The organism is Hyphomonas oceanitis (assembly GCF_036964545.1).
In the GTDB taxonomy this organism is placed as follows: Bacteria; Pseudomonadota; Alphaproteobacteria; order Caulobacterales; family Hyphomonadaceae; genus Hyphomonas; species Hyphomonas oceanitis.
The window spans coordinates 670215-727544 of record NZ_JBALTL010000002.1 but is presented as its reverse complement, the minus strand read 5'-3'; the positions used below and the strand labels follow the sequence as shown (position 1 = coordinate 727544).

Genomic DNA, 57330 nt, shown 5'->3' with positions numbered 1-57330 from the left:
CACCGAGCGCACATCCGCGTCCGGGCAGCCTTCGCCGACACCGCGACCACGCGCACAGACATCCCTGTCGCGCACGGCGCACTCGATCAGTCGCAGCGTCGCCATACGGACGTCGCTTGCGCCTTTTTCGGTCTCGGATTTCAATGCCTGGACGATGCGCGCCTTGAGCGACATCGTTTCAGTTGTATCCTCTCGGCCCATGCCGTTATTGCCTTTCACATGCCGCATGCGCCACTTTGCTTGACGATGCGCAGACTCAGCCCCATTAACCGGACAAAATCTTCGGTCGGTTGGGTTAACGACCGGGAAACGGCCCGGAAGCGAAATGAGATATGACTAAAGACACCAAAGTTCAAGCTGACTCACCAGCGACGGGAGCCGTCGCCCTGGCAGATGGCACCATTTTCCTAGGATTCGGCGCAGGCGCTGCAGGAACAAATGTCGGTGAGATTTGCTTCAATACCAGCATCACCGGCTATGAAGAGATCCTGACGGACCCTTCCTATGCCTCGCAGGTCGTTCTCTTCACCTTCCCGCATATCGGAAATGTCGGCGCCAATGCCGACGATCAGGAAGAATCGTCCCTTGAGGGCATGAAAGCCGCTCGCGGCGCCATTTTCCGCGAGCCTATCACCGCGCCGTCCAATTTCCGCTCCACCAGCCACTTTGACACCTGGATGAAATCACGCGGCATTATCGGCCTCTCGGGTGTGGATACACGCGCAATGACCCGGATGATCCGCGAAAAGGGCATGCAGAAGGTGGCCATCTGCCACCAGCCGGAAGGCGGTATCGATACCGATGCCCTTATCGAACAGGCCCGCGCCTGGAAAGGCCTGGACGACGCTGACCTCGCAGCAGACGTTGTCAGCGACGCGAACTACGAAAACAACCAGCAGATATGGGCCGCCGGAAGTGGCTATGGCGCGCTCGAGGACGCGAAATTCCACGTCGTCGTTGTCGATTTCGGCGTGAAGAAAAACATCCTGCGCAATCTCGCCAGCGTCGGCGCGCGCAGCACGGTCGTGAACGGTGATGCGACGGCGGCCGAGATCGCGGCGCTGAAGCCTGATGGCGTTGTCTTCTCCAACGGCCCCGGCGACCCGGCAGCGACCATCCTGCGCTCCGGCGACATGATCCGCGACGTGATTGCCAGCGGCACGCCCATCCTCGGCATCTGCCTCGGCCACCAGCTGCTGGCGCTCGCGCTCGGCGCCAAGACGATGAAAATGGCCCAAGGCCACCATGGTGCCAACCACCCGGTTCGCGACCACACGACTGGCAAGGTAGAGATCGTGTCGATGAACCACGGCTTCACAGTTGATCCGTCGACGCTGCCGGAAGGCGTCGAGGAGAGCCACACGTCACTTTTTGACGGCACCAATTCCGGCCTCAGCGTCGCAGGCAAGCCGATCATCTCGGTTCAGCACCACCCCGAAGCATCGCCCGGACCACAGGACAGCTTCTACCTGTTCGACCGCTTTGCCGGCTTGATGGCCGACCATCGTGGCTAAGACTTCCGGCGCAGGCCGGATCGTCCTGCACACCTGATCCGCATGGACATCGCTGTCGCGCCTCCAAGTGACAACAGGCTCGGCGTCATTGCCGGGGACTTGTCGCTTAAGGGCTGGAGCTGGCAGCCGGGCATGCTGCCGGACGCGCTCGTGTCAGCGCTTCGCGCCGAAATCCTCGAGCGCGACATAGAGCAGGACCTCGACCCGGCTGGCATTGGGCGCGAGGACATGTTCCAGCTCGCCCGCGATGTGCGCCGCACCCGCATCTCGTGGATGGATGGATTAAGCCCCGCCCAGAAGGCTTTCCTGGCCTGGGCGGAGCCCATTCGTGAAAGTCTGAACCGCGCCCTGATGCTGGGCCTGTTCGATTTCGAGGCCTGCTTTGCCGTCTATCCGGTCGAGGGCTTCTATGATCGCCACGTCGACAGTTTCGCAGGGGCGCGCAACCGCGTCATCTCGCTGGTCGTCTATCTCAACGAAGCCTGGAGCGATGATCTTGGCGGTGCCCTTGTCATCTGGCCGGAGGGCGCAGACGAAGCAGATGCCCCAGTTGCCCGGCTGCTGCCCGAAGGGGCCGGCGCTGTGTTCATGCTATCGGAAACGGTTCCCCATGCTGTGGAAGTCACCCAGGCGCGTCGTTATGGAATTGCTGGCTGGTGGCGGGTCAACCAGTCGGGCATCGATCGCGTTGACCCGCTGACCTAGCGCAGTCCGCGCAGCAATTCCTCGAAAGCCTCGAACAGATTGTCCGCTGTTACGCCCGGATCCTTGCGCGACAGCGAAAATCCCGCCCCATTCAGCGCGTTGAGCAGCATCACCGACATCGGAACGACCCGCTCATCGCTGATATGGCCCTGCTTGGCCAGATAGCGCAGGCCATTGGCGACGTTGTTGCGCCCTAGCCGATCATCATTCTCCTGCCACCGATCGAGGCCCATCACGGCGCGCCCGTCTGTCAGCACGATACGCTGGTAGGCCTGAGTGGACGCCCATTTGAAATAAACCCGCGTGCCAGCAAGGAAGGCTGCATAGGGATCGGTCGACGAGATGGCTGCAGCCGCAGCGGCGCGCGTTTCGGCGTCCATTTCAAGCTGCACCTCGGTCCAGACTTCCCTGAACAGGGCTTCCTTGTTTGCAAAATGGTAGAACAAGGCACCCTTGGTCGTGCCGGCATCGTGAACGATCGCCGCGATTGACGTGTCCGTATACCCCTTTGTTTCAAACAGATGCCGGGCCGCTGCAAGGATAGTGCGGCGGGTCTCCTCAGCTTGCTCTGGCGTACGCTTGACCATTGGTCATTTGGCCTATTGTTGCCTTATCATACCAGTGGTATGTAAAACTTACAATTGGATGGGTTTCCTCCGTGAAATTTGACCAATCGCAATTACGCAGGCTGGGTGGGGATCCGTATTGCCTGCGAATGGTGGACAGAATGGCCGCTCTGGACCCTTTTGGGCGACCGGGCGGTCATTTTTGTTCAGGCCTCAGAATTACCGTTCCTGATCGGGCAGCGCGCACCTTTACCCCACGAAAATCCGGGAAATGCTTCACGAAACGGCTTCGCGTCGCTATCTTTGGCTCATGACTGATCAAGCGCCCCAGCCCAAGCTCGAAATCCGGATCATTCCGGTTACGCCCCTCCAGCAGAACACGTCCATGATCTGGTCGACCGCGACCATGGAAGGCGTCTTCATCGATCCGGGCGGCGAAGTTGACCGGCTGATGGCGGCGGCTGAGCAATTCGGCGTCAAGATCGTCGCTGTGTGGCTCACGCATGGGCATCTGGACCATGCCGGCGCGGCCACGGCCGTTTCAGAGCGCACGGGATGCCCCATCATCGGCCCTCACGAGGATGACCAGTGGCTCCTTGACGAAGTCGAAGCGCAGGGCGCCAAATATGGTATCACGGACGGCAAGAACGTCACTCCCACGCGCTACCTGCACGATGGTGACGAACTGGAGCTTGGCGGCACAAAATTTGGTGTCGCCCACTGTCCTGGGCACACGCCCGGTCATGTCGTGATCTACAACAAGGAAGGCGCCCTCGCCTTTGTCGGCGATGTTCTCTTCCAGGGCTCTGTTGGCCGGACGGACTTTCCACGCGGCAATCACCAGCAGCTGATCGACTCCATCACCGGCAAGCTGTGGCCGCTCGGCAATGACATGCGTTTCGTGCCCGGCCACGGCCCCATTTCGACGTTCGGGCATGAGCGCCAGTCCAATCCCTTCGTCGCCGATAGCGTCACAGGGTATCAGGGCGCCGCGCGCGAAGAAGCTGACATTATGAGCCAGAAACTGTCCAAACGCTGGACCTGATGGCGATTGTGCCCGTTCTCCTAACCAGCTTGTAACAGGAAAGCATGGAACCGCTCCTTGTCACAGGACGTTTGCACCCCGTGATCAAGATAAGGAGCACACAATGACAACCTATATGAAGCTCTTCGCAGCAGGCGCGAGCGCCATTGTCCTCGCCGCTTGTACATCCAGCGGTACGACTGAGAAGAACGCCGCTTATGGCGCAGCAGCAGGCGCCGTTGCAGGTGCCGTGATTGGTAACAATGTTGGTGATGGCGATGCCCAGCGTGGCGCCGTTATTGGTGGTGTGCTCGGTGGTGCAGCCGGTGCAGCCAAAGGCTGTTCGGAGTCTGAAGACTGCGACATGCCCGGCGTGAAAGACCAGGAAGACGAACGTGACGCTGATGGCGACGGCTATGCCAACGCATATGACCGTTACCCTTACGACTCGCGTCGTTGGTAGTACCATACTGATCGGCGATTAGACTTCGCCGCGATGAGCCCCGTATTCCATCAGGAGTGCGGGGCTTTTTTTTATGCGCGAAATGGCCCATCACGTCTGCCACAATCCGCCCAGATTCCGCCCTTGAATGACCTTGTCCGATACCGGAACGCCTCCCCAAGTGACGCCGTTTCTTCCAGGTCCGCACATCAGCCGGACGTAGACCTGGAACACTCCATGACGCCCGCCTATCCTGTCCGTGATGACACACCCGCTTTCCTGGCCATGGTGAGCCGACGTGCTCCAGAGGCTGTCGTGCGTGACTGCGTAGACGCATGGGTCTACGCTTGGTCGAGCGATGCCTGCACGACAGATATGGAAGTCCTGCGCCCGCTCATGGGTGAGGGCAATCTGAACATGATGAGTGATTTCGGTTCGGATATCGCCTTGAGCGACTCATTTGATACTTACCAAGCCGTTTGGATGCCGGTACTGCGCGAGACGTTTCGTTCCTGGCAACTGGGTATCGCGTCGGATGTCGACATCCGAGCGTCGCAGAGCCTCGCATCAGCGGCCTATTTTACGCTTTTTGAAGGCGAGACACACGAGGGCACGTCAATGATCCAGCGCCAGGCTGTTTCTGCCGTGTGGGAGATCCAGAATGGTGAGTGGCGCCTCGTGCAGGAGCACACGTCAATCGACTCCGAAGGCCGCATGGCTTGATCGGCCGCCGTCACCCTGCTGCGACAACACGACCCTCTCTTACCCCCTGCTATCCCAAAGCCAGATGAGATAGCAGCCACGGACCTGTTTACCCTTGCCCTTGGCACCGACTCCCCGCTATGAGGCAGCCGTTTGACCGGGAGAGAGAATTACCATGCCGAAGCGCACTGATATCAAATCGATCCTCGTCATCGGTGCCGGCCCGATCATTATCGGCCAGGCCTGCGAATTCGATTATTCCGGCGTTCAGGCGGTCAAGGCGCTGAAGTCCGAGGGCTACCGGGTCATCCTGGTGAACTCCAATCCGGCGACGATCATGACCGATCCGGACCTCGCCGACGCGACTTATATCGAGCCGATCACGCCAGAAATTGTCGAGAAGATCATCGAAGTCGAAAAGCCTGACGCCCTGCTCCCCACGATGGGCGGCCAGACGGCGCTGAACTGCGCACTCGACCTCCACTATGCCGGCGTCCTCGAAAAGCATGGCGTCGAGCTGATCGGCGCCAAGGCGGAAGCCATCGAGATGGCCGAAGACCGCAAGCTGTTCCGTGAAGCCATGGACCGGATCGGCCTCGAAAACCCGCGCGCCGCCATCATCGCCTCACCGGAAATCCGCGGCGAGAATGGCAAGATCAAGGGTTATGACCGCATCTCGGGCCTCAAGGCCGCGATGGACGCGCTCGAAACCGTGGGCCTTCCGGCGATCATCCGCCCCGCCTACACTCTGGGCGGCACAGGCGGCGGCATTGCCTACAATGTAGAGGAATACGAAGAGATTTGCCGCTCTGGCATCGCCGCTTCGCCAAACGCCCAGATCCTGATCGATGAAAGTCTGCTCGGGTGGAAAGAATACGAGATGGAAGTCGTCCGCGACACGGCGGACAATTGCATCATCATCTGCTCCATCGAAAATATCGACCCGATGGGCGTGCACACAGGTGACTCTATTACGGTCGCACCAGCCCTGACGCTGACCGACAAAGAATACCAGATCATGCGCAACGCCTCGATTGCGGTCCTCCGCGAGATCGGCGTCGAAACGGGCGGCTCGAACGTGCAGTTCGCCGTCAATCCGAAAGACGGCCGTCTGATCGTCATCGAGATGAACCCGCGGGTCTCGCGCTCCTCGGCGCTGGCCTCCAAGGCCACCGGCTTCCCGATTGCCAAGATCGCCGCGAAGCTCGCAGTCGGCTACACGCTCGACGATCTCGACAATGATATTACCGGCGTCACGCCCGCCAGCTTCGAACCAACGATCGATTACGTCGTCACCAAGATACCGCGCTTCGCCTTCGAGAAGTACAAGGGCGCCGATCCGGTCCTCACCACGGCGATGAAATCAGTCGGTGAAGCCATGGCTATCGGCCGCAGCTTCCAGGAAAGCCTCCAGAAAGCGCTCTGCTCGCTCGAGACGGGCCTTTGCGGCCTTGATGACCTGCCGTTTGAAACAGACGCTGCCCTGCGCCAGGCCCTCGCGCTGCCAACGCCAGACCGCCTCCGCGTCGTTGCACAGGCCTTCCGCGAAGGCATGAGCGTCGAGGAAGTGCACGGCGTCACCTCCATCGACCCATGGTTCCTCCGTCAGATCCAGGAGATTACCGAAGTCGAGGCCAAGGTCCGCGCCAAAGGCCTGCCTGATGATGCGCGCGCATTGACCGAGCTGAAATCCATGGGCTTCTCCGACAAGCGCCTCGGCCAGCTGGTCGACAAGACAGAAGCCTGGATCCGCGGCTATCGCCACACGCTGAACGTGCGCCCAGTCTACAAGCGCATCGACACCTGCGCCGCTGAGTTCGCCGCCAAGACGCCTTACCTCTACTCCACCTACGAGCACGCCTCGTTTGGCACCGAAGCGCCGGACTGCGAGGCCCTGCCCTCGACCCGCGACAAGGCCATCATCCTCGGTGGCGGCCCCAACCGGATCGGCCAGGGCATCGAGTTCGACTATTGCTGCTGCCACGCGGCCTACGCGATGGAAGACCTCGGCATCGAGTCAATTATGGTCAACTGCAACCCGGAAACCGTCTCTACCGACTATGACACGTCAGACCGTCTCTATTTCGAGCCACTGACCGACGAGCATGTGCTGGAGATCATTTACAAGGAACAGAGCGCCGGCACGCTGAAAGGCATGATCGTCCAGTTCGGCGGCCAGACCCCGCTGAAGCTCGCCAGCACGCTGCACGCCGAGAATGTGCCAATCCTCGGCACCAGCCCCGACTCCATCGACCTCGCCGAGGACCGCGAACGCTTCGCCGCCCTGCTCGACAAGCTGAATATCCAGCAGGCCCCCTCGCGCGTCGCCCGCAGCGTGGAAGAAGCTGAAGTGAAGGCCCACGAGATCGGCTATCCGGTCATGCTTCGCCCGTCATTCGTGCTCGGCGGCCGCGCCATGGAAATCGCCCGCGATGACGAAGACCTGCGCAAGTTCGCCGCCGAGGCCCTTATGGTCTCCGGCGACGCCTCGCTCTTCATCGACCGCTACTTGTCAGATGCCATCGAAGTCGACGTAGACGCCATCTGCGACGGCACGAACGTCCACGTCGCGGGCATCATGGAGCATATCGAGGAAGCCGGCGTCCATTCCGGCGACAGCGCCTGCGCCCTGCCGCCTTACACGCTGTCTGCCGAATTGCAGGCCCGCCTCGCGGAACAGACGAAGGCCCTCGCCCTTGCGCTCAAGGTGTGCGGTCTCATCAACATCCAATTCGCGGTCAAAGGCGACGAGATCTACGTCCTCGAAGCCAACCCGCGCGCCAGCCGTACCGTGCCCTTCGTGGCCAAGGCAGTCGGCGCACCGATTGCGGGCATTGCCGCCAAGGTCATGGCCGGCGAATCGCTCACCAGCTTCGACCTGACCAATGCCAATCCACGCCGCGTCGCCGTCAAGGAAGCCGTCTTCCCGTTCGCCCGCTTCCCGGGTGTCGACCCGCAGCTTGGCCCGGAAATGCGCTCAACCGGTGAAGTCATGGGCTGGGACGATGATTTCGGCATGGCTTTCCTGAAGTCCCAGCTCGGCGTCGGCGTCCGCCTGCCCGAAAGCGGCAAGGTCTTCATCTCGGTGCGCGATTCCGACAAGAAAGCCATTGCCGAAGCGGCGCGCAAACTGGTCGACATGGGCTTCACCCTGATCGCCACCAGCGGCACAGCCACCTTCTTTGAGGAGCAGGGCCTGCCCGTTCAACGCGTCAACAAGGTGCTTGAAGGCCAACCCCATATCGTCGACGCCATGATCAATGGCGACGTGCAACTGATGTTTAATACAACTGAAGGTGCCGCCTCGCTGTCCGATAGCGCGTCGATCCGCCGGACCGCCGTTAACCGCAAGATCCCATATTTCACAACACTTTCAGCCTCGATTGCCTCCGTTCAGGCTATCACGAGCCTGAAAACACGGGAAATCTCGGTGCGCGCCTTGCAATCGGTCTGACCGAGGCCCACTTGACGGCCTCTCATTTTGCGACAAGCATTTCGCGCCAATATACAAAATAAAGGACCTGACATGGAACGCATTCCCATGACCGCTGAAGGCCATGCTGCGCTTCAGACAGAACTGAAGGCTCTGAAATCCGTCGAACGCCCGAGCATCATCGCGGCGATCGCCGAAGCGCGCGCGCATGGCGACCTCTCCGAGAACGCCGAATATCATGCCGCCAAGGAGAAGCAGAGCTTCATCGAAGGCCGTATCAGCGAGATCGACGACAAGCTCGCCCGGGCTGACGTCATCGATGTCTCCAAATTCTCCGGCACCAAGATCCGCTTCGGCGCGACCGTCACCATTGTCGACGTCGATACCGAAGACGAGCAGACCTACAAGATCGTCGGCGAAGACGAGGCCTCCGTGAAACTCGGCAAGATCTCCGTCACCTCGCCTATCGCCCGTGCCCTGATCGGCAAAGAGGAGGGTGACGAAGCCGAGGTTTCCGCGCCCTCTGGCGCCCGGGCCTACGAGATAGCCAAGGTCGAGTACAAATAATGGGCGGGGCGGGCCTGCTCGGACCTTCAGTCTGGGCGGTGTCCGATGGCCGCGCAGGCAACGCCTCGCAGGTGCGCGCAATCCTGCAGGCGCTCGGCGAAACACGCCGCTGGATGAAGATCGCCCACATCGACGGCGCCGCGCACCGGGCCGACCCGGTCACGCTGAGCCCGCGCGCGCCTTGGACATGGCTGCCCGCCGACAAATGGCCCTTGCTTCCGCATTCCCTCCCTGCGGCCCAGCGCGGCGTGCTGGAAGGCCCATGGCCGACAGTCTGGATTGCCGCCGGCCGCCGCTCCGCCCCCTTCACGCGGGCCGTGCGCGAACTGTCTGGCGGGAAGACGCTTACCGTCCAGATCCTCGACCCCAATATCGACCCATCCAATTTCGACATGCTGGTCGCCCCCAGCCATGACGAGGTCACCGGCCCCAATGTGATCGAGACGATCGGTTCGCCGTCCTATTTCGCGCCCGATACGATCGAGGATGCCGGACAGGCCTTCGCCGATCTCGCCGACGAGCGCGCCAAGAGCGCCATTGTCATCATTGGCGGCGATTCAAAGACGCACACGTTCACCGAGGCCGCCGCCGAGCGCCTCGAAGGCCAGCTGCGCCAGCTCGCGGGCCTCGGCTGGCGCCTGCGCATCACCACGTCGCGCCGTACGCCTCTGCAGATGGTCACCCGTTTCCGCAACGTGGCAGACCAGACTGGCGCCCGCTTCTGGTCCGGCCCCGAAGACGGCCAGAACCCTTATATCGCCTGGCTCGCTTTTTCTGATGTCGCCATCGTCACCGAGGACAGTTCCAACATGCTGTCGGACGCCGCCTGGCACGGCTTGCCGATCCATATCGCGCGCCTTGAGGGGCGCCACGACAAGTTCGACCGCCTGCATGACAGCCTGATCCAGCATGGCGCCGCCCGCTGGTTCGGCGGCACGCTCGAAACCTGGAGCTACAAACCCCTGCGCGAAGCCGACCGCGTCGCCGACGCCATCGTCGCCCGGCTGCTCGAACGCTATCCCCAGCCCGACATGCCCGCCAGCGGCACCCACGTCGCCCCACCCGACTGGATGAGCTGAGGCTTCCCCCCCTCCGCCCCTTCGGGGCACCTCCCCCGCTGCGCAGGGGAGGATGAAGCCGCCTCCCTTATCCTCCCCTGCGCAGCGGGGGAGGTGGCTGGCCGCAAAGCGGCCAGACGGAGGGGGCCCTTATCCAACCCCAAACCACTCCGGCGTATAATACGCCCGATGCCGCCCTACAGCCTCTTCCGCCCCATGCAGGGCTTGCCTTGGTACCTCGTACTGATCTGGCCGGTGATCTATTTCCGGATCCAGCGCCTGATGGACTGGTTCCAAATCAATGGCGGCCCGGGCTCGCAAATGTTCTGGGGCCTCAGCAAAACAGGCCACGCCGTCCTGATCCGTGCATCCGACGATCTATCCGGGCATCGTTCGGACAGTTTTCGGGCTCCGGTCTCGCCTCGGCTGAGATTCGCCCTGGCCGACGAAACAATCAGCCCGTGTCCCCTGCGCAGGCAGGGGCGCGGGCGTGCGACTGGCCGGGATTCGCCGCCCCTGCCTGCGCAGGGGACACGGGCTTACTTGCTGCCGCTGCCGCATACCTGACCCGGAACCAGCTCCCGAAAAACAGCCACCACCCCGCAAGCGCCCTCACAGGCGCCGCACGCGCAGCGACTTAAGCCGCCACGACCCGCTCATCTGCCGGTATGGCCTTCAGGATGAACCCGCCGCCGAGGATTTGTGTCCCGCCCGTCGGATCATAAAGAACCGCCGCCTGACCGCGCGCCACGCCTTCTTCCGGCTCATCAAACCAGATCACCGGAATATCGCCCTGCCAGCCAAGCCTGCCCAGCACGGGTGGCCGCGTTGACCGCACACGTACCAAGACGGGCGCGCCAGCATCGGCCGCAGATTCAAGGCTTCCGGCGCCGAGCCAGTTCAGCTCTTCCAGCAGCAGGCCGGAGGTCATCAGCGCCTCGCGCGGCCCGACAACAACCCGCCGGTTCGGCGCATCGATCTTGACCACGAACAAGGGCTCGCCCACGGCCACGTTCAGCCCGCGCCGCTGACCGATCGTGTAATGAATAACGCCTTCGTGCTGCCCAAGGACGCGTCCATCAAGGTGCACGATATCGCCGCCGCGTCCCGAGCCGGGCCGCAGCTTCTCCACGACTTTCGCGTAGGACCCTTCCGGCACGAAACAGATGTCCTGGCTGTCGGGCTTGGCCGCGACCGGCAGGTTGAACGCGTCGGCCAGTTCGCGCACTTCCGTCTTCGGCAGGCCGCCGAGCGGGAAGCGGATATAGTCCAGCTGCTCGCGCGTCGTGGCGAACAGGAAGTATGACTGGTCACGGCTCGCGTCTGCTGCGCGGTGCAGCTCCGGCCCGGCTTCGCCATCCGTGCGCCGAATATAGTGCCCGGTTGCAAGGCAATCGGCGCCAAGCTCCTTCGCGGTGCGAAGCAGGTCGGAGAACTTGACGGTTTGGTTACAACGGATGCACGGGATCGGCGTCGACCCGGCAAGATAGGTGTCGGCGAAATCTTCCATCACCTGCTCGCGAAAACGGCTTTCATAATCCAGCACATAGTGCGGAATACCGATCTGGTCGGCCACATTGCGCGCGTCATGGATATCCTGGCCGGCGCAGCAGGCGCCCTTCTTCTCTATGGCGGCGCCATGATCGTAGAGCTGTAGTGTGATACCGATCACGTCATAGCCCTCGGCTTTCAGCATCGCAGCCACGACAGAGCTGTCGACCCCGCCGGACATGGCGGCGACAACCCGCGTATCAGCGGGGCTTTTCGCAAATCCGAGAGAGTTCACGCCGCCCGTCCAGGCAGCGGTTTTGGTATCTGTCATCTCATACTCCCACCGGGTTCAAGGCCCGGAGCAGCTTCAGGAACGGCGTATATAGCGCGGGATCGCGGAAATTGCGAGGGCTGACCTCAGAACCAGGCCCGGACACCCGCCACGAAGACTGCGCGATCAGTGTCCTCGCCTGCCGCCTCAAGATAGTCTGCCGTCCCGCCAAAGCTGCCCTGCCATTCAACGCCGAGATAGGGCGCAAACTCGCGAATGATTTCATAGCGCAGGCGCAGGCCCGTATTGAGGCTGGTCAGACCCGAGCCGGTTTCGAGTTCAGGAATTTCCTGAGCCGAAAGCTCCGCTTCCACGCGCGGCTGAAGGATCAGGCGCTGGGTGAGGCGGAATTCATACTCCGCCTCCATGCGCGCCGTCACGTCGCCCTCGCTGCTCAGGAAAGCTGCGGCATCCACTTCAAACCAGTAGGGCGCGAGACCCTGAATGCCGAGCACGGCATGCGTGCGCCCCTTAGGCTCAAGATCGTAACGCACGCCGCCCTGAAAATCGAAATAGGGCGAGATAGCATGCGACCAGAGCGCCTGAACCTCGGCCTCTTCAAGCTCGTCACTCTCCAGAGAATAGTCGCCCTCACTCTTGATCCAGAGCTTGTTCACGTCGCCGCCATACCAGGCATTTCCTTCCCAGACGAGCGTGTCGCCTTCGTCAGATGATTGCACTTCCAGCCTGTCAGCCATGACATAGAACTGGCGCGTATCGCCATGATGGTCGAGCACATGATGGCGCGCGTGAGCCATTTCATCGGCATCGAAATACTGATCTGCCATGGACCAGGGCGGCGAGGTCTCTTCAGCGAAGACAGGTGCCGACGCTGAAACAGCAAAGATAAAAAGCGCCAGAGTACGGATCATCGCTTCATGTCCTCTTCGCTCATGGCATCATGATCCATTTTGGAGTGGTCCATCTTCGAATGATCCACCTCACCCTGAGGCATGGATGAATGATCCATGGTGGAATGATCCACCATCTCATGCCCCTGATGATCCGCCATCGGCATCGCCTCTGCCGGCAGGATGGTCACGACCTGCATCATCCCCGCTGCCATGTGGTAAAGCAGGTGGCAGTGGAACGCCCAGTCGCCGACATGTTCGGCAGTGATATCCACAGACACCTTGTCCGCCGGCTTCACGATCACGGTATGCTTGCGGGGCAGGCGGCCGCTCGTTTCAGCGCCGGGAATGACGAGGTCGAAGAACATGCCGTGCAGGTGGATCGGGTGAGGCATCATCGTGTCATTGATCAGGGTCAGCCGCACACGCTCGCCCTCATGAAAGCGGATGGCCTCCGTCACTTCGGAAAACTTCACGCCGTCAAACGACCACATGTAGCGTTCCATATTGCTTGTAAGGTGCACGACAATCTCACGTCCCGGCGCGCGCGTATCGGGGTTCGGCTCAAGGCTGCGCAACTGGCTATAGGTCATCGTCCGGTGGCCGACATCGTCAAGGCCAATGCCGGGCTCGTCCAGCCGGCTCATGGGCATGGCCGCAATATTCGCAACGCCCGGGCCCGTTTCGATATCGGCTTCCATCGACACCATCTGTACGGCGGGGCCGTGCGGGTCAGGCATCACGTGGCCCATCGCAGCGTGGTCCATCTTGCTGTGATCCATGGTGACATGATCCATCGCCGCGGGTTCTTCTGCGCCCATCTCCATCGGCCCATGGCCCATGGCCGCATGGTCCATGCCCATGTCCTTCATCGAGAGCGTTGGCACGGCACGCAGCTGAGGCACAGCGGCCCGCATGCCCGGCTTCGGCCCGAGTGTCGCAACCGCCTGCCCCGACCGGTCAATCGACTCGGCGACGAACGCGAAGGCCTCGGCGACCTGCGGCGTCACGATGACATCATAAGTCTCCGCCACACCCATCTGGAACTCGTCCACTTCGAGCGGCTTCACGTGCTGGCCGTCTGCCTGAACGATTGTCATAGGCAGGCCCGGCATGCGCACATTGAACAGGGTCATAGCCGAGCCATTGATGATCCTCAGGCGCACGCGCTCCCCCGGATTGAATACCATGTTGAAATTGTCCGCCGTCGAGCGACCATTGATCAGGTAGGTATAGGTCGGCGCGCCAACGTCGGCGATATCGCGCGGCGACATGCGCATGGCGCCCCACATGGCCCGGTCGTCCAGCGCTTTGCCGAGCCCTTCTGCCGATACGTCGTGCAGGAAGTCACCCACGGTGCGCTGCTGGAAATTCTGGCTGTCCGAGTGCTTCTTCAGTTTGGCAAACAAGCGCTCCGGCGCGCCATAGGTCCAGTCGCTCAGCACGAGGACATATTCCCGGTCATAGGCGACGGGATCCGCGCCCTTGGGGTCGACGATGATCGGTCCGTAATGGCCGCTCTGCTCCTGCAGGCCGGAATGGGAATGGTACCAATAGGTGCCGTTCTGCGGAACGGCATATTCATAGCTGAACGTCTCACCGGGCCTGATGCCGGGAAAGGACACACCCGGTACACCGTCCATCTGGAAGGGCACGAGCAGGCCGTGCCAGTGGATTGATGTGTCCACATCCAGCGTGTTGGACACGTTGAGCTTAATCTCGTCGCCCTCACGGAAGCGCAGCAGCGGTCCCGGCACAGAGCCGTTGACGCCGGTTGCTTCCGTCGCGCGCCCATTGATGCGGACAGGAAACTTGCCGACAGTCAGGTCGAACTGGTTCCCTTGCAGCATGGGAATGCCGAAATTGCCTTCACCGGACGTGCGCGCCCAAGCGGGGGCTGCAATGGCGCCAGTGGCCATTCCGGCAGCAGTGTATTGCAGAAAGCGGCGTCGATTGAACATGGGCAGCCTCGCGCGGTCAGGAATCGGGATTCCCTCCCATATAGAGTGATTACCCGTGACCGGCAAAGATACCCTGCAGGGGTATTTGGTCACATAGCAGTGATCAGCGGCCGCCGCCAAAGACGCCGGTCCGGACATTGTAGTCCACCGCCAGCGCATAGTCCGGATCGTCGTCCGCATCGATCATCAACTGCCCGGCCCGTTTCAGCAGCTTGTGACAGTCATGGCTGAGGTGGCGCAGACGCAGGGTCTTGCCCTCGGCCTCGTAGCGCGCCGCGAGGTCCTCGAGGGCCTGCAGGGCGGACTGGTCGACAACGCGGCTGCGTCGGAAGTCGACGATCACGACATCCGGGTCGGTTGCCGGGTGGAAGAGATCAGCGAAGCTGTCTGTCGAGCCGAAGAAGAGTGGGCCTTCGATCTCGTAGACATGTGCGCCGGGCGTCCGGACACTGTCGCGTTCGATGACATGGATGCGCCGGGCATTGTTCCAGGCATAGGCCAGTGCCGAGACGATGACGCCGACCACGACGGCTGTCGCGAGATCATAGGCAACGGTCACACCGGTCACGAGCACGATGACGAACGCATCCATCAGCGGGATACGCGTCATGATGCGAAGGCTCTGCCAGGCGAAGGTGCCGATCACGACCATGAACATCACGCCGACCAAGGCTGCGAGCGGGATGCGCTCGATCAGGCTGGAGCCGACCAGGATGAAGGCGAGCAGGAAGAGCGCAGCGGAAACACCCGACAGGCGCGTACGCCCACCAGATTTCACGTTGATCATCGACTGGCCGATCATCGCGCAGCCGCCCATCCCGCCGAAAAAGCCGGTGACGACATTGGCCGTGCCCTGCGCCAGACATTCCTGCGAGGCGCCGCCGCGCTTGCCGGTAATCTCGCCGACAAGGTTTAGCGTCAGCAGGCTCTCGATCAGGCCGATGGCGGCGAGGATCAGCGCATACGGGAAGATAATTTCAAGTGTTTCGAACGTCAGCGGCACAGTGGGAACAGCAAAAGGCGGCAGGCCGCCCTGCACGGAGGCAAGGTCGCCTACGGTCGGCACATTGAGACCAAAGCCGATGACGATGCCCGCGACAATGCCGATACCGGCAAGCGGCGCCGGAATGATTTTGGTCAGTTTCGGCATGCCCCAGATGATCGCCATGGTCAGTGCGGTGAGACCCAGCATGATAACCAGCGGCGCGCCGTCCATCCATTGTCCTCCGGCAAAGCCGTGACCCGCCGCCTCGCCCGTTCCCGGCACCTTGAACTGGCCAAGCTGGGCCAGGAAGATCACGATGGCGAGCCCGTTGACGAAACCAAGCATGACCGGATGCGGCACGAGGCGCATGAACTTGCCGAGCTTGAAGATGCCAGCGAGCAATTGAAGCACGCCCATCAGAACGACGGTCGCGAACAGGTATTGCGCACCCATGTCGCCCACGCGCGGATCGTGCACCAACCCGACCATGACGACCGCCAGTGCGCCGGTTGCGCCGGAGATCATCCCCGGCCGCCCGCCGAACAGGGCCGTGATCAAGCCAACAATGAACGCTGCGTACAGGCCGACAAGCGGGGCGACACCCGCCACGAAGGCAAAGGCCACAGCTTCCGGCACGAGCGCCAGGGCGACGGTCAGGCCAGCCAGCAGTTCGGTCTTTACGCGCATGGGTGTCATGGCCGACAGGCCATTGCCTGCCCAGTCGGCACGCGAGATGCGATCGGCGAATGCCGCGAATGTCGATTTCACCATGTCTGGGGCCTGCCTGTATGTTTCAGCCGTAAGGAGGTGTGCCCCTCATACAGGCATCATGTGGCATTGCAACGCTGGGGCTGAGGGCCGTTCAGGCGGCTGAAGCGGCTGCGTTGGCTGTTCCCGCAGCGACCCAGGCGCCGCGGAAGTCCCTTGCCGGCTCAAGCTTTTCGGTCAAACCGATCAGGCCTTCGCCCTGCCCCAGCAGAATGAGACCGCCCGGCATGAGCTGGTGGGCGAGGTTGTCGATAACGGAAACCCGCGCCGAACGCGCCATCCCCGACAACACGTTACGGCAGATGATGACGTCGAACTTGCCGAGGCCGGCAGCACTTTCCAGCAAGTTGTGCTGGCGGAAGCTGACATGCCCCCGGAGAGCTTCGCTGGCTTCCCACTGCCCGGTCTCAAGACGGGTGAAATGCTTGGTCAGGCGGTGTATCGAGAGACCCTTCTGTATATCATAATGGCCGTAGCGGCCGATCCGGGCTTTCTCCGTCGAGACTTTGCAAATGTCAGTCGAGAGGATTTCGATCTTGGCGCCGCGAAGGGCCGCCGGCAGTTCGTCTTCCAGCAGGATGGACAGCGAATAGGCTTCCTGACCGGTCGAGCCGCCTGCAAACCAGATTTTCAGGCGTCCAGTGTTCGAGGCCTTCAGGCGCGAAGGCAGCACCTCGGCGAGTACACGCTGCAGCGTTTCGCGCTCGCGAAAGAAGCGCGTGTCCTTCGACACAAGGGCGGCGGCAATTTCAGAGATGAAGGCGGGATTGGCGCGGGATTTTATGCAATGGACCAGATCTTCCATCGATCCGAAGCCTTCGCGGCGCGCGATCGGCGCCAGACGGGCCTCGATAAGGTAGGCCTTGGATTTAGGAATCGACGTGCCAGCACCCTTCAGGGCCAGATCCGCCAATTCGTTAAACACCTCGTCCTGCATATCCCGCTCCGCAACCGGGCTTCTCTAACCCTTAATCCTTACCAATATCGGCGCTTTTATTAAGAAATCTTTCAAATAAGGCCGACTTCTGCAAACTTGCTTTCAAGAATATCAGCGTCGAACGGCTTCATGATGAACTCATCTGCGCCCGACCGGATCGCTTCATTGATGTGTTCGGCGTCATTCTCAATAGAGCAAAACACCACGAGCGGTTTCTTGCCGCCCTCTTCCCGGCGCAGGGCACGCAGGAAATCGAGACCGTTCATGACCGGCATGTTCCAGTCCAGCAGCACGGCATCAGGCATGCTCTCGCGGCAGGCTTTCAGCGCCTCTGCGCCATCACCCGCTTCCCGAACATCGAATTTCAGGTCCTGGATGATACGGGCGGCGACTTTCCGGACGACGCGTGAGTCATCAACGATCAGGCAGGATTTCATGGTCTGTCTCCAAAGGCGGGCGAACGCGTCAGGTTAACAGGTGCCCCAGGAGCGTTAATAAATCGCTGCCGGCGGCTGATAAACCCGGATATCCCGTATTCACCCCTCCGCCCGTATCTGTGTGGCCATGATGATCGCCACGTCGTCGCCTTGCTTGGCGGTGATTTCACCTTCCAGGCTGTCGCAGATCATCTTGGCAAACAGTGGCTGGATATTGTCGGGCTTCCAACCGTCTTCCGGTTCGATGCCCTGAACGGACCTGGCAGCCTCATCCTTGAGCTTCACCCGTTCACCGCGGCTCGAAACCGTCATGGTCATGCCCGCAGCCTCGTTTCGCACGCGTGCGTTAATAACACCGCCCCGTGGCAGCGTGTCGATGGCCATCATGATCAGGTTCATCAGTAGCCGCGCATGGGAATAGCTGAGGTGGTCGGTCGCAATATCCCACTCAATGCTGGGCTTCAGGCCGTGGAGGAAGTTCTCCGTGATCTTCTTGAAGTCGTGCATGTCGGCTGTGCCAGCCTGCAGCCCGAGTGAACCATAGGCGTAGCGCAGGAACTGGATCGTCGCCGCCGCTTTTCTGGCACTGCTGCGGAGCAATTCCTCGAACTGCTCGTCCATTTCGGAATCGCCCGGTTCATCCAGCATCTCGAGAGCGCTGGTGACGCCTGAGACGGGAGACACGAGGTCATGGCAGATACGCGACGCGATGAAGGCTGAAAGCCGTGCAGGATCGATCATGGAAGGTCCAGCCCGTTGTTTGAATGCGAATGTCCGCAAAATCGAGTGAGCCGCGCCTCGTGTCAATCAATCGGGTATGAAAGTCTTGCAACAGGCTGCATCAATCCTCGGGCGTGTCAGGTCGATCGATATCGTCATAGCCATGCTTCGCACTGTGGAAAGATAACAGAAAGAGGCCCGCCGAGAGCGCCAGCGTGAACACACCGCCAGCGATATAGGCGCCCCAGCCAAGGCCAGTGACTTCCACGCCCATACCCTGCCAGAAAAAGGTCAGCCCCCACAGCACGGCTGCGAGGGCTGCAAAGGCTATGATGATAACCAAGACCAGCTTGCGGGACATCGGGTTTTCTCCTGTCCCGCCGCCGGGCAATGGCTACACTATTTCTGTTTCCAGGCGCCGGATTCGTCCATGTAATACTGGCCAGCCGCCGTCTTGGCGATCTGCTTTTCGCCCGTCACACGGGCAACTTGAGCAACCGTTGTGCCCGTTTGCTGGGACAATTGCTCATACAAAGCGCGTCGCTTGTTGTTGATTTCCTGGACCTTACGGACCACGGCGGGGTCAGCCGAGCCAACAACACCCAGGTAGCCGTCAATACGCTCACCCACCTGGCCTGCGGAAATGGCGGCCTCAAGTTGGGGGTCAGCCGCGTGGGCCGCAGGCGCACTGACAATGGCCAGCGAGGCGATGCTCAATGCGATAAAGAGATTTTTGATCATGTTCATGACTATATCCTTCCGTCGCTATTCAGGAAACAGGTCAGGGTTATTGGAGATCAGGTCTTCGACTTCCTTGTCGAGCTTGATGCGCACTTCCTGATCGATCTTGACGTTAAGATTGATGGTAATCGGCTTGTCGGATGGTTCGATGCGGATCGTCGCCGTGCAGGCCGACGCAAGGGCTACGCATCCAACTAGAAGAATTGTCTTTGGCGGGGTCATCAGAAGGGGGACTCCTTTCATTCACGCGCGAACATGACACGGTTCGCCTTAACGTCAATCGATCAGACGGTTGCCTGTCATTCAGCTTCAGTCTCCGGCTTGGACTTGGCCAGATCGACAATGATGTCCACGAACTTGTCCTGCTGGGTCGCATAGGATCCGCTTTTCACAAGTTCTCCGAGCTGGGAATCCAGTGTGAGATTGAACTCGAATGCCTGACCCTTTGGCATGGTGAGCTTCTTCCCGAACGCCAGCGGGCGCGTATTCTTACCCAACAGATGAACGCTCGCCACGGTCCGGTCCATCAGGTTGCCGGTCAAGCCGACCTCGAGAACCGAGAATTGCAGGTCTTTGAGCGCGTCAAAGGCCAGTTTGGCATTCGGGTCGCTCGCAGCCGCGGAGTCCACCGCGTCCCCCGTATAGGCGATGCGGCCACCATTTGCGTCAGCCGACAGCCGCGCGTCGCGCACCTGAACCTCATTATTGACGAAATCGACCGGGAAGCGACCACTGACCGTCCCGGTTGCCTGCACATCCGGAAGTTTGAGAACCGCAACGAGATCACTCAATTCAATGGCGTCGGCTGTGACCTCCACGCGCTGGTCGTCGCCCCCGAGCGTCCACTCAAGTGGCGAAAGCGCGACGCGTCCACCTGCGAAGGGGAAGTAGGCTTTCTCGATACCGATAATCTTGCCGTCGATCAGATGGAACTCGATATGCCCATCTGTCAGTGGGACGCCAATATTCATCGATCCAACCGTGACGACCTGTCCCCTGTCCGTCGTCAGCGCGAGAAGGTCGCTGAAGCGGATATGGCCATCGATTCCCGTAACCCGACCGAGGCGCGTCGTCTGGAAGCCGAAACTGCTAACCGTGACTTCGCCCGTTCCTGACAATTTCCCGGAATTGATGTCGATATCCGCTAGGGCAGACATGTCGCCTTCCGCGAAGGTGAACACGCCGCGCAGGCGCTCCGACAGCATGACGGGTTGCAGCCCGCCCGTGCGGAACTGGAGTGGCTTGGAACGGATCGCCGCCTTACCGGTCAGCTTTATGATGTCCATGTTCAGCGTCGTGTCCGCCACTGTTGCGCCACCTGCCTTGAGGCGTAGCGGGCCCGTCATCAAAAGCTGGCCGTCTGTAAGCGTAGCACTCAGATCCGATATAAGCGGCTGGTAGAGCGGATCATCGCGATAATCCTTGATCAGGACGCCATTGGCCTTCAGTGAACCAGAAAGACCGCCTTTCCCACTGTTCCCGTCAAAGGAAAAACTGTCAGCAGATACATTCGCGGGCACCAGCGTGCCGCCAAAACGAGTTGTCCCCAGACGCGCCGAAAGCTTTGGCGTGCCCTTTCCAGTCGCAATCCCCATGCGCAGGGCATCGCCTTCTATCGTCAACGTGCGATCGCCTATCGTGAGCGGCAGGTCGAGCGCCTTCGCCAGGACTGTCATTGCAAGCCCGCCCTTGGCGGACCAGTCTACAGTGGCGCTTGAAAGCCCCAGCGTTCCGGACGTTGATCCGGTCGTGAACGGAAGATGCACATTTCCGAGCGTCACGGCGCCTTCGGGATCAGAGACGTTCTCGCGAATAAAGCCTTTGCCTTGCGGGCATATGTCGAGACTGACCGGATCGGCCTTGATACTGCCAAACACGAAGCCCTCGCTCGATGCCTTGACGCATTTCGTGCCTTCCGGGGTCACCTGCCAACCAGCCTCGCCACGTGTGACATGGATGCCCGCATTGATGTCCGTGTTTTTGAGATCAACGCCCGACACCAAGCCGGCGAGCGAGAGCCGCCCGCGCGTGCGCAGGTCAAATGCATCTGCCGCACTCGACAGGCTGAACGTCGAAAGGTCGGCTGACACGGTCTTACCGCCTGCCTCCCATGGCTTCAGCAGCAAGTCATGCGCCTTGATGTCGAAGCCAGCCGCGCCCTGCTGCAGCTCATCAAGGCCCAGCTGGATCGTCGGGGCACCGCCGCCTGCAAGGCTGATATCCCCGCTCACCAACACTTCTTGACCGCGCACCGAAAGCCACGGACCATCCGTCCCCGGCACAATGCCCAGCCGCATGCCAGATTTTGTTGTCAGAACGGTCTCACCGCGGCTTGAGACAGATATGAGGTTGGCGCGGCGACCCGCGCTGAAATTCATTGTGAGATCGAAGTCGGAGAGAGCACGATCAATTGTCGACCGCAAAGCGGCGCCATGATCCGAGAAGACGCCCGGGAGGGTGACCGGCTTGGTGACCTTGCCGCGCGTTTCCGGCGAAAGCTGCGTCGCCTTTGTGGCGACGCTGCCTGTATATAGCAATGTACCCTCGGCAGACCGGCTAAGAACGCCGCTGGCAGAGACGTCTCCCGCCTTGCCTTGTGGCGCGACGGCCTGCCTGGCCTCGACAGCCACAGGGCCACCGATATTGCCGCCGTCACCTTTCAGGTCTGCTTCGATGCTGAGAGAGTCTGCCCCATAACCGCCGTAACTCGCCTTCTCGGATTCCACCACGATGCTCGCCCGCGTGAGGGCTGCCATGACAGCCTCAGCTGACAGGCTGGGGAGTTCCGTAAAAGCTGCAGCCCCATTCGTTTGCGTTGCGCGCAGCTCGCCACCGGGGAAGGCCGCCTCCGTGACAGAGCCCGTCCAGTTCATCTCCATCGGGCCTTCGCCGACATCAGCAGCGTCAATGGTCATTTCGAGAAGGGCATCCTTAACCGAGATGCCCTTTAGATTTGCCTGCTCCAGAGCGACATTCGCCCCGCCGGAAATCCGTCCCTTGTCAGCAGAAAGCGTCACCACACCCTCAGACCACTGAAATTCGGAATCTCGCGTTTTCAACGACACCGGGTCCACGACAAGATCGAGCTTGCCGCTTTGCGGGAAAGTCCCACTCATCGATACGGAGGCCGAGAGCTCACCCGCGTCGGTGGCGAGAAAGATACGTCCGTCTGTTATGTCGATGGCGGGCAGCTTGAGTTCGCTATTTTCCTTTTCACCGGACGAACCGGCAAGTTTTTCGAGCCCGTAGAATTTCACGCCCTTGTCGTTCAAGATGCCGCGTACGATTGGGCGGTCTATGGTAACGCCTGTCAGCTCCGGGCTGAAAAGATGCGGCCAACCAAGCCGCGCGCTCGCTTCCTGCGCCTCAAGTGGAACGTTGCCGCCTGCGCTTATCTTCAGCGCGCGGATTGTCGCTCCGCCAAAGCCCAGCTGCGTGAATTTCCCTTCACACGCGAGATTTCGGGCTTCGCACCAGCCGGCAAAGACTCTGTTAGCCATAGGCTTGCGCATCACCCATCCGGCCGCGAGCACGCCAACAAGCAGGACGACGACCGCCAGAACCGCCCAACGCCCCCACCGAACAGGCTCTAGCGGCGTTTCATCGACCGATTTGCCTACATTTTTGTCATCTGGTGTATTCACTGTGAGATCCGGCTTGCATCTTGCTAGTCCTGAAACCTAAAGTCCTAATAAGGCAAGAAGGCCAAATTTAGCGTGTTCTGGTTTCTTTAACACGCAAATGACAGAATGGATGCTTGTTCAGCCGCACCTGCTATAATGCGGGCGGAGGAACTCGGGAGAGACGGGACGTTACGCGTGGAAAAAAACACGGAAAATGAACCCCCAAAAGTGCCGCATTCCAAGCGGAACTTGTCACAGGGGCTCAAAAGCCTGGCCGTCCTGTTTGTGCTGGGGTCTGCCTCAGCTGTCGCCGGGCTATTCATGGTCGATTCCTCGGGCCAGCCCACGCATGGCACTGCGGACGCCGCAACGCCCCTACCCCTGGCGGTTACGCTGCTCAGCGCGAGAGACCTAGCCCAACCGAAAATTCTTGAACACGAAACCGGCACCTTGAAGCCGCGGGAGACGCTGACAGAACTAGTCGTCAGCCTCGGCGCCAACCACCAGGACGCCAATGGCGCACTGCAGACATTGTATTCAGGTGACCTGCTTGATGCCCGTCGTCTCCGGCCAGGCCTGAAAGCCGAAACTTATCTCGATGGCGACAGACTGACGGCGCTTTCGATCCGCGCCGAATCTGACCGCAGCCTGCTTATCACGCGTGACCAGAACGGAACCTGGGAAGCCACCGCCCTCAATGCCCGCCTGACACCCAGCTACAAGCGCGTCGCCGCATCAATCAATACTTCGATCTATGAGACGGCCCGCAGTCTTGGCGCCGGTGACCAGCAGGTCGTCGATTTTGCTGATGCTTTCGCCTATGACGTGGACTTCCAGCGTGAAATCCATCCTGGCGACAAGTTCGAGATTGTCTACGAGACCTATGTCGACGAGCGCGGCAATCCCGTGAAAACCGGCAATGTGGTCTTCGCCTCTCTCAATGGTAAGGCCCTGAGCCGCGACTTTTATCGCTTCACGCCCAGCGACGACCAGACGCCGGACTATTACGACAGCAAGGGCGAAAGCGCGACCAAGTTCCTGATGAAGACGCCCATCAATGGCGCAAGGCTCTCATCCTCCTTTGGCACGCGTCGTCACCCGATTTCCGGCTACACGCGCCTCCACAAGGGCACCGACTTTGCGGCGCCTTCAGGCACCCCGGTTTTCGCCGCAGGCAATGGCGTCGTCGTCCGCGCCAATCGCTATGGCACCTACGGAAATTTCGTAAAAATCAAGCACGCAAACGGCTATGAAACGGCCTATGCGCACCTCTCCCGCTTTGGCAAAGGCATCAAGGCTGGCACCCGCGTGCGTCAGGGCGACATCATCGCCTATGTCGGCTCGACAGGCGCGTCGACTGGTCCGCATCTGCACTATGAAGTGTACATCAAGGGTACTGCGGTCAATGCCATGGCGCTGAAGCTGCCTACCGGCCGAAAACTCGCAGAATCCCCTGAAATTCTTGCGGAATTTGCCGAGAGGAAGGCCGACATAGACCATATCCGGGCTGAAAGCGGCGCTGAGTTCAATCAGGCCCTACTGGTATCGGCGACCACTCACCAACCCTGATTCCCCGTCAGATGCAGTTCCACCCCTGAAAACGCCGGCCATGGCGTATTTCTTGCTTTTTGTGACCTGAAAAACTTCGCGCGGCCCTCCTTAAGGCCCGTCAGGGATATCAGGCATGAAACATCAAATACAAAGACCGGCACACGTCGACCGGTCGCTCCGCCCACATTACGTGGCAGAACGGGTGGTTGCAGGCCTTGTCGTCCTGGGCATGCTGATGCTCTTCGTCTTCGTGCGGCCGCAACAGCCGGGAAGCCTGACCAGCGCAGATGCGGCGCAAGCCATGCTCGATTTCCGCGATAACATGCCATCAGGCTCGACAGCCGAACGTATCGGCCAAGTCACGTCCGGTGCCGCCGCGGCTGACGTGCTGGAAGTGCTGGGCGCCAGCGCGACAGATGCCGCTTCTGCCGTCTCAGCGCTCCGCCAGACAGGCCTGGTTGATCGTAAACGCATGCGCCCCGGCACGGCCCTCACCGCTTATTTCGACGAGAGTGCGATGGATGGCGAAACGAGCCGCCTGATTGCCGTATCGATCAAACCGAATGCCAAGAACACGTTGCTCGCGACGCGACAGGCCGATGACAGCTTTTTCGTGAGCGTCCTGACAGCCCGTCTGGTCACGTCGCACCGCCGGGCAGCCGGCATTATCGAAACAGACCTGCAGACAGCTCTCGTAGCAGGTGGCGGCACACCAGCACATGCGGCGAGCCTTGCCGCCCTTTTTCCCGATGACACCGTCCTGGCGACTGGCGGCGAGCCTGGAGACCGTTTTGATACTGTGTTCGAGGTCGCCGAAGACGAACGCGGAAATTTCATCGAGAACGGTGATCTCGTCTTTGCCGCCTTCAACGGCGAGACCAGTAGCGGAAGCTGGTACCGCTATACACCGGTAGACACAGGCCGAACCGAGTTCTTCGACGCGAATGGCGTCGCCGCGCAGCCATTCCTGACGCGCTACCCCATCGGACGCGTCCCAATCAATTCAGGCTTTGGCCAACGCTACCACCCTCTGACGGGGCAGCTGCACCTGCACACCGGTATCGACTTTCAGGCCCCTGCCGGCACGCCAATACAAGTGGCCGGTGATGGCATAGTGGAATTCATGGGCTTCAGCGAAGGCTACGGTCGCCATATCCGGGTGCGTCACAAGCGCGGCTATGAAACGCTCTACGCCCATATGTCGGGCTTCGCTGGGGTGGCATTGGGTCAAATGGTAAAGGCGGGCGACGTTATCGGCTATGTCGGGGATTCAGGATCGGCAACAGGCGAACACCTTCACTATGAAATCCGGCGGGACGGCCGATGGGTCAACCCGATGACCCTTGAACTGCCCTCGGGCCGCAATCTGGCTTCAGATCCTGCCGAACTCGCCGCGTTCATGAAACAGAAGGGGGAGATCGACGTCCTCAGAGGCGCGACCGAAGGAGTGGCACTGGCAACCGCCTCCACCTTTTTGCCGGTCATCCAACCCAACAGCCCATAAAAAAAGCCGCCGCACCTGCCAGAGCAGATGCGGCGGCCATGATAAAATGCCAGGCGATCAGTTGAGGACGGCACGCCCCTTGGCGAAATCGTTCGGCACGCCATTGATCGAGAGCATGTCACCTTCAACCCCGACATGGATCGTCTCACCGTCGGCAATACGACCTTCGAGGAGCAGGCGCGCGAGCGGATCCTGCAACTCTTTCTGGATCACACGCTTCAATGGCCGGGCGCCGTACACAGGATCATAGCCGCGAGCGGCCAACCAGTTGCGGGCATCAAGGCTTAGGTCGAGTTTCATCTTGCGCGCCGACAGCAGCTTTTCGAGATGAACCATCTGGATGTCGACGATATGGTCGATCTCACCACGGCCGAGACGTTTGAAGAAGACGATCTCATCAATGCGGTTGATGAACTCCGGCCGGAAATGCATCCGGATAGCAGACATCACGCTCTCGCGCGCCGACTCCGACACCTCGCCTTCGTCGCCACTTGCAAGCGCATCAGCGCCGAGGTTCGACGTCATGATGATGATCGTATTCTTGAAGTCTACCGTGCGGCCCTGGCCATCGGTCAAACGACCATCGTCCAGCACTTGCAGCAGCGTGTTGAAGAGGTCCGGGTGGGCCTTCTCGACTTCATCGAACAGGATGACCTGATAGGGACGCCGCCGAACAGCTTCCGTCAGAGCACCGCCTTCATCATAGCCGACATAGCCCGGAGGCGCGCCGATTAGGCGGGCCACCGAGTGCTTCTCGGAATATTCGGACATGTCGAGACGCAGGATCGCCGTGTCGTCGTCGAACATGAACTCGGCGAGCGCCTTGGTCAGCTCGGTCTTGCCGACGCCGGTGGGGCCGACAAACAGGAAGGAACCGATCGGACGGTTCGGATCCTGCAGCCCGGCGCGGGCGCGGCGGACGGCATTCGAGACCGCTTCAAGGGCCGCGTCCTGACCGACCACGCGGGCCCGCAGGGCATCCTCCATATGGAGCAACTTCTCGCGTTCGCCTTCCATCATCTTGTCGACAGGAATGCCGGTCCACTTGGAAACGACACCCGCAATATGCTCAGGACGAACGACTTCAGAGACGAGGCCATCTTCGTCATCCTCGGCGCCTTCGACATCCTTGATCTGCTTTTCAAGCGCAGGGATGGTTGAGAATTTCAGCTCCGAGGCACGCGTCAAGTCACCCGTCCGCTGCGCTTCCGCCATATCGGCATAGGCACGGTCAAGCAGGTCCTTGGCATTGGCCGTGCCCTTCAGCTTGTTCTTCTCAGCCGACCACGCGGAGGTCAGCTCGTCCGACTTGGCCTGCAGGTCGGCAATATCGCCTTCGATCGTTTTCAGACGATCAATCGATGCGGTATCCTTCTCCTTTTTCAGCGCTTCGGCTTCGATCTTCAGCTGTAGGAGTCGACGATCAATCTCGTCCAGCGCTTCCGGCTTGGAGTCGACCTGCATACGAAGGCGCGAGGCAGCTTCATCCATCAGGTCGATGGCCTTGTCTGGCAGGAAGCGGTCTGTGATGTAACGGTTGGACAGGGTCGCCGCTGACACAATCGCCGCATCCGAAACACGCACACCATGGTGCGCCTCGTACCGGGCTTTCAGCCCACGGAGAATGGAGATCGTGTCATCGACAGATGGCTCATCGACAAATACAGCCATGAAGCGACGGGCCAGCGCCGGATCGCCTTCCACATATTTGCGATACTCATCCAGCGTCGTCGCGCCGATACAGTGGAGCTCACCGCGCGCAAGGGCCGGCTTCAACAGGTTTGAAGCATCCATTGCGCCGTCGGATTTTCCGGCGCCAACAAGCGTGTGCATCTCGTCAATGAACAAGATGACGCCGCCAGCTGCCTGCTGAACCTCGTTGAGCACGGCCTTCAGCCGCTCTTCGAATTCGCCGCGAAATTTAGCGCCGGCAATCAGCGCGCCCATGTCGAGCGCAAGCAGGCGCTTACCCTTCAGGCTTTCGGGCACATCGCCATTGATTATGCGCAGCGCAAGGCCTTCGGCAATCGCCGTCTTGCCAACGCCGGGCTCACCGATGAGAACGGGATTGTTCTTCGACCGGCGGGACAGGACCTGCATTGTACGGCGTATTTCCTCGTCACGGCCAATCACCGGGTCGAGCTTGCCATCACGCGCATCCTTGGTCAGGTCACGCGCATATTTCTTGAGTGCCTCATAGCCTTCTTCGGCATTGGCGCTATCGGCCGTGCGCCCCTGGCGCAATTCGGTGATGGCAGCGTCCAGTGATTTCGTCGTTACACCGGAGCTTTTCAGGACTTCAGCTGCAGGATCACCAGCCAAGCCGGCGATAGCGAGCAACAGACGCTCGGTTGTGACAAAGGAATCGCCCGTCTTCTTTGCGCTGGCTTCAGCGTCCTGGAACAGTTTGGCAGACGCCTGCTCAAGCCGCAGGCCATTATTGGCGCCAGTCACCTTGGGCAGCTTGCCCAACGCCGCGTCGACACCTTGAACAACCAGTTCGGGGCGGCCACCGGCCGCACGAATCAGGTTCACGGCCAACTGGTCGCGATCCTCCATCATGGTCTTCAGGATATGCGCTGGCGTCAGCGTCTGGTGCCCGCTCGCCAAAGCGGAAGTCTGGGCGCTCTGAACAATCGCGCGAGCGCGTTCGGTATATTGTTCAATATTCATTGTTATCCCCTCTCAAAGGCAGATTCGGTTTGGTTGAGGCCCCGCTCAGCGGCGGCCTGCAGTGATGAATTGGATTTGGGGAGTGATGCCGGGCCATACAAGACGCGCGACATGCGACACGATCAATCGCGTCTCAGGATATATTCCCGGTCCACTTGTTCGCCGACGGGAAAGTCATATTCGCCCACTTTGCGAAATCCGTAACGGGTGTAGAATCGCTGCGCGCCCTTATTGCCGGACCATACGCCGAGATACAGGGGTGGTCGGCCGGATATGTCCACCCATTCGAGCACGCGCGTCATCAGCGCGCCGCCTATGCCGGAGGACAGCATTCCCGGACGCACATAGAGCCGATGCAATTGGAGGGCCCCTTCAGGGATAGGATCGACGGGCAACTCGCAAGGACTGGCCTGCGCATAGCCAGCCAAATGACCGTCCGGCGCCTCAGCCAACCAGATCGGGCGACCTGGCGCACCAATCTGGCACTTCCAGCTTTGGAGCGCATAGTTTTCGGCCAGATAGATCTGCAGATCGACCGCGCTATAGAGATGCCCGAAAGCCGCAACGAATGAGGAGATGCCGAGGTCCCTGAGGGCCTCTGCATCCTTCAGTGTTGCAAGACGTATCAATGTCTCAGAGCCGCATGAGGGCGATCCCGCCCATCTCAGTCTGCAGTTGTCTCGGCCGAATCGTCTGCGCGCGCTTGCTCATCCGTTTCGGACGATGCTGATTTGCGGCGACCACGCGACAAGGTCTTCATCACGCCATCCGTCACGGCTTCAGGCTCTTCAGACGCATCCTTGGCGCGATAAGGCTTCCGGCGAGACTTCGGGCGATCGCCGTCGGCCTTGGGCTTCGAACGGCTCTCTTTGGGTGCCTCTGCCTTGCTGGAATCTGAATCGTCACTGGCGTCGATGACCTTCAGCGAATCCGGCTTGCCATTGTCATTGTCCGTATCGCGGGCATTGTCACGATCATCCTGGTTATCGTCCGGACGCGAGCGCGATGTCACCTGAACGGTGGCTTCCTCGTTGCTGTCGTCGGAGTTTGAATCATCGTCTGACGAATCATTACGATTATCGCGGTCATCACGGCGATTGTCGCGATCATCTCGGCCGTTGCGCTGTTGCGGCTGCTGGCGATCCTTGGCTTCCATCTGTTTTGCAACGATGCGCTGGTAATGCTCGGCAAACTGGAAGTAGGCCTCAGACAATACGCGGTCGCCGCTCGTTTGGGCGTCCCGGGCATATTGCTGGTACTTTTCCAGCACCTGCTGAGCAGATCCACGGATCTTCACGTCCGGACCAACACTTTCATAGTGCCGGTTCGGATTGTTGTGATTGTTGTTATTATTGTTACCGCCTGAGCGACGATTGCGCCCGCGTGAGCGTTTCATGAATGTATATCCCGTTTCATGCGCCTGCTTTTTGTCCTGCAGGCAGTTCCCAGCGCAATTGCCGAAGGAAGTGCTGTGGCCGAGCCCCGTTTTGCGAGAGTCTGGCGAGGGTGGAGCAGACTTGCCATACGCGGCTTCCAGCACCTCACGCATAGCTTCTAGCCTGTATTATTCACTCCGCCAAGCAAAAATATGCGTATTAACCTATGGGCTGCCGGGCCCATACAACCCGGTCATTCCCGCCTAGATCCTTTGCACTGCCGATGTCGGTCAACCCGGCGGCCGCCAGAATCGCCCGCACATCCCCCTGCTGATCATAACCGATCTCGAAAACAACCGGCGTTCCGGGCTTCAGGCGGGCCTGGGCAAGCCCTGCCAGTTCCCGATAGGCATCCAGACCATCCGCCCCACCGTCGAGGGCCGCGTCCGGGTCGTAAAGGCGCACTTCCGGGTCGAGAGAGGCAACGACCTCGGTACGAATATAAGGCGGGTTGGAGATGAGAAGGTCCACTGATCCCCAGCCGGACCATTCGGACCATGGCTGAACCGCAAGCTTTGCACGGATTTCCAGCCCATGCTGCGCGATATTCTCTGCCGCCAGCGAGGCCGCCGCCCCATCTGCCTCAACGCCTGTTCCTGATATATCCGGCCGCGTCACGAGCAGCGCTATCAGAAGGCACCCGGAACCGGTTCCAAGGTCAGCAATTTCCAGCCCGGGACTATCCGGCAAAAGGCGGAGCGCCGCCTCAACCACAGCCTCGCTATCGGCGCGCGGCACCAAAGCCCGCGCATCCGAAATGAAGTCCAGGCCAAAAAAGGAAGTCGTTCCGGCAATATGCTGAAAGGGCACGCGCGCCTCGCGCTGGCCGACCATGCGATCGAATATCTCCCTCACATCGTCTGGCGTCGCCATATGGCCCCTGAGGATGAGCTGGGATGTCGTCAGGCCAGACGCCAGCGACATTAGCAGGCGGGCTTCCCGTTGCGGGGATTCGATGCCAGCCTGCCGGAAGCATCCGGCGGCCCCAGCCATCAGATCCGTATAGGTCGGGCGGCTCAGTTCTCGTTCTCCATGGCCGCCAGCTTGCGCGCCTGGTCTTCCGTGATGAGCGCTTCGACCACATCGTTCAGCTTGTCGCCCGTAATGATCCGATCGAGTGAATAGAGCGTCAGGCCGATGCGGTGATCGGTCATCCGGTTTTCAGGGAAGTTATAGGTCCGCACCTTCTGGCTGCGGTCGCCTGAACCGATCTGGCTTGCCCGCGCTTCGGCGCGTTCGGCATCCTTGGCCGACCGCTCGCGCTCATAGAGGCGGATCTTCAGCTGATCCATCGCCTTTTCGCGGTTCACGTGCTGGGATTTTTCGGAGCTGGTCGCAACCAGGCCGGTGGGCAAGTGCGTGATGCGAACGGCCGAGTCGGTCGTGTTGACGTGCTGGCCGCCTGCGCCAGACGACCGCATCGTATCGATGCGGATATCTTCAGGACGAATATCGATCTCGACATTTTCCGGCGCTGGCAGCACGGCTACCGTGGCCGCTGACGTATGGATGCGCCCTTGTGTTTCTGTCGCCGGAACGCGCTGCACGCGGTGCACACCGCTTTCCCATTTCATGTGCCCGAACACTCCGTCACCAGACACGTTGGCAATCAGTTCCTTGTAGCCGCCTGCGTCACCTTCTGAGGCGTCCACGATATCGACCTTCCAGCCCATGATCTGGAAATAGCGCGAATACATGCGGAACAGGTCGCCTGCGAACAGGGCCGCCTCATCGCCGCCCGTGCCGGCGCGCAATTCGATCACGATATCGGCCTTGTCATCGACATCCTTGGGCAGGAGCAGGACCTGAACTTCCTGCTCAAGGGCCGGCAAACGGTCCTTGAGTTCCTCGACTTCATCGCGCGCGAGTTCCGCCATGTCCGCGTCGCCGCTGGCGACAAGCGCTTCAGCTTCTTTGAGCTCCTTGCGGGCCGACATCAGCTCGCGCGCCTTGTCGACCACCGGCTTCAGGTCGGAATGTTCTTTGGACAGGGCGATGATTTCAGCGGTTTCGGTGGTCGCGCCCATGCGGGCTTCGACCTGTTCGAACCGGTCGATCACCTGCTGTAGTCTGGAAGGAGAAATAGTGGCCATAGCGGCCCTTTAGAGCGGTTTTGAGGGCGCGTGAAGCGCCCTCGCTGCCACATCTGCAAGCTAGAGCAGAATTCGCACGACCTCATGGCCGGCGATAATGAACAATGTGATCGAGGCCAGGGCGAAGACCATGAACCGCAACGCCACCTTGGGCGACAGGATCTGGACGAAGGAATGGACAATCCGCAGGCCCACATAGATCCAAGCCATCAACTCCATGAAGTTGCCCTGCCCGCCCGTCAGCGCAGCGAAGAACATCAAAGCGTAGAAGATGGTCGGCTGCTCATGCAGGTGGTTGTAGTTGTCGGCCACGGAGCGGACATTGGCGGGCATACGATCCCCATAAGTGCCCGGATGGCGGGCCGCATCGGGATCGATCTGGGCCTTCTGCATCGCCGGAATGCGTGTGGCATACATCCAGAGCCACATTACGAGCGTCCAGCAGATCAGCGCGAGCACGGGCAATAGAAGTTCAACAATTACAGACATTTATAGCTCCCTCAGCTTTTCTTTTACGGGAGATTAGGGATCAATTCGCCATTTGAACAGCAGTTTCAGGAGGCGCAGCCTTATCTAAATGCGCTGCCAGAAAGGCCGTGAAGGCATCAATATCCCTGGGCACGATGCTATGCCCGCCGGGGCGCAGCCAATAGGCGAGATTCGATTCAGGGTCGAATGCCTGCATGCCCGCGTCCGAAAGCCCCTCCGCCGCATCCGCCGCGTAAACGGCAGAGGCAGCCTCAGCGGCGCGATACGTGGAATTGGGATCAGACCAGACATCCCTCCGGCCATTGCCCAGAAGCACGGGCGTTGGCGCTAACAGGGCCAGCAATTCGTGCTGATCCACTGGCAGACTGGGAAGATCCGTCAGATAGGCCTGCACACGTGGCGACAGCCAGTGCGGATAGGATTTGGCCATGCGCGCAAGGCCCTCGCCCGTTTCAGACCGCGACAGCGCCGCCCCTGCAAAACCGGACTGATGGGCGATCACAGCCGCGATACGGCGATCCCACACGCCCGCCATCAAGGCAGATTTGCCATGCCGCGAATGCCCCATCACCGCCATGCGTTTGCTATCAATGCGGGGGTCTGCTTCCAACACGTCCAGCGCCGCCGAGAAGCCATAGGACCATGCCATCAGCGCACTCGTCGGACTGATCGGGCCGCCCATTCTGGCCATCACGGCCTGCGCCTCGCCATTCTTGTCCGGCACGAGTTCACTGGCGTAGAAGCTGGCATAGGCCAGGCCCGCATCGAAATAGCGCGAGACCGGCACCTCAGCTATGTAGCGGCCGAAAATCTGGGTCACCACCTTTCCCATGATGCCATCCATTTCCGATCCGTCACAGAAAGACATGTCAGCGGCGGTGACGGGCTCCCCGGGAAATGAGGCGCAGTTGGTCGAGAATGTCTGGCTGACGACGACAGGCAAGGACCGATCTGACTTTGGAAAGGCCGCAACGAGATGGAAGAGGCGCGCGCCCTCGCCTGAGCCTATCGTAACTGCCGATTCCTCAAGCGTGCCCCGGCCATCCAGATAATCAGGATCGACAACACGCCACGGGCTGAAGGCGACAGCCATGCCTGTTGGCCAGGGGCCATAAAGCGCGTCCTCGAATGCCTGCTTTAGGTCCTCACGCACCGCTGGATTGCCAGTGATTGCCTGCACATCAAGGGGCGGTTGGGGAAGCGCCTTGTTACTTGTTTCGAGGCTCGCATAATTCATGCCGAGCATGGTGCAATTGGACATCACCAGAACCGTTATCCCTAACGCGATCAGCAGCGGCATCCGCTTCAGAAACCAGATCATGCGGGCAAACCTCTTTGCTTGGGACACGTAGTACCCAACTCATACCGCCATTTGTCGATTTGGGCAGGCCCTTCACGAAAACGTGGCTGTCCCATGGTCTTCTTAAAACAAGGCCTCTGTGCTGATCAGTCCGCAACAAATTTCGCACTTGCAGGGTCAAGTTTGGTCTGCACTATGATCTGATGAAATGGATCGCCCTTATTATTGGTTGTGTCTTCGGCCTCGCTGCTGGCACAGCGTCTGCGCTTGCTGCGGCAGGTATAGTTGGGCCCGGCATGCGTTTGGGCGGCGTCATCGACGCTAATGGTTGGCTGAGCGACTGGACCGTCGGATCCCCAAGCGCCAATCCTTGGACACGGGCATATATTGCCCGCCGCGGCCTCCTTGCCCTTACCAAGGAAGAAGCCGTCTACTTCACCCGCGCAAAAGACGATACGGGCCAGCCCCTCACAGAGGATTGCACCTATCGCGTCAGCGGCGAGACGATGCCCGCCCTTTGGTGGTCGGTTACGCTGTACGACGCGAAGAACTACCTGCCCCCCAACACTGATCAGGCGCTCGCCTACGATCTGACCAAAGCCACTAATGCCGGTCAGGCCGAGAATTGGTCTTTCCTCGTTGCGCCTGTGCGACCGGCAGAAGGCAATTGGGTGTCCAGCCGTTCTGCCGACAACTTTGACCTGACCTTGCGCCTCTACAAACCCGATGCCGCGCTGCTCGACGATCCGGAATCAGTTCTGACCCCGCCGTCGATTGAACGCCTGTCGTGCGGAGGCCAATCCTGATGCGCAGCTTCCTGACAGGTCTTGTCGCGTTTCTCGTTACCTTTGCCTTGGCGCATTTTATTGTGCTGAACGCCGTGCCTGGCAAGATCATGTCCAAGGTGCGTGAGCGGATGATGGATGGCGGCCTGCCCACACAACACTGGCAGATGACACCTCGCGTCTCCCCGGAGAACCAGCGGGTCGTTCGCCCCGCGCCAGATCTAGCCTACGCCATCTGCGTGATAGACTTGGCGGACGGCCCCGTCGAACTCGATGTTCCGGCCTGGAACGCCTATGGTTCACTATCGGTATTTTCTGCGCGGACAGACAACGTATATGCAGGCTCGCTAGACGCCCGCGCGGCCGGAACGCCGGATATGCGACGCATCGTTGTGGCGACAAGCAAGCAGGACGTACCGGCGGCAGGGGACGCTGAAATCGTGCGGGTTGAGCAACCTGAGGCCCTTGCGCTCATTCGCCGGCTCGCCCCGACGCAGGAGGCTTATGAAGAAGCCGCTGCCCTCATTCATGAAAGCCAGTGCAAGCCGCTTTAGCGCCTACTCCGCAGCCACTTCCGCCTGTTCGCGTTCAGCACGAAGACGTTCAGCCTTCTGCTCGACGAGACCGACGATGTGCTCGATCATGTCGGCGTTCGACACGTTGTGATCTGCGCGGCCCGCAACAAACATCTTGCCACTTTCCTTGCCGCCGCCCGTAAAACCAAGATCCGTCATCGCCGCTTCACCGGGGCCGTTGACGACACAGCCGATGATGGACAGCGAGATCGGTTCTGAAATGTGGGCAAGGCGCTTCTCGAGCGTCTCGACAGTTGTGATCACGTCAAAGCCCTGCCGCGCGCAGGACGGGCACGCAATGATGTTGACGCCGCGCGTGCGCAGGCCGAGCGACTTCAGCATCTCGAAGCCGACTTTCACTTCCTCAACCGGGTCTGCCGAAAGCGATACGCGGATCGTGTCGCCAATACCGGCCCAGAGCAGGTTGCCCATGCCGATGGACGACTTCACCGTGCCGGTGCGCAGGCCGCCCGCTTCGGTGATGCCGAGATGGAGGGGCGCGTCTGTGGCTTCGGCAAGCTGGTGGTAGGCAGCAGCCGTCATGAACATGTCAGACGCTTTCACGCTGATCTTGTACTCATGGAAGCCGAGATCATCGAGAATGCGCGCATGATCCAGCGCGCTCTCAACCATCGCATCAGGGCAAGGTTCACCGTATTTCTCGAGCAGGTGTCGCTCCAGCGAGCCGCCATTGACGCCGATCCGGATGGAGCAGCCATTGGCCCGCGCGGCATTCACGACTTCCTTCACACGCGCCTGAGACCCGATATTGCCTGGATTGATGCGCAGGCAGGCAGCGCCAGCTTCTGCGGCCTCTATGGCGCGCTTGTAGTGAAAATGGATGTCCGCAACGATCGGAACAGGGGAGGCCTTGCAGATCGCCTTCATGGCCGCTGTTGAATCTTCTGTCGGGCAGGAGACGCGCACGATATCGGCGCCGGCCTCAGCTGCACGCTCAATTTGCGCAATGGTGGCGGCAGCGTCTTCAGTCGGCGTGTTGGTCATTGTCTGGACAGCAATCGGTGCATCACCGCCAATTTCGACAGACCCAACGCGGATCTTGCGCGAGACGCGCCGGTCAATATTGCGCCAAGGCCGGATCGGATTGTGGCTCATGAGACGTGGGTCTCCCTGCGGCTGATTGCTGGGCCTGATGTGGCGCTTGCAGGCCCTTGCGTAAAGGCCTCACCGCACATTGTCGCGCTATCGTGTAGCTTTGCCGGCGCCGTTCGCGGCGACGGTGGGCGCAGCCATTTCGGCGGCTTCAGCGAGTTTCTGGTCGACACTTACCGAGAATACAGCCGCACCCTCAGGACCAAGCGGACCAATCACCACGTCACCGACGCGCCATTGGAAAGCACCGCCGTCCTTGGCTGAAACGGTCCAGCCTGCATCAAGACGCGGGAAATAGTTCTCGCCGGCTGCCATCACGCGGCTACGGAAAATCGTGCCGTCGGCGCCGCGAATTTCCAGCCAGCCCTGGCGAACCGCCACGAGTTCTAGCTGCAGGTTCGTCGGCAATGGCCGCTCAGCTTCGCTCGCATCCTCAAACAGGCTGTGACGCGCGCCGTTGACTGCAACAATGGCAGGGGCCGGTGCCAGTTCAGGCGCGGGTTTCACGATCTGCGTCACGCCAATGGCAACACCGGCAAAGAGGGTCATCACTGCAGCTGTGGCCACCATTAGGGGCCATTTCGGCTTGGGCGGCGCGATATCACCAATTTTCGGCACAGGCGCAGAGTGTCTGACTTCCGACACGGCACCGCACTCAAGCGTATATTGAGCGATGACTTCACTGTCAGGCAGGCCCAGTTCAACGCAGTAGGCGCGCAGGTAGGGTGTAAGGTAGCCTTTGGGGATCTGGCCGATCTCCATGCGCTCAATCCACATCAGGAAATCCTGACGCAGCAGCGACTTGCGCGACACATCTGCGATTTCAAGGCCGAGCGTCTCGCGTACACGGCGCAGGACCTGCCCCATGCGCAGGCTCTCTCCATTAAACTTGCGGCTTTTGAAAATATCCATCGCCCGCTCGCGCGGGGTCATTTCCAGGATTGGCTCGGAGACGGATTCAGACACATGCGAATCCTCAACGGAACGGTCCGTTCCGCCATCAGCGGAGCGCACATCGTCCAGAGACTCAGGGCCTTGTGTGTTGAAGGTTTCGTCGTGTCCCATATTCTTCCAATCCAGCCGTCCGTCGGGATGTTCGCCAAAAGACGAGCAAGTTCTGGTCCAGAAACATGGTGATTTTTGGACCAGCGACCTTAACCGTCGGACAATTCCACCCCATGATCGGCCGCCAAGGCTAATACTTGGTTACGGAACGCAGCGTCCGGCGCATCCAGCACCTTGAGAAAGTCCTCCCGAAACGCCCCAAGGTTAACAGATCTTACCATGCGTTTGACCGGACCGATAGCGCCGGCGGGCATGGAAAGGGCGTGGAATCCCAATGACAGAAAGCAAAGGGCCGAGAGGGGAGAGGCCGTCGCCTCGCCGCAAGCCGACATGCGGATCGAATGGTCGGCGCAGGTCTCCGACACCTGCTTGAGGAACCTCAGGGCCGCAGGGCTCACCAGATCATACCGGTCTGATACAGTTGGCGTCATACGGTCCGCCGCAAAGAAGAATTGCATCAGGTCATTTGTGCCGACAGACAGGAAGTCCGCTTGGCCTGCAAGCTCCGACAGGCTGAAAGCAAGCGCTGGCGTCTCAAGCATCACGCCCACTTCAAGATTGCACGGCTTCTTGCCCGTCTGTTCCTCGCTCCAGGCCACTTCCTTCATCAGCAGATCGCGTGCCTCGAAGAATTCACTGGGAACGGTGACCATGGGAAACATGACGGTTAGCGGACCTGTACCGGCCGCGCGGACAAGCGCCCTCAACTGGCGCCGGAAGAGGCCTTTGTGATCGAGTGCGAAACGGATCGAGCGCCAGCCAAGCGCGGGATTTTCTTCCCGCTTCAGGTTCAGGGCAGGTAACACCTTGTCCCCGCCAAGATCGACCGTGCGGAAGATAACGCGCTTGCCATCGGCCTTTTCCAGCACGCGCTTGTAGAGCGCGACCTGGTCATTGAGGCGGGGAAGCGTTTCCGAAACAAGGAACTGGAATTCGGTGCGGAAGAGGCCCACGCCGTCGGCGCCCGCCTGATCCAGCATGTCGAGATCAAGATCCAGACCGGCATTCAGATACAGCGATACGTGCGTTCCATCCTTGGTTTTCGCTGGCAGGCCGCGCAAGGCCGCATAAGTCGCCTGGCGCTCGGACCGCAGCGCCACCCGGCCCTTGTACGCATCGTAGAGCGTATCATCCGGGCGGATGTGGAGGACGCCCTTTTCAGCATCCACGATCACCCAGTCGCCTTGGTCGACGCGGGTGGTCAGCCCCTCAATACCGCCCAGCGTGGGAATACCCAACGCCCGCGCAACAATTGCCGCGTGCGAAGATACAGCAGCCTCTTCCATCAGGATCGCCCGAAGCCCCGCATTCGCATAGTCGAGCAGTTCCGCCGGACCCAAGCGGCGCGCAACCAGTACGCTGCGTTCTTCACTGATCTGCGGCTTGCCATCGTCGCCAGCAAGAACGCGCAGGAGACGGTTGTCGAGGTCTTCAAGATCATTCAGCCGTTCGCGCAGATAGGGGTCGCGCGCGCTTTGCAGCCGGGCCCTGTGTTCTCGGCGCGCACGGTCAACGGAGGCTTCGGCGGAGAGGCCTGACCGGACACCCTCGCGTAGCTTCTCCGCCCATGACGGATCATGCGCGAGGAGGCGATAGGTCTCCATCACGTCCCGCGGGTCATCGCCCAGCGCAGCGCCATCCAGCGCCATCATCTGGTCGATGGAATCCTTCAGGCCACGCAGGGCGTCTTTCAGGCGCTGAGCTTCAAGATTCTGGTCCGCCGCGAAGAATTTGGCGGCCGGAACCACCGGATCGTGCAGCACGGCGCGGCCGTAGCCAAGGCCTTCACACAGGACGCGGCCATTAAGGGAGGCAAGATTGCGCTCGCGCTTGGTGCCGTCGCCATTGGACAAGTGCTCAGGATCCATCCGATCAACAATCTCGGCCAGCACCATGGCAATGGTCTGCAGCGTATCGATCTCATCGTCGCCATAGGCACGCTCGGTCCGGTTCTGGACCGTCAGGACACCCAGAACGCGGCCGCCACGCAGGATGGGCATGCCGAGGAAGGCGTGGAACGGGTCCTCGCCGGTTTCCGGGCGATACGAGAAGGAGGGATGGCGCGGTGCATCCTGGATGGCCATCGGCTCTGCCCGCCGGGCAACGAGGCCGACAAGGCCCTCATTTGAGCCAAGCCGCGTGGCCGAAACGGCTTCCGGCTTCAGGCCTTCCGTTGCGATTAGTAGCAAGGCCCCATCTGTCAGGCGCAGATAGATCGAGCAGACGTCCGCCACCATCGTGGACGCAATGATGCGCACCACCTGATCCAGCCTGAAACGCGTATCGCCGTCTTCCGCCATCACCTGGCGGAGGCGGTTCATCAGGAGACGCGTGGCCGGCAGATTATAAGGCATGGTTCTCCTGAGTTTCGCAGTCGGGTTTACACTGCGTCAAGTCCGAACGCCGTGTGGAGCGCACGAACGGCCAATTCGGTATAAGGCGCAGCAATCAGAACCGAGATCTTGATCTCGGAGGTAGAAATGACGTCAATGTTGATGCCCTTCTCATAGAGCGCCGTGAACATGGTTTCGGCAACACCGGTATGGCTTTTCATGCCGACGCCGATGATCGAGATCTTGGACACATCGCGCGTCACTTCAAGTTGCTCGTACCCAATATCTGCCGCCATGTTCTCAAGCGTCTGCTTGGCGATCGGGCTGTCACGGTCTGTACAGGTGAACACCATGTTGGCCCGCTCCGGGCCACGCGCATTGGCCTGGACGATCATGTCGACATTGACGCCCGCACGCGCTAGCGCCGAGAAGATCTTGGCGGAAACGCCGGGCTTGTCGGCCACGCCATACAATGTGACTTTTGCTTCGTCCCGCGAATAAGCAACACCGCTAACAACCTGTTTTTCCACGATTTCTTCCTCTGAGCAGACAAGGGTTCCGGGGTTCGGCTCACCTGGTTTCAGGAAGCTGGAGAGCACGCGCACCGGCACATTATGGTTCATGGCGAGTTCCACAGACCGTGTCTGCAGGACTTTCGCGCCGAGGGACGCCATTTCAAGCATCTCCTCATACGAGATTTTGGGGATCCTCCGGGCCTTGGGCACCATGCGCGGATCGGTCGTGTAGACGCCATCGACGTCGGTATAGATGTCACAGACGGTGGCGTTGAGGGCCGCTGCCACAGCGACGGCGCTGGTATCGGAACCGCCGCGCCCAAGCGTGGCAACCCGGTCGTCATCTGTCACGCCCTGGAAACCCGCAACAACGGCAATCTCGCCGCTGTCCACCGAGTCCGGCAGGCCGCTGTTCTCAAAGCCAAGAATACGGGCCCGGCCATGAGCCTCATCCGTCTTCAGGCGCAATTGCCAGCCCAGCCAGCTGCGGGCCTTGAGCCCGCGTCGTCGCAGCGCCAATGCCAGGAGGCCAGCGGTCACCTGCTCGCCGGACGCCACAATCACGTCATACTCGTCATGGAACAGGTCGCGCCCCAGATCCTGCCCTGCAGCACCCTCGGCAAGCGCAACCAGCTTGTTGGTTTCGCCTGCCATGGCCGACACCACGACTGCCATCAATTCGCCGCGCGCTGCACGGTCCGCTACGATATCCGCCACATTGGCGATCCGTTCGAGGTCGCCAACTGACGTCCCGCCGAATTTGAGAACTGTACGCGCCATTTCGCCCCATATCCTGTGAAGTGAAGGGTTTGCCCTTTATATGCGCCCTCATAGGGTTAAGTTCGACGCTGATCAAACGGGAACGCCACAAGATGGTAAAAACAATCGAAGGTTCGCGCGCTGCGCCCCGTACGCCCAGCATCGATGCCGATGAGGTGGCCAAGTTTTCGGCCATGGCAGCCGACTGGTGGAACCCCACCGGCAAGTTCAAACCGCTGCACCGGCTCAACCCTGTCCGCCTGAAATTCATTCGGGGAACAGCCGAACGCCATTTTGGCCTCGCGGCAGGCGCCGTGAAGCCGCTCGACGGCCTGCGCCTCCTCGACATCGGGTGCGGCGGCGGCCTTGTCAGCGAGCCCATGTGCCGCCTCGGTGCCAGTGTCACAGGCGTGGACGCCTCTGAAGCCAACATCAAGACAGCCCTGACCCATGCCGCTGAACAGGGGCTCGACATCGACTATCGCGCCGGAACCGCTGAGGGCCTGATCGACGCTGGCGAATCGCTGTTCAACATCGTCCTGAACCTGGAAGTGGTGGAGCATGTTGCAGATGCCCACCAGTTCCTGAAGGATACGGCCAGCCTCGTGCGGCCCGGCGGCCTGATGATCGTCGCGAGCCTCAGTCGGACAGCCAAGGCCCTCGCAACGGCCGTTATCGGGGCCGAATACGTACTCGGCTGGCTGCCGCGCGGCACCCATGACTGGTCGAAATTTGTGACGCCGAACGAGGTCCGCACGGCTTTGCTGGCGGCCGGCATGACGCCTGAGCCCGCAACCGGCGTGGTCTTCAAGCCACTATCAGGCGCATGGATCCTCTCAGACGATACGGCCGTCAATTTTATGGTCGTCGCCCGGAGACCTGAAGCATGAGCGCACTGCCCACCCCAAAAGACATTCTCGATTTCTGGATTGGCGATGCCAGCCAGTCAGGCAAAGCAGCAGGCGAGAAGAACAAGATGTGGTTCGCCAAGTCGCCTGAACTCGATACCGAGATAAGCGAGCGCTTCCTGCCCTTGCTGGAGACCCTCGCCGCTGGACCGCTGGCGCAGGAATGGGCCGCGCAGGGCGCGTGCGACCGACTGGCTGCCATTATCGTACTGGATCAGTTCAGCCGAAATATATTCCGCGGCAGCCCGCGCTCCTTCTCACAGGATATGCTGGCGCTGCGCCTCTGCAAGGAAGGCCTCGCCCTGCGCGAAGACCTCTTCCTCAGCGAAGCGGAGAGGATCTTCTTCTACCTGCCACTCGAGCATTCCGAAGACGTGGGCGACCAGTCGCGCTCGGTTGAAATGTTCACCGCCCTGCGCCGCGACGCACGCGAAGAATTCGGGAAACTGACCGAAAGCGTGCTTGAATATGCCTATGCGCACCAATCGGTGATCGACCGGTTCGGCCATTTCCCGCATCGCAATGACGTCGTCGCTCGTAAATCCACGCCCGATGAAGAAGCCTATCTCGCCAAACCCGGCAGCGGCTTCTAGTCGAGCGTCTGAGGTCCGCGTGGATCAAGGCTGCGCGCAACATCCTGCTGCATCGCCCGCGAGAGGGGATAGGTCCAGGAAGCAATCGACGCCGCGAGGTATAGTCCTGCGGGAAGCAGGCAAAAGATCATGAGTAGCCCATTGATCGCCTCTGGAGAATTGTCCTGCCCGGGGCGGAAGCCCGCCAGCTGTGCAACCATCAGATAGCCCACTCCGAAAGCCAGGCTTGATCCGACCTTGTAGGCGCTTGTAAGCAGCGCGTAGTAGATTCCAGCCCTGTTCTCGCCACTGCGGGCCGCCTGCCATTCAACGACATCCGCCGTCATTGATCGCGTCAGAACGATGGGCGCACTGAAGGCGACGCCATTGATGATTGCTCCGATGAACAAGGGCCAGAAGCCACCAACCTGTCCCATGAAAAAGTACAGGAGATAGCTCACCGCCGCGAACAGTGTGGCCGTGCGAAAGGCAATGTTCTTCTCCGTACGACGCGCCAGCATGAACCAGAGCGGCATCGCCGATACCGACACGATGAAAAAGACCATCAGGATCAGGCTGGCTTGCGTATTATTGAGCTTGAAAACGTATTCGGCGACGAAAAGATAGTTGGAAGCCGTCACCGCGATGGCTGTGCCCGCGAAGAGTTCCATGGCCAGAACGCGCCCCAGCATCTGGTTTTTTACGGCAGCCAGAAGTGGCTTCAGCTCGAATTTCAGGGCGTTTCCGGCGTCGCCCGGGATGGGCGGGTCAGGCACGAAGAACACCGCCAGCGCGCCAGACAGGGGCAGCGAGACCAGTAGAACGGCGCCCATGACGGCCACCTGGCCAAAGCGGTCAAGTTCGAATCCGAGCACTGGCAAAATCGCCGGCAGGGCGAGGAGCGTCAACATCGCCACGATACTCACGACCTCGGGCCATACGAAGAGGCGCGAGCGTTCATCATATGTCGTGGCAATCGCTGGCACCCAGGCCGAGCGCGATGTCTGAAGCAGGGTGAAGCCCACATAGAACAGCAGCATCCAGCCGACAAAATAGCCCGAACCGACGCCCGTTCGCGGCGGCATGTAGACGAAATAGGTGGCAACCGCGAGGAGCGGCACACTTAACAGTATCCAGTGCCTCACGCGTCCGAGTGGACTGCGATACCGGTCCACCAGATACCCCATCACCGGATCAGTGAAGATGTCCCAAAACCTCAGCAGCATGAAAAGAAGACCGGTCAACTCCAGCCCCAGTCCCACTTCGTGGGCATAGAGCGGCGAGAGGTATACGGCCAATGGAAGGCCCACCCCCGCGAGCGGAATACTCAGCGTCGAGAATGCGAGAACGCGCGGTAGGGAAAGGCGTTGAGCGGGCGTTGATGTCATATCCACAGACTGCGCATGCAATTCGTGACGGCCAAGTCATTTTTATGCTGCACTGCGGCTTGACGGCTGGGCCTTTAGTCGTGAGTTTCCGGCCAAATTCAAAGTAAGGGCTGACTGATAATGCTGAAAAAACTGATGCTTGGCGTGCTTGGACTTGTCGTCCTGGTGGTCGGAATCATACTCGTGCGAACCTTCACTTATGGCGGCTCACCCGTCGGTGGCCGCGTTGAGCTGCCTGCCGCACCCGAGATTTCCGCAGAATCAGCCGCAGAGCATCTCGCCGAAGCCATCCGGTTCAAAACCGTCACGCTGTCCGGCGGAGACCCGCGCCCCGGTCAGGAAGGGGCATGGTTGTCCCTGCAGGACTGGCTGGTGGACACCTATCCTGCCGCGCACGCCGCGATGACTCGCGAGACCGTGCCCGGCACGCTTACCTTGCTCTACACGTGGAAGGGCAGCGACCCGTCGCTGAAACCGCTCCTCCTCATGGCCCACCAGGATGTTGTGCCAGTGAACATCGGCACCGAGGACGACTGGACTGGCGCGCCTTTTGCCGGAGAGATCATCGACGGCTACGTCTACGGACGCGGCGCGATTGACGACAAGGGCAACCTGATTGGCCTTATGGAAGCTGCCGAAGGGCTCGCAGCTTCAGGCTACCAGCCCAAGCGGACCGTGATGTTCATGTTCGGCCATGACGAGGAAGTACTCGGGTCGGGTGCACAGGCTGGCATAGCCCTGCTGAAGTCACGCGGCGTTGAACCGGAAATGGCCCTCGACGAAGGCTTCATGGTGATCGATCCGTCGCCGATCACGGGCAAGTCGATGGCCTTTGTCGGCGTCTCCGAGAAAGGCTATATCACGCTCAAGCTGACCGTCGTCGCCGCTGGCGGACATTCGTCGCAACCGCCGCGCAACTCGGCCGACGTGGCCCTTTCGCGCGCCATTGTCGCTCTCGATGAAAACCAGATGCCGGCCGATTTCTCCAAGCCCCCGGTTTCCGAACTCTTCCTGGCTTCTGGCCAGGACATGCCTTTCATGCAGCGCATGGCTCTAGCGAACCTCTGGCTGTTCCAGGGCGCTGTAGAATCCTCGATGGCCAAAGTACCGGCAGGCAATGCCATGATCCGTACCACGACTGCACCGACCATGCTGAGCGGTTCGGCCAAGGAAAACGTTCTGCCGCAGCGGGCAATGGCCATGGTCAATTTCCGGATCCACCCGAATGACACGCCAGAATCTGTCATGGCGCACGTCAAGGAAGTCACGAAGGATATTGAAGGCCTCGAGATCGAAATCGGCGGCGACGGTATCAGCAGCCCGGCATCGCCGGTCTCACCGACTGACAACCGCGCCTATGCAGTACTCGCAAGCGTGGCCGCTGAAGTCGGCAATGGAGCCCCAGTGGCGCCAGCGCTCGTTATCGGCGCGACAGACTCCCGCTACGCAGCGGCGATCACGCAGAACATCTACCGCTTTGCGCCCGCCCTGATGTCCCCGGAAGATCTCACAGGCTTTCACGGCACGAATGAGCGGATCTCGGTGGAAAACATGGCGCGCCTGTCGAAAGGCTATGCACAAGTCATTCTCGGCATGGACGGCCCGGATTCCTGAGGCCTTATGTCCCAAACCACAACCCTGAAGTCCCGGCCGTTCCCCTAAAGGAGCGGCCGGGCTTGTTTCAGGCCTAGCTGACCGGGTCGGTCACCTTTTCGATCGGTATCGTATAGTGCCGGGCGCAGAACTGGCAATCGATGGCCAGCGTGCCATCGGGCTCGACCATTTCGCGCAGGGCATTGTCCGGCATGCCCTTCAGCGTATCGACAAGCCGCTCTTCATTGCAGGTACAGCTGTCCAGCAGGCCAACCCGGTCTTCCATCCGCACGCCCTGTTCATGGAACAGGCGGAACAGGAGATCGGGCACGGCAAGGTCGGGATCGACCAGCTCAGCATCGCTCAACGTGCCAAACAGGGCCTCGGCCTCACGCCAGACTTCTGTCGTGTCGCCGCGATTTTCGTCGCCCGCGATGCGCTGAACCATCATGCCACCTGACACCCAGATCGGCTTCTCGCCCTTGCGGTCGAGTTCGGCCACGGCAAGCTTGATACGGCTCGGCACCTGCTCGGACTGGGCGAAATACTCTTCCGCACATTCCGACAGCGTACCCTTCTCGAGCGGCACGATGCCCTGATAGGGCGCAATCGAGGGATCGTCCTGAATAAGGATAAGGGCGAGACGACCGGTCGGGCCGAAGAGTTGTGGCATATGCGGGGCAGCGCCCTTATTCACTTTCTCAAGGTGGGCCCAGCGGTCGGCGTCAAACTTGGCATAACCGCGCACGCCGCCATCGGTGCGGTATTCACCAACCAGCATGGAGACGGGCCCGTCACCCTCGGCCTGGACCAGGATACGGCCTTCGAACTTCAGCGACGCACCGACCATTGCGGCCAGCGTCACAGCCTCGCCCAGAATGCGGGCCAGGTTGCGTGGATAGTCATGGCGCTGCAGGATCGGCGACAGGCTGTCAGCGCCCATGCGTACGGCACGGCCGCGCACGGGGCGTTGGTCGATCTGGAAATTGACGACAAAGTCACTGTCAGGACGGGCAATATCGGTCATGGGGCACGCTTTCAGGCGGGGCGGATGGATGCCCCCATGTGGCAGCGCGAACCTTCTGCGGCAAGGGGGCGCCCCGTCAGGCTGAGCAGCTGCCCCCACCGAGCACGCAGAAACTGGCGCACCAGGCGTGATTCAGGCGCACGGGTTCGGCCGTTGCTTCGCCCAGCGTGGCACCCAGCTCAAAGGCCGGATTGTCGACCAGCAGCGTGCACGCCGTAACCGTCGCACGGCCCGCTCCCTTGCGGCGGATGACCATGCGCTGGTTGGCGCACATGATGTCAGCCGGGTCCTTCGACAGGATCTGCCAGCAGGCAGTGGTGATTTCCGGCGGATCGTCCCGAGCGATCATTTCGGGAAAGAGGACCAAATGCGATGTGTTCGCGGGATCAAGCTTCAGCCCAAGCCGGGCAGCCAGTTCGCCATAGGCGGCGCGCGCTGAGGCATCGTCCTCATTGAGCGTCTGACGCCCGGCGAGTGCCACATGAATGCCCTGCCCGGCCAGCCATTCGAGTCCCTTGCAGGCCTCGGCAAAGGCGCCTTCGCCGCGCTCGGCATTATGTGCCGCCTGATCATGGGAATCGAGCGACACGCGCAAGGTCAGCCGGTCACCATAGCGGGCGTGCAGGTCCTGCAGACCTGCCTGAATGCGCGGACGCATCATCGGGCGCATGGCATTGGTCAGCAGCAGCAGGCTATGCCCGCGCTGCAATGCGCTTTCCATAATCGGCAGTATCTCAGGGCACATGAAAGGCTCGCCGCCCGTAATGCCGATCTCTTTAGGCCCCCCGCCAAGCGCATCAATCTCGTCAAGGAATGGCGTGACGTCAGCGAGGCTAAGATAGACCAGCCGGTCATTGGTGGGTGAACTCAGGATATAGCAATTGGCGCACTCGATATTGCAGAGCGTGCCGGTATTCAGCCACAGGGTCTTCAGGCCACGCCAGTCAACGCTGGCGCGGGTTTCGCCCTTGGCGGTCATGTGCGGGTTCGAGAATTTCTCGCGCGGAAAAACAGTGTGAGCCATGGCGTATGTCTAACAAGATGCGCCCGCCGGGCGCCAGCGCCTTCTCGCAGACGTGATGGCGCGTGAAGGAAGCGGCAGGCATTGCCGCTCGGCGTGACTCGTATAGATCGTTCTCTATGGCACGCGAAACACATGACCTGATTTTCCAGATGCTGACATCGGGCGACGATGGCCGCGTGTGCAAGGATATTCCCGAAGACGCGTGCCATATGGAAGCGCGCAGCTTCACGACGCATGTCATGGCCCTGTCCACCAGCAAGATTGCCGATGGGCTGATCGATCCAAAGCTGGTGCTGAGCTGGCTGCTGGCGACGCTCGGCGCACCCACACTCTTCATCGGCCTGCTGGTGCCGGTGCGCGAGGCAGGCTCACTGCTGCCCCAGCTGTTCACGGCGGGCGTACTGCGCCTGCTGCCGCAGCGCAAATGGGCGTGGGCCGCCGGGTCGCTGGTGCAGGGCCTCGCGGCCTTGGCAATCGCAGTAAGCGCCTTCACGCTTGAAGGCGAAGCAGCGGGCATCGCCATCATCGGCGCGCTCGCCGTTCTGGCTGTGGCGCGCTCTGTCTGCTCGGTGACGTACAAGGATGTGCTCGGCAAGACCGTGTCCAAGTCGCGGCGCGGCTCAGCAACAGGCGCAGCCACGACCGTCGGCGCGGCGGCCGTGCTGGCATATGGCGCCCTGCTGACGTCTGGCCTCTTGCCGCGCATGGACATTGTCGAGGCCGGCCTGATCGGCGCAGGCGTGTTCTGGATCGCGGGTGCCGCCGTTTTCCTGCAGTTGCGGGAAGTGCCGGGCGCAACCGAGGGCGGGGCCAGCCCGATCAGCGCGGTCATGGAGAATTTTGGCCTGCTGCGCAGCGACGCCCAGCTGCGCCGCTTCATCGCAGTGCGGGGCCTGCTCGTCTCAACGGCACTTGCCCCCCCCTTCATGGTGGCGCTGGCCGCGCGTGAGCACGGCCCAGATGGCAGCGACGACTTTGGCGGCCTCGGCCTGCTCGTGATCGCATCGGCGGGCGCAGGCCTCCTCAGTTCTTATGTCTGGGGACGACTCGCCGACAAATCGAGCCGCAAGGTGCTCATCCTGACATCCGCCTCCGCGACGATTGCCCTCTGTGCCACGCTCGCCCTCAACGCGGCGGGCCTGCTCGGCGCAGTCTGGGCACTGCCACTGGTCCTGTTTGCCCTGATGATTGCCTATCAGGGCGTGCGGCTTGGTCGCTCGACGCATCTTGTCGACATGGCGAAGTTGGAAACGCGCGCGGCCTATACGGCGCTTTCCAACACGATCATCGGCGTGCTGTTGCTGCTCGGCGGCGGGTTCAGCCTTGTCGCGCAATTTGCGGGCGAGGCTGTCGTCCTCGGCCTGCTCGCCGTCATGAGCGCACTGGCGCTGCCGGTCACCCTAGGTCTGGAAGAAGTTCAGACGAAAGCCTGATCCCTATTTATCGAGGCACCAGCGCAGAATGGCTTTCTGGGCATGCAGACGGTTCTCGGCTTCGTCCCAGATCAGGGAGTTCGGCCCGTCGATGACTTCGGCGTCCACTTCCTCACCCCTATGGGCCGGCAGGCAGTGAAGGAACTTCGCGCCACCGGCCGCCAGTTCCATCAACTCTTCGGTCACCGCATAAGGCTCGAGGATTTCAAGACGCCGCTCGGCATCCTTGTCACCCATGGAAACGAACGTATCGGCAATCACCACATCGGCGCCAGCGACGGCCTCCTCAGCGGTCTCATAGAGATCAACACGACCCTGCATTTCGCGGGCGATCTCGACATCTTCATCATCAGGCGCAAACCGGTGCGGTGTGCCAACCGCCAGCGAGAAGCCGAACTTGGCAGCTGCATGCATGAAGCTCGCGCAGACATTGTTGCCATCGCCAACCCAGGCGAGGCGCGCGCCGCGCAGCGTAAGGCCGCTCTCTTCAAGCGTCTGCAGGTCGGCCATGATCTGGCACGGATGCGACCGGTCCGTCAGGCCGTTGATCACCGGCACGCTGGAGAACTCGGCGAAGGTTTCGACATCGCTATGGTCATTCGCGCGGATCATTACCGCGTCGACATAACGGCTAAGCACACGGGCCGTGTCATCGACCGTCTCGCCGCGTCCGAGCTGCATGTCATTGCTGGTCGCGGTGATCGAGCTGCCGCCGAGCTGGCGCATGCCCATGTCGAAGGAAAACCGTGTCCGCGTAGACGATTTCTCAAAGATCATCGCGAGTGTGCGGCCTTCCAGCGGCGCGCCCGTATCGACGCGGCCCTTGGGCCAGCCTTGGCGCGCCTTCTTGGCGCGGTGGGCCTCATCCAGGATTGCACGCAGGTCAGCCGACTCAAGATGCCAGATGTCGAGGAAGTGGCGCGGGGCTGAAGGCGTTGTCATGGTCGGGCGCTCCCGTTTAAAAAGGAAGCGCGGGGGATAGCGCGTTTCACGCTACGGCGCCAGTCGTGCGATAAAAGCAATCCGGCATACCTGTGCGCCCGGATCAAGGCGCTGGAGAAGGCCTTGGCAGCCGCATTGGCGAGATAATCCCGTGAATTCCAAATATCTAGCCAAAAAGTAATTGAGAATGACTTGCAAATAGCGTGCGAGCGTGGCACATTTTGAGAATGGTTCGCAATATGGTGAGCCACCGAAACGGAGGTCCTTCCCGATGTGCTTACCCATGGATGATGTAGCGATGGTCTGCTGGCTAAGACAGCAAGTACGTGTGCTTGAAGTCTGGCGCGAAGAGCTTGCCTGCCGCCCCGAAATTGAAATCGCAATGGTGACGCGTCTTGAGCGTCACTATGCGTGGCTGACATCGGAGATCATGCGGCTCGAAGCGCCTCGTCGCGCCGCATGACGTCAGCCCGTGCCGCGGCGCGGGACCGGGACGTACGTTTCCTCCCAGACGCCTTGCCCCGCGCTGCGGCACCTTTAGGCTATTATGTCAGGCGCGCTTCAGCACCCTGACCACCAGTAGCAGGATCACGGCGCCGATCGTGGCGTGGATAATCGCGCCGACGATGCCCGCGCCCAGGCTCACATTCAGTGCGGGGAAGAGGAATCCGGCAATAAAGGCACCGACAATGCCGACCACGATATTGCCGACGATGCCGAAGCCGAACCCCTTGACGATGAGTCCGGCGAGCCAGCCAGCGACAGCGCCGATCAGCAGAAAAATAATAAGGCTTTCAAGGGTCATTTGCGTTTCCTCGTTTTTGTCAGGCCGCACATGCGGCCCTCTTCTTATGGAACCACTGACCCTAGGCGCGTTTGGACCCGGACGCCAACACGCCAGCTTAAAGTCCGCATTCTCGCTACCGCCACTCCAGCGCCACCCACATCTCTCCACTGGCGAAGGCCCGCGCTTTGCCCTATGTGACGGGCAAGCCCACCGGCCCCTCTAATCTCAGGAGAGACAGGACTTATGGACACCGTACTCATCATCGGCGCTGGCGCCGCCGGCTCTGTTGTCGCGCAGAAATGCGCCATGGACCGCGACACGTTCAAGCACATCACACTGGCTTCGCGCCGCATCGAAAGCTGCGAGAAAGTCGCCAAGATGTGCAAGACGCCGATCGAGATCGCGCAGGTCGATGCAGATAACGTCGCCGAGGTCGTCGCGCTCATTAACAAGGTCAAGCCGGACCTGCTTATCAACATGGCCCTGCCCTATCAGGACCTGCCGATCATGGACGCCTGCGTTGAGACCGGCACCAACTACATGGACACCGCAAACTACGAACCGCGCGAAATCGCCAAGTTCGAATATAGCTGGCAGTGGGCCTATCAGGACAAGTTCGTCGAGAAAGGCATCACCGCGATTCTCGGCTGCGGCTTTGATCCGGGCGTGTCGAACATCTGGTGCGCCTATGCGCAGGAACACCTGTTCGACGAAATCGAATATATCGACATTGTCGACTGCAATGCCGGCGATCACGGCAAGACGTTCGCCACGAACTTCAACCCGGAAATCAACATCCGCGAAGTGACGCAGGACGGCAAATACTGGAAAGACGGGGAGTGGATCGAGATCCCTGCCCTCTCCATCCGCTGCGACATCGACTATCCCGAAGTAGGCCCGAAAGCCTCCTACCTCATCTATCACGAGGAAGAGGAAAGCCTTGTGAAGAACATCAAGGGCCTGAAGCAGATCCGCTTCTGGATGACCTTTGGCGAGCAATACATCAAGCACCTAGAAGTGTTCAAATCCATCGGCCTGATCGGCCTCGAACCGATCAAGCACAAGGGCATGGACATCATCCCGATGGAATTCCTGAAGGACCTGCTGCCCGTGCCATCGTCCCTTGCGGAAGGCTACACCGGCAAGACGTCGATCGGCGTGATCGTCCGTGGCAAGAAGGATGGCAAGCCGCTCACCAAGATGCTCTACAACGTCTCCGACCATGCCGAGACGAACAAGGAAGTCTCCGCGCAGGCCGTGTCCTACACAACCGGCGTGCCACCCGTTTCCGGCGCGGCCATGTTCTTCAAGGGCATCTGGAGCGGCAAGGGCGTGTTCAACGTCGAGCAGTTCCCGTCAGCACCATTCCTCGAAGACGTCGCCAAGCGCGGCCTTCCGACAACTATCGTGGACATCGCGCCCGGCGCGCAGGACGAGCTGTTCGCGGTAGAAACCTGATCTTTATCCTCCCCCGCTTGCGGGGGAGGTGGATCGCGCCTTAGGGCGCGAGACGGAGGGGGCATTTCGCCGCTTCCATATTCCCCCTCCGCCCTTCGGGCACCTCCCCCGCAAGCGGGGGAGGATAAAAACCGGAAGCCAACGATGCCAAGCCGCCCTTTCGATCTGCCTACCCCCGCCTTCGTCCTCGACGTTGCCCGCCTCCGGACAAACCTGGAAACGGCCCAGCGCGTGCGCGAGGAGGCCGGTTGCAAGGTGCTGCTCGCCACCAAAGCGTTCGCCATGCCGGCCGTGTTCCCGATGATGCGCGACTATCTCGATGGCACGACGGCCAGCGGCGAGCACGAAGCCATCATGGGCGCCGAGGAATTCGGCAAGGAAGTGCACGTTTATTCGCCCGCCTATACCGAGGATGAAGTGCAGCGCCTCACCAAGGTCGCCCAGCACATCTATTTCAATTCGGCTGAACAGCTGGCCCGCTTTGGCGCCATTGCACGCGATGCAGGCTGCAAGGTCGGCCTGCGGGTGAACCCCGGCTATTCCAACGCCACGCTCGGCGGCGACCTCTACAACCCGACAGCACCCGGCAGCCGTTTCGGCGAAGTGCCCGGCATGCTGGAAAGCGTCGACTGGTCCGGCGTCGACATCTTCCACGTCCATGCCCTCTGCGAGAGCCTCGCCGAAGGCTCCGTCGGCCTCATCGAATTCGTCGCTGAAAATTTCGGGAAATACATTGAGCAGGTCCCCTCCGTGAATTTTGGCGGCGGCCATTTCCTCAACAAGCCGGGCTATGATGTCGATGCCCTGATCGCGGCCATCAAGGCCTTCAAGGCGAAGTTTGATGTGGAAGTCGTGCTGGAGCCCGGCGCAGGCCTCGTGGTCAACACTGGCGAACTCTACGCAACCGTCCTCGCGCTTCACAAGAATGAGCTGGACCTCGCCATCCTCGACGCCTCCGCCTCCACCCATATGCCCGACGTGCTCGAAGTGCCCTACCGGCCCGACATTATCGGCGCGGGCGACCCCGGCGAACTCGCGCACACCTATCGTCTCGGCGGCAAGACCTGCATGACCGGCGACGTGCTCGGCGACTATTCCTTCCCGGAACCGCTCGTGCCCGGCCAGCAACTGATCTTCACCGACCAGATGCACTACAGCTTCGTCAAGACGAACACGTTCAACGGCACACCACTCGCCAACCTTGCCGTGCGCTGGGAAGACGACGTCGTCGAACCGCTGACTGATTTCGGCTACGAAGAATTCCGGCGGCGTCTCGGCCGCTAGACGCTGGGCCTTGGCAGGCACATCAATTGCGACGTGCCGCTGACGAGCAACCGGCCTTCAAGGTCATGAATCTCACCGTCCGTTGACATGAGACCGCCCTCGGCGATCCCTGCCCGAATGCGCATATGCAGCCACTCCGCTTCGGTCGTCGGCCGATGGAAGCGATAATGGTAATCCATATTCGGCGCGATCCAGGGCGACGGGTCATCTTCCGGATGCGCCGGATATTGTGCCATCCAGCCATAGGTATCGAGCAGGATCATTGCCCGTGCCGCATCAACAAACGTGTTCTCCGCCCGCGCTCTTGGCCGGAACTTGTAGAGCCCCGTCAGCTCCGGGTCGCGCGCGCCATCCCCGGCCTCCGGCATGCCCTTGATCGGGCGCTCCTCGAAACGCTGCAGGAACAGAGGCGCCGGCCTGTCCGGGTGCAGCTCTTCATAACTCTTGAGCGACTGCGGGGTCGGCACGTTCTGAAGGCGTGACGAATCATGCGCCAGCCCCGGCGCCTCATCCTGCACAGCCCAGACATGGCACATCAAAAGAACATTGCCCTCCTGAACCAGCTCCATCCTGACAAGTTCACTGCGACGGCCCGACTTCAGAATTTCCGCGCGCAATTCGGCCGGGCCATACTTGCCCATGCGCAGGAAGTGGCACGTCATGCTGGCCGGGCGTGGCAACCACGTCGCTTCTCCCGACGCCCGCAAGGCTAGTGCAGAGATGAAACCGCCTGCCGGGCTCCACAGCCCCCAGTCCTCACGAAGGGCGACCGCCCAACTGTGGTCGCCCTGACGCAAAAGCCGCGTCGCCTCCTCAAAGTCATCAACGCGGTCCATCGCATCCCCCTCCATGAACAGTCAGATTTTTAGGCTCGGACACTAGCAACCCATGCGGGAAACGAAAGTGATGGAATCGCGAAACTCGGCCATCATGCTCGGGCGTCGTTTGACACGCCCTATCAGCGATCCTAAATCGGAAAGGCAAAAAAGGACTTCCAGAACGATGAACTAGTGGCACCGGACCTTCCGGAAACGATCCCAGCCAACGGGCGCATTGCGCCTGCCGTTCGCAACAATTGGAATCCCACATCATGCAACGACTACAGAACAAGACCGCCCTTATCACGGGTGCGGCCAGTGGCATCGGTAAAGCCATCGCCGAGGCCTTCGCAAACGAAGGCGCCCACGTCATCATCACCGACATTGACGACGCGCAAGGCAAGGAAACCGCTGACGCCATCGGCGCGCGCTACGAACATCTCGATGTCTCAAACGAGGCCGACTGGCTGCGTATCGCTGAGGCCATTCCGGCGCTCGACGTGCTCGTCAACAATGCCGGCATCACCGGCTTCGAAAACGGCGAGATGGTCCACGACCCGGAAAACGCTTCACTGTCAGCCTGGCGTGCCGTCCATTCCGTCAATCTCGACGGCACGTTCATGGGCTGCCGCTATGCCATCGGCGCGATGAAGCAAAAGGGTGCTGGTAGCATTATCAACATCTCTTCGCGCTCCGGCCTCGTCGGCATTCCCGGCGCAGCCGCCTACGCCTCGTCGAAGGCAGCGATCCGGAATCATTCCAAATCGGTCGCCCTCTATTGCGCGCAGAATGGCTGGAACATCCGCTGCAACTCGGTTCACCCTGCCGCCATCCTGACACCGATCTGGGAACCGATGCTGGGCGACGGACCGGACCGGGACGCGCGCATGGCGGCCCTCGTCGCTGACACGCCGATGAAGCGGTTCGGTCAGCCGGAAGAAGTGGCCGCCATCTGTGTCATGCTGGCAAGCGATGAGGCCGCCTACATGACGGGCGCCGAACTCACGCTGGATGGCGGACTGCTCGCAGGCTCTGCCGCAGCGCCCGGCGGCTAGACCTGAACGGTCCTAGAATACCTGATTATTACCCAGCGACGGGATACGGGCGCGCGCCTTGTCGACCTCATCAAGATCAAGGTCCGCCCAGATCACGCCCGGCTCATCGCCGTCGGCTTCCGCAAGAATCTCGCCCCAGGGCGAGATGATCAGCGAGTGGCCATAAGTCTCGCGACCGTCTTCGTGCTTGCCACCCTGCGCTGGCGCGACGACGAAACAGCCGGTCTCGATGGCGCGGGCGCGCAAGAGCACATGCCAGTGCGCTTCGCCCGTCACACGCGTGAAGGCGGCTGGCACGGTGAGTATCTGCGCCCCGGCCTGCGCCAGCGACCGGTAAAGCGCAGCAAAGCGCAGATCGTAACAGATACTCATGCCCACGCGCCCGATGCCGGCATTGGCAAGCGCCGTGGATGTGCCTGGCCTGTAGGAGCGCGATTCCCGATAGGTCTGGCCGTCGCCCACCTCGACGTCGAACATGTGGATCTTGTCGTAATGCGCGACCACGTCGCCATCCGGCGCGATCAGGAAAGACCGGTTCGCCAGTCGATCGTCGCCTTCCGCCGTCACCGCAATCGAGCCGAGCAAGAGCCACACACCCAGCTCAACTGCCAGCGCCCGGAACGCGACAAGCGTCGCATCATCTTCCTGCGCGACAATCTTTGGCCGCGCCATGCCGGGGCGGATGTCCAAAAGATTGGTCATCTCCGGCGTCGCTATGAACACCGCACCGACTTCCGCCGCCTGCCGCACCAGCGCGCTGGCAGCCGCAATGTTCTCCGCCACCGCTGTTGTAGAGCGCATCTGCACACAGGCGGCACGGATCACGGTCATAGCCTCAGGCCGGCTCCCATTCCGTCAGCGCGGCATCAATGATGCCCGTCGCTTCGCGAACGTTCTCGTCCGTGATGATCAACGGCGGCGCGAGGCGCAGCACATTGGCACCGGCCACGCCGACCAACAGGTTCTTGTCGCGGCAAAGGCCCTGCAGGCTTTTCGGATCGGCTTTCATCTTGAGGCCGGTCAGCAGGCCCTTGCCGGTCACACCCTCCACCTTGTCCGGGTGACTGTCAGCGAGGCTCTTCAGGCCCTGCGCCAGCGTGCCGGAAACCCGGCGCACTTCGGCAAGGAAGTCATCATTCGCAATCATGTCCCAGATCACGTTACCCACGGCCATGGCCAGCGGGTTGCCGCCATAGGTCGAGCCGTGGCTGCCAGGCTGCATGTGCTCGCCGCACGCCTCGGTCGTCAGGCAGGCGCCGAACGGGAAGCCGCCGCCAATGCCCTTGGCCGCGCACAGGATGTCAGGCTCTGCGCCCGCCACCCAGTCATGGGCGAACAGCTTGCCGGTCCGGCCCATGCCGCATTGCACTTCGTCAAAGATCAGCACGAGGCCATGTTCGTCGCACAGCTTGCGCAGGCCGATCAGGCATTGGTCCGGCATGGCGCGCACGCCGCCTTCACCCTGCACCGGCTCAACGAGAACAGCCGCCGCAGTTGGCCGCGCCGCCGCTTCCTTCAGCGCGTCATGGTCACCCCATTCCAGATGCACGAAGCCGGGCAGCGCCGGGCCAAAGCCTTCAAGGTATTTCGGATTGCCGCCGGCATTGATCGCGCCCAGCGAGCGGCCATGGAAGGCGCCGGTGAACGTGATGATGTCGATGCGCTCTTCGCGGCCATTCGCCCAGTGATACTTGCGCGCGGATTTGATCGCGCACTCAATGGCCTCAGTGCCGGAGTTCGTGAAGAACACCCGGTCAGCAAACGTGTCACGGCAGATCTTGTCGGCCAGTTCCTCGGCGCCGCGCACGCGGAACATGTTGGACGTGTGCCACAGCTTGCCTGCCTGATCGCGCAGTGCGTCGACCATGGCCGGGTGCGCATGACCCAGCGCATTCACCGCAATGCCGGCGATGAAGTCGAGATAACGTGTGCCATCTTCGGTGAAGAGGTACGGGCCCTGGCCCTCGACGAAGACCTCTTCCGGTGGCCGGTAG

At 60.9% G+C, this 57330-nt stretch carries 53 protein-coding genes (2 of these 53 running past the window's edge); 21 read left to right on the top strand and 32 right to left on the bottom strand.

The features are described from left to right. On the bottom strand, positions 1-228 hold the start of the coding sequence (locus V7651_RS08515; RefSeq protein WP_335612907.1) for a GatB/YqeY domain-containing protein. 294 nt of this gene lie to the left of the window's left edge; only the first 228 of its 522 coding nucleotides appear in the window; its start codon is at positions 226-228; the stop codon falls past the left edge of the window. A gap of 104 nt (positions 229-332) precedes the next feature. Between V7651_RS08515 and carA the strand changes: the two genes are divergently transcribed. After that, on the top strand, positions 333-1514 hold the full coding sequence (gene carA, locus V7651_RS08510) for a glutamine-hydrolyzing carbamoyl-phosphate synthase small subunit (protein ID WP_335612906.1): 1182 nt from the start codon (positions 333-335) through the stop codon (positions 1512-1514). Between the two features lie 42 nt (positions 1515-1556). Beyond that, a complete protein-coding gene (locus tag V7651_RS08505; protein ID WP_335612905.1) occupies positions 1557-2219 on the top strand; it encodes a 2OG-Fe(II) oxygenase in 663 nt (220 codons plus the stop codon). Here V7651_RS08505 and V7651_RS08500 read toward each other — a convergent pair. Next, the gene (locus V7651_RS08500; RefSeq protein ID WP_051624381.1) at positions 2216-2806 is read right to left on the bottom strand and encodes a TetR/AcrR family transcriptional regulator; all 591 of its coding nucleotides are present in this window, start codon (positions 2804-2806) and stop codon (positions 2216-2218) included. The two genes, V7651_RS08505 and V7651_RS08500, sit on opposite strands and share 4 nt — an antisense overlap. Positions 2807-3095: 289 nt before the next feature. Here V7651_RS08500 and V7651_RS08495 point away from each other — a divergent pair, with 289 nt between their 5' ends. From V7651_RS08495 to V7651_RS08465, 7 genes are all read left to right on the top strand, one after another. Next, positions 3096-3830, top strand: a complete 735-nt coding sequence (locus V7651_RS08495; protein ID WP_035535119.1) for an MBL fold metallo-hydrolase — start codon at positions 3096-3098, stop codon at positions 3828-3830. A 103-nt stretch (positions 3831-3933) separates the two neighbouring features. After that, positions 3934-4272, top strand: coding sequence for a YMGG-like glycine zipper-containing protein (locus tag V7651_RS08490; RefSeq protein ID WP_051615706.1), 339 nt, complete (start codon positions 3934-3936; stop codon positions 4270-4272). 216 nt (positions 4273-4488) lie between these two features. Next, positions 4489-4974, top strand: a complete 486-nt coding sequence (locus tag V7651_RS08485) for a nuclear transport factor 2 family protein (protein ID WP_035534718.1) — start codon at positions 4489-4491, stop codon at positions 4972-4974. Between the two features lie 154 nt (positions 4975-5128). Further along, positions 5129-8407: a carbamoyl-phosphate synthase large subunit gene (carB, locus tag V7651_RS08480; protein ID WP_335612904.1), complete on the top strand. Its 3279-nt coding sequence runs from the start codon at positions 5129-5131 to the stop codon at positions 8405-8407. A 72-nt stretch (positions 8408-8479) separates the two neighbouring features. Beyond that, the gene (greA, locus tag V7651_RS08475) at positions 8480-8953 is read left to right on the top strand and encodes a transcription elongation factor GreA (protein WP_035534724.1); all 474 of its coding nucleotides are present in this window, start codon (positions 8480-8482) and stop codon (positions 8951-8953) included. Further along, positions 8953-10032, top strand: coding sequence for a mitochondrial fission ELM1 family protein (locus V7651_RS08470; RefSeq protein WP_035534726.1), 1080 nt, complete (start codon positions 8953-8955; stop codon positions 10030-10032). The genes greA and V7651_RS08470 overlap by 1 nt, the downstream gene beginning before the upstream one ends. 168 nt (positions 10033-10200) lie before the next feature. Continuing rightward, the gene (locus V7651_RS08465; protein WP_335612903.1) at positions 10201-10578 is read left to right on the top strand and encodes a hypothetical protein; all 378 of its coding nucleotides are present in this window, start codon (positions 10201-10203) and stop codon (positions 10576-10578) included. A gap of 70 nt (positions 10579-10648) precedes the next feature. Here the strand turns inward: V7651_RS08465 and mnmA are convergent, their stop codons facing one another. From mnmA to V7651_RS08410, 11 genes are all read right to left on the bottom strand, one after another. Further along, entirely contained in the window at positions 10649-11833 is a 1185-nt protein-coding gene (gene mnmA / locus V7651_RS08460; protein ID WP_335612902.1) for a tRNA 2-thiouridine(34) synthase MnmA, read from the bottom strand. A gap of 86 nt (positions 11834-11919) precedes the next feature. Continuing rightward, positions 11920-12705 carry a copper resistance protein B gene (locus V7651_RS08455; protein ID WP_335612901.1) on the bottom strand — a complete coding sequence of 262 codons (786 nt, stop codon included), beginning with the start codon at positions 12703-12705 and terminating at the stop codon, positions 11920-11922. Continuing rightward, on the bottom strand, positions 12702-14645 hold the full coding sequence (locus tag V7651_RS08450; protein ID WP_335612900.1) for a copper resistance system multicopper oxidase: 1944 nt from the start codon (positions 14643-14645) through the stop codon (positions 12702-12704). The genes V7651_RS08455 and V7651_RS08450 overlap by 4 nt, the downstream gene beginning before the upstream one ends. A 103-nt stretch (positions 14646-14748) precedes the next feature. Then, entirely contained in the window at positions 14749-16401 is a 1653-nt protein-coding gene (locus V7651_RS08445; RefSeq protein WP_335612899.1) for a SulP family inorganic anion transporter, read from the bottom strand. A gap of 91 nt (positions 16402-16492) precedes the next feature. Then, a complete protein-coding gene (locus V7651_RS08440; protein WP_335612898.1) occupies positions 16493-17335 on the bottom strand; it encodes a CheR family methyltransferase in 843 nt (280 codons plus the stop codon). A 71-nt stretch (positions 17336-17406) separates the two neighbouring features. Further along, the gene (locus V7651_RS08435; protein WP_034738230.1) at positions 17407-17772 is read right to left on the bottom strand and encodes a response regulator; all 366 of its coding nucleotides are present in this window, start codon (positions 17770-17772) and stop codon (positions 17407-17409) included. A gap of 99 nt (positions 17773-17871) precedes the next feature. Then, positions 17872-18513: a histidine phosphotransferase family protein gene (locus V7651_RS08430; protein WP_035535985.1), complete on the bottom strand. Its 642-nt coding sequence runs from the start codon at positions 18511-18513 to the stop codon at positions 17872-17874. Between the two features lie 100 nt (positions 18514-18613). Then, the gene (locus tag V7651_RS08425) at positions 18614-18853 is read right to left on the bottom strand and encodes a hypothetical protein (RefSeq protein WP_035535986.1); all 240 of its coding nucleotides are present in this window, start codon (positions 18851-18853) and stop codon (positions 18614-18616) included. A gap of 38 nt (positions 18854-18891) precedes the next feature. Further along, complete coding sequence (locus tag V7651_RS08420; RefSeq protein WP_035535987.1) at positions 18892-19239, bottom strand: YdbL family probable chaperone protein; 348 nt, start codon at positions 19237-19239, stop codon at positions 18892-18894. Between the two features lie 18 nt (positions 19240-19257). Beyond that, positions 19258-19455: a YnbE family lipoprotein gene (locus V7651_RS08415; protein WP_335612897.1), complete on the bottom strand. Its 198-nt coding sequence runs from the start codon at positions 19453-19455 to the stop codon at positions 19258-19260. 77 nt (positions 19456-19532) lie between these two features. Beyond that, positions 19533-22877, bottom strand: a complete 3345-nt coding sequence (locus V7651_RS08410) for an intermembrane phospholipid transport protein YdbH family protein (protein WP_335612896.1) — start codon at positions 22875-22877, stop codon at positions 19533-19535. Between the two features lie 300 nt (positions 22878-23177). Here V7651_RS08410 and V7651_RS08405 point away from each other — a divergent pair, with 300 nt between their 5' ends. Further along, a complete protein-coding gene (locus V7651_RS08405) occupies positions 23178-24425 on the top strand; it encodes a M23 family metallopeptidase (protein WP_335612895.1) in 1248 nt (415 codons plus the stop codon). Positions 24426-24540: 115 nt separating this feature from the next. Beyond that, positions 24541-25911: a M23 family metallopeptidase gene (locus tag V7651_RS08400; RefSeq protein ID WP_335612894.1), complete on the top strand. Its 1371-nt coding sequence runs from the start codon at positions 24541-24543 to the stop codon at positions 25909-25911. Between the two features lie 57 nt (positions 25912-25968). Here V7651_RS08400 and clpB read toward each other — a convergent pair whose 3' ends face one another. The 7 genes from clpB to V7651_RS08365 all read right to left on the bottom strand — a co-directional run bounded on the left by clpB (position 25969) and on the right by V7651_RS08365 (position 33923). Beyond that, positions 25969-28584: an ATP-dependent chaperone ClpB gene (clpB, locus tag V7651_RS08395; protein WP_335590480.1), complete on the bottom strand. Its 2616-nt coding sequence runs from the start codon at positions 28582-28584 to the stop codon at positions 25969-25971. A 122-nt stretch (positions 28585-28706) separates the two neighbouring features. Next, positions 28707-29213: a GNAT family N-acetyltransferase gene (locus tag V7651_RS08390; protein ID WP_335612893.1), complete on the bottom strand. Its 507-nt coding sequence runs from the start codon at positions 29211-29213 to the stop codon at positions 28707-28709. Between the two features lie 35 nt (positions 29214-29248). Further along, positions 29249-29980: a DUF4167 domain-containing protein gene (locus V7651_RS08385; protein ID WP_084146134.1), complete on the bottom strand. Its 732-nt coding sequence runs from the start codon at positions 29978-29980 to the stop codon at positions 29249-29251. Positions 29981-30179: 199 nt separating this feature from the next. Continuing rightward, positions 30180-31013: a peptide chain release factor N(5)-glutamine methyltransferase gene (gene prmC / locus V7651_RS08380; protein ID WP_335612892.1), complete on the bottom strand. Its 834-nt coding sequence runs from the start codon at positions 31011-31013 to the stop codon at positions 30180-30182. A gap of 23 nt (positions 31014-31036) precedes the next feature. Further along, a complete protein-coding gene (gene prfA / locus V7651_RS08375; protein ID WP_035535993.1) occupies positions 31037-32113 on the bottom strand; it encodes a peptide chain release factor 1 in 1077 nt (358 codons plus the stop codon). Positions 32114-32173: 60 nt separating this feature from the next. Continuing rightward, positions 32174-32602, bottom strand: a complete 429-nt coding sequence (locus V7651_RS08370; protein WP_335612891.1) for an MAPEG family protein — start codon at positions 32600-32602, stop codon at positions 32174-32176. A gap of 40 nt (positions 32603-32642) precedes the next feature. Beyond that, positions 32643-33923, bottom strand: a complete 1281-nt coding sequence (locus tag V7651_RS08365; RefSeq protein ID WP_335612890.1) for an alpha/beta hydrolase family protein — start codon at positions 33921-33923, stop codon at positions 32643-32645. A 182-nt stretch (positions 33924-34105) separates the two neighbouring features. Here V7651_RS08365 and V7651_RS08360 point away from each other — a divergent pair, with 182 nt between their 5' ends. After that, positions 34106-34708, top strand: coding sequence for a DUF1214 domain-containing protein (locus V7651_RS08360; protein WP_335612889.1), 603 nt, complete (start codon positions 34106-34108; stop codon positions 34706-34708). Next, a complete protein-coding gene (locus tag V7651_RS08355) occupies positions 34708-35241 on the top strand; it encodes a DUF1254 domain-containing protein (RefSeq protein WP_335612888.1) in 534 nt (177 codons plus the stop codon). Before V7651_RS08360 ends, V7651_RS08355 begins: the two co-directional genes overlap by 1 nt. Positions 35242-35244: 3 nt before the next feature. Here the strand turns inward: V7651_RS08355 and ispG are convergent, their stop codons facing one another. The 4 genes from ispG to V7651_RS08335 form a co-directional block, all read right to left on the bottom strand. Continuing rightward, a complete protein-coding gene (gene ispG, locus V7651_RS08350) occupies positions 35245-36378 on the bottom strand; it encodes a flavodoxin-dependent (E)-4-hydroxy-3-methylbut-2-enyl-diphosphate synthase (protein WP_035536000.1) in 1134 nt (377 codons plus the stop codon). Positions 36379-36465: 87 nt separating this feature from the next. Beyond that, the gene (locus V7651_RS08345; protein ID WP_035536002.1) at positions 36466-37440 is read right to left on the bottom strand and encodes a helix-turn-helix domain-containing protein; all 975 of its coding nucleotides are present in this window, start codon (positions 37438-37440) and stop codon (positions 36466-36468) included. An 89-nt stretch (positions 37441-37529) separates the two neighbouring features. After that, a complete protein-coding gene (gene ptsP, locus V7651_RS08340) occupies positions 37530-39794 on the bottom strand; it encodes a phosphoenolpyruvate--protein phosphotransferase (RefSeq protein ID WP_335590472.1) in 2265 nt (754 codons plus the stop codon). Between the two features lie 26 nt (positions 39795-39820). Beyond that, positions 39821-41068, bottom strand: a complete 1248-nt coding sequence (locus tag V7651_RS08335) for an aspartate kinase (protein WP_335612887.1) — start codon at positions 41066-41068, stop codon at positions 39821-39823. A 92-nt stretch (positions 41069-41160) separates the two neighbouring features. Between V7651_RS08335 and ubiG the strand changes: the two genes are divergently transcribed. Together ubiG and V7651_RS08325 are read left to right on the top strand one after the other, a co-directional pair. Then, positions 41161-41937, top strand: coding sequence for a bifunctional 2-polyprenyl-6-hydroxyphenol methylase/3-demethylubiquinol 3-O-methyltransferase UbiG (gene ubiG, locus V7651_RS08330; RefSeq protein WP_335612886.1), 777 nt, complete (start codon positions 41161-41163; stop codon positions 41935-41937). Further along, positions 41934-42548, top strand: coding sequence for a DUF924 family protein (locus V7651_RS08325; protein ID WP_335612885.1), 615 nt, complete (start codon positions 41934-41936; stop codon positions 42546-42548). The genes ubiG and V7651_RS08325 overlap by 4 nt, the downstream gene beginning before the upstream one ends. On the opposite strand, the gene V7651_RS08320 is transcribed toward V7651_RS08325, so the two are convergent. Then, a complete protein-coding gene (locus V7651_RS08320; protein ID WP_335612884.1) occupies positions 42545-43915 on the bottom strand; it encodes an MFS transporter in 1371 nt (456 codons plus the stop codon). The two genes, V7651_RS08325 and V7651_RS08320, sit on opposite strands and share 4 nt — an antisense overlap. Before the next feature lie 120 nt (positions 43916-44035). On the opposite strand from V7651_RS08320, the gene V7651_RS08315 reads away from it, so the two are divergent. After that, a complete protein-coding gene (locus tag V7651_RS08315) occupies positions 44036-45529 on the top strand; it encodes a M20 family peptidase (protein WP_035536011.1) in 1494 nt (497 codons plus the stop codon). A 73-nt stretch (positions 45530-45602) separates the two neighbouring features. Here V7651_RS08315 and V7651_RS08310 read toward each other — a convergent pair whose 3' ends face one another. Next, positions 45603-46535: an Hsp33 family molecular chaperone HslO gene (locus V7651_RS08310; protein ID WP_335612883.1), complete on the bottom strand. Its 933-nt coding sequence runs from the start codon at positions 46533-46535 to the stop codon at positions 45603-45605. A 76-nt stretch (positions 46536-46611) separates the two neighbouring features. Further along, the gene (locus V7651_RS08305; RefSeq protein ID WP_335612882.1) at positions 46612-47559 is read right to left on the bottom strand and encodes a radical SAM protein; all 948 of its coding nucleotides are present in this window, start codon (positions 47557-47559) and stop codon (positions 46612-46614) included. Positions 47560-47675: 116 nt separating this feature from the next. Between V7651_RS08305 and V7651_RS08300 the strand changes: the two genes are divergently transcribed. Continuing rightward, complete coding sequence (locus V7651_RS08300) at positions 47676-48992, top strand: MFS transporter (protein WP_335612881.1); 1317 nt, start codon at positions 47676-47678, stop codon at positions 48990-48992. Positions 48993-48995: 3 nt separating this feature from the next. Here the strand turns inward: V7651_RS08300 and argF are convergent, their stop codons facing one another. Further along, positions 48996-49934, bottom strand: a complete 939-nt coding sequence (gene argF / locus V7651_RS08295; RefSeq protein WP_335612880.1) for an ornithine carbamoyltransferase — start codon at positions 49932-49934, stop codon at positions 48996-48998. A gap of 283 nt (positions 49935-50217) precedes the next feature. On the opposite strand from argF, the gene V7651_RS08290 reads away from it, so the two are divergent. Beyond that, positions 50218-50397: a hypothetical protein gene (locus tag V7651_RS08290; RefSeq protein WP_035536019.1), complete on the top strand. Its 180-nt coding sequence runs from the start codon at positions 50218-50220 to the stop codon at positions 50395-50397. Positions 50398-50484: 87 nt separating this feature from the next. Here V7651_RS08290 and V7651_RS08285 read toward each other — a convergent pair whose 3' ends face one another. Next, entirely contained in the window at positions 50485-50739 is a 255-nt protein-coding gene (locus tag V7651_RS08285) for a GlsB/YeaQ/YmgE family stress response membrane protein (RefSeq protein WP_035536021.1), read from the bottom strand. Positions 50740-50964: 225 nt separating this feature from the next. Between V7651_RS08285 and V7651_RS08280 the strand changes: the two genes are divergently transcribed. Together V7651_RS08280 and nspC are read left to right on the top strand one after the other, a co-directional pair. Beyond that, positions 50965-52179 carry a saccharopine dehydrogenase family protein gene (locus V7651_RS08280; RefSeq protein WP_335612879.1) on the top strand — a complete coding sequence of 405 codons (1215 nt, stop codon included), beginning with the start codon at positions 50965-50967 and terminating at the stop codon, positions 52177-52179. 144 nt (positions 52180-52323) lie between these two features. Beyond that, the gene (gene nspC / locus V7651_RS08275; RefSeq protein ID WP_335612878.1) at positions 52324-53463 is read left to right on the top strand and encodes a carboxynorspermidine decarboxylase; all 1140 of its coding nucleotides are present in this window, start codon (positions 52324-52326) and stop codon (positions 53461-53463) included. Here nspC and V7651_RS08270 read toward each other — a convergent pair. Next, entirely contained in the window at positions 53460-54299 is an 840-nt protein-coding gene (locus V7651_RS08270; RefSeq protein WP_335612877.1) for a thioesterase family protein, read from the bottom strand. The two genes, nspC and V7651_RS08270, sit on opposite strands and share 4 nt — an antisense overlap. A 254-nt stretch (positions 54300-54553) precedes the next feature. On the opposite strand from V7651_RS08270, the gene V7651_RS08265 reads away from it, so the two are divergent. Beyond that, positions 54554-55336, top strand: a complete 783-nt coding sequence (locus V7651_RS08265; RefSeq protein ID WP_335612876.1) for an SDR family oxidoreductase — start codon at positions 54554-54556, stop codon at positions 55334-55336. 12 nt (positions 55337-55348) lie between these two features. Here the strand turns inward: V7651_RS08265 and V7651_RS08260 are convergent, their stop codons facing one another. Together V7651_RS08260 and V7651_RS08255 are read right to left on the bottom strand one after the other, a co-directional pair. Beyond that, positions 55349-56167 (bottom strand): carbon-nitrogen hydrolase family protein, encoded by an 819-nt coding sequence (locus V7651_RS08260; protein ID WP_335612875.1) that lies wholly within the window; start codon positions 56165-56167, stop codon positions 55349-55351. 4 nt (positions 56168-56171) lie between these two features. Then, on the bottom strand, positions 56172-57330 hold the 3' portion of the coding sequence (locus tag V7651_RS08255; RefSeq protein WP_335612874.1) for an aspartate aminotransferase family protein. It continues 32 nt past the right edge of the window; only the last 1159 of its 1191 coding nucleotides appear in the window; the start codon falls outside the window, past its right edge — the gene reads right to left on this strand; it ends in the stop codon at positions 56172-56174.

What these genes read in the sequence shown, in the direction of transcription:
- carA (WP_335612906.1), top strand. Translation starts at nt 333, where the DNA reads ATGACTAAAGACACCAAAGTTCAAGCTGACTCACCAGCGACGGGAGCC.
- V7651_RS08505 (WP_335612905.1), top strand. Translation starts at nt 1,557, where the DNA reads ATGGACATCGCTGTCGCGCCTCCAAGTGACAACAGGCTCGGCGTCATT.
- V7651_RS08500 (WP_051624381.1), bottom strand. Translation starts at nt 2,806, where the DNA reads ATGGTCAAGCGTACGCCAGAGCAAGCTGAGGAGACCCGCCGCACTATC.
- V7651_RS08495 (WP_035535119.1), top strand. Translation starts at nt 3,096, where the DNA reads ATGACTGATCAAGCGCCCCAGCCCAAGCTCGAAATCCGGATCATTCCG.
- V7651_RS08490 (WP_051615706.1), top strand. Translation starts at nt 3,934, where the DNA reads ATGACAACCTATATGAAGCTCTTCGCAGCAGGCGCGAGCGCCATTGTC.
- V7651_RS08485 (WP_035534718.1), top strand. Translation starts at nt 4,489, where the DNA reads ATGACGCCCGCCTATCCTGTCCGTGATGACACACCCGCTTTCCTGGCC.
- carB (WP_335612904.1), top strand. Translation starts at nt 5,129, where the DNA reads ATGCCGAAGCGCACTGATATCAAATCGATCCTCGTCATCGGTGCCGGC.
- greA (WP_035534724.1), top strand. Translation starts at nt 8,480, where the DNA reads ATGGAACGCATTCCCATGACCGCTGAAGGCCATGCTGCGCTTCAGACA.
- V7651_RS08470 (WP_035534726.1), top strand. Translation starts at nt 8,953, where the DNA reads ATGGGCGGGGCGGGCCTGCTCGGACCTTCAGTCTGGGCGGTGTCCGAT.
- V7651_RS08465 (WP_335612903.1), top strand. Translation starts at nt 10,201, where the DNA reads ATGCCGCCCTACAGCCTCTTCCGCCCCATGCAGGGCTTGCCTTGGTAC.
- mnmA (WP_335612902.1), bottom strand. Translation starts at nt 11,833, where the DNA reads ATGACAGATACCAAAACCGCTGCCTGGACGGGCGGCGTGAACTCTCTC.
- V7651_RS08455 (WP_335612901.1), bottom strand. Translation starts at nt 12,705, where the DNA reads ATGATCCGTACTCTGGCGCTTTTTATCTTTGCTGTTTCAGCGTCGGCA.
- V7651_RS08450 (WP_335612900.1), bottom strand. Translation starts at nt 14,645, where the DNA reads ATGTTCAATCGACGCCGCTTTCTGCAATACACTGCTGCCGGAATGGCC.
- V7651_RS08445 (WP_335612899.1), bottom strand. Translation starts at nt 16,401, where the DNA reads ATGGTGAAATCGACATTCGCGGCATTCGCCGATCGCATCTCGCGTGCC.
- V7651_RS08440 (WP_335612898.1), bottom strand. Translation starts at nt 17,335, where the DNA reads ATGCAGGACGAGGTGTTTAACGAATTGGCGGATCTGGCCCTGAAGGGT.
- V7651_RS08435 (WP_034738230.1), bottom strand. Translation starts at nt 17,772, where the DNA reads ATGAAATCCTGCCTGATCGTTGATGACTCACGCGTCGTCCGGAAAGTC.
- V7651_RS08430 (WP_035535985.1), bottom strand. Translation starts at nt 18,513, where the DNA reads ATGATCGATCCTGCACGGCTTTCAGCCTTCATCGCGTCGCGTATCTGC.
- V7651_RS08425 (WP_035535986.1), bottom strand. Translation starts at nt 18,853, where the DNA reads ATGTCCCGCAAGCTGGTCTTGGTTATCATCATAGCCTTTGCAGCCCTC.
- V7651_RS08420 (WP_035535987.1), bottom strand. Translation starts at nt 19,239, where the DNA reads ATGAACATGATCAAAAATCTCTTTATCGCATTGAGCATCGCCTCGCTG.
- V7651_RS08415 (WP_335612897.1), bottom strand. Translation starts at nt 19,455, where the DNA reads ATGACCCCGCCAAAGACAATTCTTCTAGTTGGATGCGTAGCCCTTGCG.
- V7651_RS08405 (WP_335612895.1), top strand. Translation starts at nt 23,178, where the DNA reads ATGGTCGATTCCTCGGGCCAGCCCACGCATGGCACTGCGGACGCCGCA.
- V7651_RS08400 (WP_335612894.1), top strand. Translation starts at nt 24,541, where the DNA reads ATGAAACATCAAATACAAAGACCGGCACACGTCGACCGGTCGCTCCGC.
- clpB (WP_335590480.1), bottom strand. Translation starts at nt 28,584, where the DNA reads ATGAATATTGAACAATATACCGAACGCGCTCGCGCGATTGTTCAGAGC.
- V7651_RS08385 (WP_084146134.1), bottom strand. Translation starts at nt 29,980, where the DNA reads ATGAAACGCTCACGCGGGCGCAATCGTCGCTCAGGCGGTAACAATAAT.
- prmC (WP_335612892.1), bottom strand. Translation starts at nt 31,013, where the DNA reads ATGGCTGGGGCCGCCGGATGCTTCCGGCAGGCTGGCATCGAATCCCCG.
- prfA (WP_035535993.1), bottom strand. Translation starts at nt 32,113, where the DNA reads ATGGCCACTATTTCTCCTTCCAGACTACAGCAGGTGATCGACCGGTTC.
- V7651_RS08370 (WP_335612891.1), bottom strand. Translation starts at nt 32,602, where the DNA reads ATGTCTGTAATTGTTGAACTTCTATTGCCCGTGCTCGCGCTGATCTGC.
- V7651_RS08365 (WP_335612890.1), bottom strand. Translation starts at nt 33,923, where the DNA reads ATGATCTGGTTTCTGAAGCGGATGCCGCTGCTGATCGCGTTAGGGATA.
- V7651_RS08360 (WP_335612889.1), top strand. Translation starts at nt 34,106, where the DNA reads ATGAAATGGATCGCCCTTATTATTGGTTGTGTCTTCGGCCTCGCTGCT.
- V7651_RS08355 (WP_335612888.1), top strand. Translation starts at nt 34,708, where the DNA reads ATGCGCAGCTTCCTGACAGGTCTTGTCGCGTTTCTCGTTACCTTTGCC.
- ispG (WP_035536000.1), bottom strand. Translation starts at nt 36,378, where the DNA reads ATGAGCCACAATCCGATCCGGCCTTGGCGCAATATTGACCGGCGCGTC.
- V7651_RS08345 (WP_035536002.1), bottom strand. Translation starts at nt 37,440, where the DNA reads ATGGGACACGACGAAACCTTCAACACACAAGGCCCTGAGTCTCTGGAC.
- ptsP (WP_335590472.1), bottom strand. Translation starts at nt 39,794, where the DNA reads ATGCCTTATAATCTGCCGGCCACGCGTCTCCTGATGAACCGCCTCCGC.
- V7651_RS08335 (WP_335612887.1), bottom strand. Translation starts at nt 41,068, where the DNA reads ATGGCGCGTACAGTTCTCAAATTCGGCGGGACGTCAGTTGGCGACCTC.
- ubiG (WP_335612886.1), top strand. Translation starts at nt 41,161, where the DNA reads ATGGTAAAAACAATCGAAGGTTCGCGCGCTGCGCCCCGTACGCCCAGC.
- V7651_RS08325 (WP_335612885.1), top strand. Translation starts at nt 41,934, where the DNA reads ATGAGCGCACTGCCCACCCCAAAAGACATTCTCGATTTCTGGATTGGC.
- V7651_RS08320 (WP_335612884.1), bottom strand. Translation starts at nt 43,915, where the DNA reads ATGACATCAACGCCCGCTCAACGCCTTTCCCTACCGCGCGTTCTCGCA.
- V7651_RS08315 (WP_035536011.1), top strand. Translation starts at nt 44,036, where the DNA reads ATGCTGAAAAAACTGATGCTTGGCGTGCTTGGACTTGTCGTCCTGGTG.
- V7651_RS08310 (WP_335612883.1), bottom strand. Translation starts at nt 46,535, where the DNA reads ATGACCGATATTGCCCGTCCTGACAGTGACTTTGTCGTCAATTTCCAG.
- V7651_RS08305 (WP_335612882.1), bottom strand. Translation starts at nt 47,559, where the DNA reads ATGGCTCACACTGTTTTTCCGCGCGAGAAATTCTCGAACCCGCACATG.
- V7651_RS08300 (WP_335612881.1), top strand. Translation starts at nt 47,676, where the DNA reads ATGGCACGCGAAACACATGACCTGATTTTCCAGATGCTGACATCGGGC.
- argF (WP_335612880.1), bottom strand. Translation starts at nt 49,934, where the DNA reads ATGACAACGCCTTCAGCCCCGCGCCACTTCCTCGACATCTGGCATCTT.
- V7651_RS08290 (WP_035536019.1), top strand. Translation starts at nt 50,218, where the DNA reads ATGGATGATGTAGCGATGGTCTGCTGGCTAAGACAGCAAGTACGTGTG.
- V7651_RS08285 (WP_035536021.1), bottom strand. Translation starts at nt 50,739, where the DNA reads ATGACCCTTGAAAGCCTTATTATTTTTCTGCTGATCGGCGCTGTCGCT.
- V7651_RS08280 (WP_335612879.1), top strand. Translation starts at nt 50,965, where the DNA reads ATGGACACCGTACTCATCATCGGCGCTGGCGCCGCCGGCTCTGTTGTC.
- nspC (WP_335612878.1), top strand. Translation starts at nt 52,324, where the DNA reads ATGCCAAGCCGCCCTTTCGATCTGCCTACCCCCGCCTTCGTCCTCGAC.
- V7651_RS08270 (WP_335612877.1), bottom strand. Translation starts at nt 54,299, where the DNA reads ATGGACCGCGTTGATGACTTTGAGGAGGCGACGCGGCTTTTGCGTCAG.
- V7651_RS08265 (WP_335612876.1), top strand. Translation starts at nt 54,554, where the DNA reads ATGCAACGACTACAGAACAAGACCGCCCTTATCACGGGTGCGGCCAGT.
- V7651_RS08260 (WP_335612875.1), bottom strand. Translation starts at nt 56,167, where the DNA reads ATGACCGTGATCCGTGCCGCCTGTGTGCAGATGCGCTCTACAACAGCG.